The sequence below is a fragment of the Staphylococcus sp. GDX7P312P genome, from assembly GCF_008385775.1.
GTDB classification, from domain to species: Bacteria; Bacillota; Bacilli; order Staphylococcales; family Staphylococcaceae; genus Staphylococcus; species Staphylococcus haemolyticus.
The window spans coordinates 1-57671 of sequence record NZ_VUKI01000044.1; the positions used below are offsets into that span (position 1 = coordinate 1).

Consider the following 57671-nt stretch of genomic DNA (forward strand, 5'->3'; position numbering starts at 1 on the left):
TGTAGTATCTTGCACTGTGATGTTGAATAAAGTTGTTGTTGCATTTCCACTTGTATCTGTTGATGTCACTGTGATTAAGTAACTTCCTACTTTGGTAGGCGTACCGCTAATTTTATTGGTACTACTGTCAAATGTGACACCATCAGGCAATCCACTTACATTATTTGTAACAGCTAATTTACTATTATCTGTTGCTGAAATAATTATAGATTTTATAGGTGTATTAACTTCTTTGGTTTGATCTTCAATTTTAGTTACGACTGGTTTCGTTGTATCAACAACTTTGATATTAAATATTGTTGTAGTTGTATTGCCACTTGCGTCTGTTGTTGTCACTGTGATTGGATAGTTTCCAACTTTGCTTGGTATACCACTAATTGTATTTGTAGCGTTATTAAAGGTAACTCCTGAAGGAAGTCCTGTTACATTATTAGTTACAGACTGGCCACTATTATCTGTAGCGTCGATAGTTATAGAATCAATCGCTGTATTCACTTCTTTGGTTTGGTCTACAATCGGTGTCACTGTTGGTGACGTTGTATCAACAACTGTGATATTGAATTTTGTTGTAGCCGTATTACCACTTGCATCTGTTGTTGTCACTGTGATTGGATAGTCACCCACTTTTGTAGGTGTCCCGCTAATGCTATTTGTAGTGTTATCAAATGTAACGCCATCTGGTAAGCCATTTACACTATTTGTAACTGGTTGGCCACTATTGTCTGTCGCATCGATTGTAATAACGTCAATTACTGTATTTACCTCTTTTGTTTGGCTTTCGATTGTTGACACTATAGGCGCTATAGTATCAATTACTTTAATATTAAATTCCGTTGATATCGCATTTCCACTTGCATCTGTTGTTGTAATTGTAATAGGATATGTCCCAACTTTAGTTGGTGTTCCGCTAATTTTATTTGTTGTTCTGTCAAATGTAACGCCATCAGGTAAACCACTCACACTATTTGTAACTGGTTGGCCACTATTATCTGTTGCCTCAATAGTAATTGGATCTATCGCTGTGTTAACTTCTTTTGTTTGATTACTGATAGGCGTTACTACTGGTTTTGTAGTATCTACAATACTAATGGTAAAGTTTGTTGTCATTGCATTTCCATTAGCGTCAGTTGATGTCACTGTAATCGGATAAGTACCAACTTTGGTTGGTGTTCCACTAATTCTGTTGGTAGTGCTATCAAATGTAACGCCATCAGGTAAACCACTCACATTGTTAGTTACGGCTAATTTACTATTATCAGACGCAATAATGGTGATTGAGTTAATTGGTGTATTTACTTCCTTTGTTTGATTACCGATAGGCGTTATTACTGGAGTTGTAGTATCAACTACTGTAATAGTAAATGGAGTTGTAGTTGAATTCCCACTAGAATCTGTAGAAGTAATTGTAATAGTATAGTTTCCAACTTTGGTTGGTGTTCCACTTATAGTATTAGTTGAACTGTTAAATGTGACACCTGAAGGTAAGCCACTAACTGAATTTGTTACAGCATCTCCACTGTTATCAGTCGCAACAATTGTGATGCTATCAATTGACGTATTTACTTCTTTCATTTGATTTGTAATAGCTGTTACTACAGGTTTAGTCGTATCTTTAACTGTAATTGTAGTTGCAGGTGACACATTACTTCCTTTATCTAGAACTGTAGCACTAATTGTTTCCTTGCCAGTTAATGTAAATCCACTAGGAACCGCTACTGTGAACTTGCCATCACTTCCAATTTGGCCTGTAAGCTTTCTACCATCACTGAAGTCTAATTGAATTGTCATATTAGCTTCACCAGTACCACTAATCGTTTTATCTTCAGTTGTAATATTTTTAGCTGTAGTTGGTGCAACTGGTGCCACTCTATCTATAATATCTAAATAAGAACTTGCATATGAACCAAGAATCCTCTTATTTACAGCACCATTATCATTTGAATCTAGATAATCTGACACAAGCCAAGAGTTGAAAGTTTCTCTATCACTCAGTTGTGAAGCTAGATTCTCTAATGTATAACCACTTTTTAACTTATATGAAATAGTATAACTACGTGACTGTCCAAGTGTGCCATAGAATACATTACGATCCAATGAAGTTCTGGCAGAATTCAATTGACTTGATGTATTATTTTTTAAAATTGATATTGAATCTATAGTACTAGAATCAAAAAATCCATTGCTATCAATCGTGCCGTTGACATATCTGTCAGAACTAATTGGGTTTCCGTTATCGTCAGATACGTAGATTTTCACAGAACTTGCATCTATATAAGGAAGTAAGTCTTTAGGTACTTGCTCTTTAATGTAAAGAACCCAGTTATAATCCGTTTGCAAGAAGTTTTCATCTGGTTTAAACGTATGAACTGAATTAATAGCAGAGTTTGTACTATCATACTTCACTTTATTCGTTAGTCTTCCTGTAGTAAAACCACTAGTTTGAGTAGTTTGTGGTGCTTTAGAATTAAGTGTAGGCGTAATGGTAGTAATTTGGATACTTTCCTCAGCAATGGAACCATCATTCTCAGTCCAAGTATGTGTTAAATAAACAGGTTTATCATTTGAATACCCTAAACTTTTTAAAGTTTGATTATTTTTCAAGGTAATCAATACATCATGATTAGAAACTGAGCCTATCAAGCCACTATTCACCGTACTACCTGTAATTGGTGCACTCCAGTTCTGACCGTTATTAGTCGTTGTCATATTAACACCATTCAATGTAATAGACTGAATTTGTGTGAAGAAGTCACTTTGAGAAAATGAAAGGTTAACCTTGCCCCCATTTACAAAGTCACTTTGCAACGCTAACCATTTCGATAAGTTTAATTTAATGACACTTGTCTCATTATTTTGCATTTGGTTAATACCAGCATGACGTAAATCGGTATCCTCTTTTACAGTGGTTGCATCATAACCTAAGTCTTGAAGAAGATAAGCATATTTAGAGTCTGTAGGGATTTTATATTTAACAACTTTGCCATCTTTTACTGCAGCTAGCACTCTAAACTTCATTCTATTATTTCTTACAGTTGAAGTAGTCGCTTGAGAATTAACCATTGAAGTTGAATTACTATTTAATGGTATCGGACTCTCATTGTTTGCTTCCGTGATAACTGGTTTATCTTCAACCATTGAACCACTGTCTTGGCTTTGCATTATAGAATTTTGATTGGTATTTGTTGCCGTTTTATTATCGGATGAACTGTTTGAATCATTCTTGGAGGATGTATCGTCTGTAGTATTATCTTTAGAGGATTGGTTATCTGAAGCTTTATTTGTACTTGATGTATTATCTTTATCATTTTTATTGTTCTCTAAATCTTTCGTTATTTCAGTAGTATCTTTTTGAGTGTCTGATGCACTATTAGTCTTACTATCATCCTTTGAATCCAATGATTGAGTTGTTTGATTCGATTCACTAATCTCTTTATCGTTTACCGGTTCTTCTTTTGCCTTTTCATCGTTTGCGTTTTTAGCACTATCTGTACTAGAATTTGATTTCTCTTCACTTTGATCACTATCATTTGATGTTTGAGCATTAGAACCATTTGATGATGTTACATCTTGTTTTTGATTATCTTGCGTTGTACTTGATTTTTGTGTAGTGATTTGATCATTGTCAGACGTTGCACTGTTTAATGTTTTATCACTAAGAGTAGACGCAGTACTTTTCTCTTCAGAAGTTTCCTCTACTGTTGATTTTATATTTTTATCTTCAATAGTCTGATTTGATGTTTCATCAGATTGTACTTCTGTTACATTACTCTCAGTTTGACCATTGTTTGTTAATTCACTAATATCGACTGCTTCTGATTTATCTTTATTGGAATCATCTTGTGCAGTTATTTTATCTAATTCATCAGCTCGAGCAACGTTCCCTGCCCCCATAACTAATGTAGCACCAATAAGTAAAGAAGCAGTACCTACAGAAAATTTTCTGATTGAATACTTATTTAATATATTGGGCAAAAATCCTTGTCTGTTTTTCATTCAATTAATCACTCCATACACATTTAGTACAATCATAATAATGATTTAGAAGTATTATACAAAATTTATTTAGAATAGACAAATATAGCAAGTCTTAATAATTTTATAAAAATTATTTGTTATCAAACATTTTCTTATTTCATATAATTAGCATCGAAATAACTTCGATAAAAATTTTAATATTCGAAAAATTTGATTTGTCTTTCGCTGAAATTAAAAACAAATAGTCCCATCTTCATATATTGACATATGACAGAGTGAGACTATAGTTAGAATTTTTAAATTAAAAAACTAGTTTCTACTATTATATATGTGTTTTTTTAGGTAATTAAAATTTATTTTAAATGTTCATAAGGACTATTATTCACAAATGATACAATTTGGTCTACAAATAATTTTGCACGCAACTGAAATTGGTCATCATCAAGATATAATGTACCATCGTCAAGTTTACTGTAGTCTGAGTCATGTGTAGCAATTTGTGTTGGAACAGCGATACCTAATAAACTGCGAACAATAACACGTAAATGTGATAATGGTTCTGAACTTACGATGCCTCCGCTATTACCGATTAATCCTACTGGTTTCATTTTGACATAATCCATATTGATATGATCTAATGCATTTTTTAAGATGCCAGAATATGAACCATGATAATTAGGAGTTCCAAGTACTAAGAAGTCTGCTGCCATTACTTTTTCTTGAAAATCCTTAATATTGGTTTTAATTTCATCGATAGACGGCGTTGTCCCAGAAAAGTCTAATTGATTTAATGGGCGTTCTGCTAAATCATAAATATCAACATCTAAATCATGTGTATCAAATTGTCCCACTAAGTATTTAGCTAACGCATTTGTATGTGAGCCAACTTTGGCACTACCAACAACTATAAGTCCTTTCATTTCTACTATACACCTCTTAATATTAATTATTTTCTTCTTTCAATAACTTCATTATGGCTTTTCCAACACCACTATTTTCATTTGTGTCCGTTACATATTTAGCAACTGCTTTAACTTCAGGCATAGCGTTTTCTACTGCAACAGGATAACCTACACGCTCTAGCATTGATACGTCATTCAAGTTATCACCTAATGCCATAACATCTTTTAAATCAATGTTTAATTGGTTAGCAATAGACTCTAACGCGATTCCTTTTTGCGCCTCAGAATGTGTAATTTCAAGATTTCCGCGTGAAGATGATGAAATGGCTAAACTTGGAATAGCTGAAAGTTCTGCTCCAATGGCGTTAATTTTCTCTAAATCCGGATTAAAGGCTAAGACTTTCATGATTAATTCTCCCGGGATATCTTCAATTTCTTCATAACTATTTACAACTTTTAATGTGCCATTATTTATGCGCTTTTGAATGCCTTGTTTAATCTTTTCAACATCCGCTTCTTGTCCTGCTTGTTTAGCAATATCTAAGTAGATATCTAAATCTTTGGTTGGATCTTCTGTATAAATCCCTCTATTAGTATAAATTTGATAATATACGTCATCTTTATCTAGAATTGATTTAATGCGTTCCACTAATTCATGATTCAAATTAGACGTATTCATAATATTAAACGATTCATCACGTACTTCTGCACCATTTAAACAAATATATGGTACGCTTAAATCTGTCTCAGCTACAGGTGTATTCGCTTCATAAAATGCACGACCTGTCGCAATGGCAACTGTTATCCCTTGTGATTGTGCATATTTGATTGCATCAACATTTTCTTGAGAAATTTCATGTGCAGCATTTAACAATGTGCCATCCATATCTGTTGCTATTAATTTAATCATACAGTTACCTCGTTTCATTCTCTTAATTAATTGCTATTTATCTTGAAAAAACCATCTTAAAGTTAAAATTTAAAATCTCAACTTGAACACTTAATTCACGTGTATTATTTTAACAAATATAGCTCAATTTGTACGCTTACATGTTCGCTTTAGACTTCTTTAACCGTAGCTCACGGAAGAAGTTTCGTAATAAATCACCACATTCTTGCTCAAGTACGCCTTTAACAACTTCAGCTCTATGATTAAATCGAGATTCTTCTAATAGATTCATCAAGCTACCACTACATCCACCTTTAGGATCAGTGGCGCCGTATACCACTTTAGGAATTCTACTCATCACAATGGCACCGGCACACATGACGCACGGTTCAAGTGTCACATATAATTTGCATTCTTCTAAACGCCAACTTCCAACAACTTTTGAAGCACGTTCAATAGCGATATGTTCTGCGTGAGCCGTAGGTAGCTGCGCAGTTTCTCTTAAGTTATGTGCGCTTGCTATGACTTCATTGTTTTTAACTATGATTGCGCCTATAGGAACTTCTCCAAGTTTTTGAGCTTTTTTAGCTTCTTCAATCGCTAATTTCATGTAATATTCATCATTTACCATGTGTGTTATACCTCACTTATGATACAATACTCATTGTCTATTTTAACATTTGGAGATGTGATTATGAACAAACCATTTATCGCAATTGAGGGCCCAATTGGTGTAGGTAAATCTTCCCTAACTCATAAGCTTAGCCAGACATTAAATTACTATGAAGAAAAAGAAATAATTGATGAAAATCCATTTTTATCTGACTTCTACGATGATATTTCTAAATGGAGTTTTCAAACAGAAATGTTTTTCCTCTGTAATCGATATAAACAGGCAAAAGATATCGCTAAAATGACTCAAGGTGTTGTTAGCGATTATCATATTTATAAAAATAAAATTTTCGCTCGTAACACGTTGAGTAATAATGAATTTGATAAATTTGACCGCATTTTCGATATTTTAACTGAAGATCTTGAAATGCCTAACATGATTATTTTCTTAGATGCTGATTTGGATGTTCTGAAACAAAGAATAGCGCAACGTAATCGTAGTTTTGAACATCATATTGAGGATGACTATTTATTAAATCTCAAAGAAGATTATTTAACATTTTATAATGCCATGAAAAGTGAAGGCGCGAATGTCGTCTTAATTAATACAAGTGAAATTGATTTTGTTAAAAATGACTCAGATTATCAATCAATTTTAGAAAAAATAAGACCTATGATAGGAGCAATTGAACATGAATAATTATAAAGTACCTCAAAACGCAATAATCACCATTGCTGGTACCGTTGGTGTTGGGAAATCAACATTGACACAGGCTTTAGCTGACAAATTAAATTTTAAAACCTCTTTTGAAAATGTAGATCATAATCCTTATCTAGATAAATTTTATGATGACTTTGAACGTTGGAGTTTCCACTTACAAATCTACTTTTTAGCAGAACGTTTTAAAGAACAAAAACGTATGTTTGAATATGGTGGTGGATTCATTCAAGATCGCTCTATTTATGAAGATGTTGATATTTTCGCGAAAATGCACGAAGAACAAGGTACTATGAATGAAGATGATTTTAAAACATATTCTGAGTTGTTCAATGCAATGGTAATGACACCTTACTTCCCTAAACCTGATGTATTAATTTATCTTGAGTGCGACTACAATGAAGTAATTGAGCGTATCAAAGCACGTGGTCGTGATATGGAAATTAATACGGATCCTGAGTATTGGCAAAAGTTATTCAAACGTTATGAAGACTGGATAAATAACTTTAATGCTTGTCCAGTAGTACGTGTAAATATCAATGAATATGATATTCACGAAAATCCTGACTCTTTAGACCCTATTATTGATAAAATTGCACATGTAATTAATACTTATCGCAAGGTAGATAATCGTTAACATAAATAAACGCTACACATTTCAAACTCTTTGTGTAGCGTTTTTACATTTTTTCTTATTTGTTTTCAATATATTGTTTTAAGACTTCGGGCACACTCACAGCTGTCTCTATTATCACATCAGCATCTACTAACTCTTCTTTTTTAGCTATACCAGTAAGCACACCAATTGCTAAACCTAATTCAGCATTAACCTTTGTTTTCATGTCGTTATTAGTGTCTCCTACTATAACTACATCTTCAGGTTTGACATCATAAGAATCAAACAGTGGATTTAATACTGCTGGATTTGGCTTTTCCGCTGCATGTGATTCTGTAGAGATAACTAAGTCAAAAGCGTCTTTAGAATTGGTATCTTCAAGAAATTGCAATACCCCTTTTCGTGAGTCACTTGTAACAATTCCAATTTTATAGCCGTCTTTTTTTAAAGATTGAATCATATCATACACACCATCAATCCAGTTGTTCTCTGGCACACGTGTATCAACAAGCTCCTGGCTCGTATTACGTGTCCAAGTTGAAACATCTTTACCAACAACGTTATTGAAAGCTTTAATCATTTCATCTAGTGACCCTGACCCCATTACAGAATCAGGAACGATGGCATTATCAAGAACACCTAATTGGCGATGTGCAACTTCTTTATCAGCTACTGGGTATTCCTCTAAAAGACTATCCACTAATCTTATACCAATTTTCTCCCAACTCTTATCAAATTCTATTAAAGTCCCGTCTTTATCAAATAATATCCATTCCATTTTCATAACACTCCTGTGAATTATGATTATTAACTCTTCTATTGTAATACAAATTTTTATTTTAGACTCAATAGAATGATTTAATATTCCATCTACCAATTATTCAGTATATGTATCTGTTAGGCGTTTATCTTGATATATAACCATACCAGTTTTCAATTTTTTAAATCCTGCTTTTTGATAAAATTCTAAATTATCGATAGTTGAGATTAAATGGATACATGAAAGTGACCCTATTTCTTTAAGAATGTGTTTAAGCATATACATACCAATTTGATTATTTTGAAAATCTTTATTAACAACTAAGTCATAAATAGCTGCATTGAATACACCATCTGATAATGCTCTAGCAAAACCAATGACTTTATTATCATAAATTGCAAAGACTACATGTGTACTATTCTCAAAAATTTTTCGTATCTTATCTTTATCATGTTTTAACCAACCAACTGATTGATATGTTTCGTAAATTGAATCAATGTAGCTTTCATCGAAATAAGTAATTAGTTTAAATTCCATTCAATTCCCCCTAAATGGTCTTTTTCTATATAATATACACTTTTTTTATAGGTTTTAAGTCTTATAAATAAATGCGTCTCAATACCGATTTCTTTATCGCTTTACTACGTTAAACTAAATAAAAAAGATAACAGGGGCAACTAATGAATATATTATTTAACAAATCTAAATTAAACATTTTGTTTATTTTGAGTGTGTTGGCCTTCTTAACAATTATATTAGGAATGAAACTGCACATGCTATTAATAACTTTTGTAGATCAAAGTTCTTTCCATTGGTTTTTACACTCATTTGGTGATCCGCAAATGAATTATCACGGAAGTTGGTTTAATGATTATATGACAATCGTCGCAACTTATGGAGACATACTACCTTTCGTCATTTTAACTATCCTAATGGCACTTATAGTATTTCTAAAACGTCATGTAATATTGTCTATTTGGCTTTTACTTACTGTCGCATCAGGTGGACTAATGGGTATAATGTTTAAGGATTTAATACATCGTGCGCGTCCATATGATCATTTATCAATTGATTCAGGATATTCATTCCCTAGTGGCCATTCTCTTGCCAGCACACTAGTTATAATGATTATTGTGTTATTTTTTATACCTAAAATTCACAATAAGCTATTAAAATGGTCATTAACGACACTATTAACTATGGTGTGGTTGAGCATTCTATTCTCAAGACTATACTTCCATGCGCACTATCTTACAGATGTTATGGGTGGCGTTACATTTAGTCTATCTTGGGGCTTTGGATGTATCATGTTATATCAACAATTTGCAATGAGGATGAATCAATTACATATTTTCAAAAAGAATAAAAATTATCATGTTTTCAATTAATATGGTTATATAAAGTTCACCCCGAAAATTAGATTTCAATCTAACTCTCGGGGTGATGATTATTGTGAAAATAATTATTTAGGTTCGCCATGTACTAAAATACTACTAATAAAGTCAATCGCTTTTTTAATGAAACCGAATACGTCTGTCATTTGATTCCACTCCTTCATTAATATTTAAATTACACTTTTATTGTAAGCACCTGAGGATAAATTTGGCGTTTATTGCGTAATTGCTCATTAATGTTGCGTATTTGTATGTTTAAATATTTCAATTTGTATTGTTTTGCATAGAAAGCAATTCTTGTACGTAACTATCCTTCACCTCGTAAACAACAGGATTACTTTTTAACTTAATTAATTTGCTTTCATATTTTTTTATTACTTCATTAACTTTATTTCTTGAATATCCTACGATATCTTTGACTCCTTTAATAGTAATTCTAGAATATTTACTTCCAAAAATTTTATCTTGAAGTAATATAAAGAGAACATCTGAATCATATTTATTCAATCCTTGTTGATCAAGTGCCTGTGCAAGTCTTTTAATGATTTCTGTATTATTTTCAAACGTTTCTATTATATTATTTTGTCCTTCAATAAGTAATTGCATCATATCATCAATGAAATTTGTTATTTCACCTTTATTAAAGTAATCAGATGCTTCTTGAAATGCCTTATAGTATTTATTTTTATTATGATTTACGACGTATGAAAAAGTGAGTGCTGTAAAATAATCCAAGTTATCATTAAGTAATTTAGCTAATATATATCTTCCTACTCTTCCATTTCCATCATAAAACGGATGAATATATTCAAACATGTAATGACTAGCTAATATTTTATAAATACTGGGTGCTTCATAATGTTTAATAAAACTTAATAAAATGGTTAGATATTCAAAAATTTCTGGTTCATTAAATTCATTTCTATGAACCCATTTACTTTTAGCATTGTCGTAGACACCGATAGAATTTTTTCTAAACAAATTTCCATCTGGTAAATCTTTTTCTAGAATTTCAGAAGTAACAATTGAATCAAAGATAAGACGTATATCTGTGATTGAATTGATTTCAACGTCATCATTTTCAATCATAATATATTGATTTACTAATCCATCAAAACGCTTATTCTCACCTTTTGTTTTGTTCAATGACGCAGCAATCTCTTTTTTCTTACTTTTTATATTTTCAATTTCATTCGTACTTTGGAGTTCATTGATTAATAAATGTTTGATATATGCTTCGTTCGTTATTTTAGGCAATGCTGAGGAAAGTTGCTTAATTCTATCTGAGTTTTTTAAGACCTTTTCAAGATTAATACCTAATGATCGATTTAGAACAAAGAATAGAGGATACTCTACGTCTCTTTGTTGTTTCTCGTCCTGAATTGGATGAATGGCAAAGTCGGTAACATAACTTGAATAACTATTTAACCGCATATTATATTCTGTATCTACATTATCCCAACCATACATATGAAAAAGCTTTTTAAGTGTTTTATATTCCACACTATGCACCTTCTTACTTATCATATATTTAAGTATGCTTTTTATGATACCAATATTATACATAATACGTTATATATAAAAGTATGATCTTTAATTTGAATAACACCATTCTTAAAATATAATATTAATCCCTCCAACATGTCTGTATTTTAAACATAGATGAATTAAAGAAACTATAAATAAAACTGATTATATAAAAACGTTCAATTCATATTTTTAATATTTTATGTTATTTTTATATTTATGAACGATGTTAAAATCATTAATGATCATAAGATAATATATATGCCTAAAGATAAGAAATGCCTTTTTTCGCTAAATATTTAAGTAACTAAATGATTTAATAAATCAAACTTTCTTATACAGTATTTATTAATATATGTGTATCATTTTTTGAATGGTTGAAATTCAATAGTTGAGATTTTCATGAAAGGTTGCATAATATATGTCAAAATCTAAATTGAGATTAATTCTAAATATTATATATTTTGGATCAATCATATTACTTTGTATTTTTATGTGGATAACAGATATTCATATTTTTACAAATATTTGGGGAATTATACTTTTTTGGACATACATTTTCATTTTTCAATTTATAATCGATCACTACGCACCTAAACAGAAAAAACATGATGATGATAAATAGCTATATATACTTTGAGTTTTTAAAATTTATTAAAAAACTGCATAATCAAAATGTGGAAAACTTTTAAAATAACTTAAAAATGTAGAGGTACTTATGATGAAATACAGAATAATTGCAAGTTTTATATTTTTAATAATACTAATTGTTGCTACGTTTTATGTTCAGCCAATGCTTACTTTAGATAATCAATTATCAAATTTAATATATATTTTAGTATTAGTTATTATTGGTGCTGTATTAGGCTATATCAGTCGTCGATTAGATGGGGAATAGCTAATTAATGTCTCGAGATCTACCAAATTTATAACGATCTCCATTTAAAAACATTTTATTAATGATGCTAAAGGAGAGATTGATAACGAAAAAATATCAAATAGCCTTAACGATTAGTTTGGTATTATTGAACATGTTCTCAATTATTTTCATCGCATTTTTTCATATTCCATATGGTAATACCATTTTCTATTCTCTTTTCTTAGTTATAATTATCGTTTTTTTCTTTATAGATATGAAAATTGAGAAAGATAATGATAAAAATTGAACAAGTAATACATTTATTTTAGATATCATTCAAAAAGCATAAGCTCAAACCATCACAATTGAATAAAATAAAAAACTAGAAACCTCGATTTCTCAAGATTTCCAGTTCTTAAAACTTACCTTATTTATATTCTGGAACTACGACTCTCCAACCATGTGTATCTTCTAATTTACCACTTTGGATGCCAGTATATGTGTCGTATAATTTTTTAGTAATTTCTCCTGGCTCGTTATTGTTGATGACGATTTCTCTGTCTTCATATTTTAAAGTACCCACTGGTGAAATCACGGCAGCTGTACCTGATCCGAATACTTCAGTCAATTCACCTTTGTCGTAAGCTTCGAATAATTCATCGATTGACACTTTACGTTCTTCAACCTCATAGCCTAACTCTTTCGCCAATTCAATGATTGATTTACGTGTAATACCAGGTAAGATACTTCCATTTAAAGCAGGTGTAACTAATTTACCATTTTCAACGAAGAAGATGTTCATACTACCAACTTCTTCAACATATTTTTGTTCTACACCGTCTAACCATAATACTTGATCATAGCCTAAATTATTAGCATTTGTTTGTGCTAATAAACTTGCTGCATAGTTACCTGCTACTTTAGCGAATCCTACACCACCACGTACGGCACGAACATATTCATCTTCAACGTAAATTTTAGTTGTTTTTAATGTGTCTCCGCCATAATATGCGCCTGATGGAGATAAAATGATTAACAATTTGTATTGATGAGATGCTCTTACTCCTAAAATGCCTTCAGTCGCAAATACAAATGGACGGATATATAATGATTGTCCTTCTCCCTCAGGTACCCAATCACGTTCAACGTCTACTAATTGTTTTAAACCTTCTAGTAATAATTCTTCATCTACTTTAGGCATTTCTAATCGTGCTAATGAATCATTAATACGTTTGAAGTTTTGGTCTGGTCTAAATAATACAACTTCATCTTTATGTTTGTATGCTTTTAAACCTTCAAATACCGCTTGTCCATAGTGAAGACCTTGTGCAGCTGGTGAAACTTCAAATGGTGCGTAAGGAACAATTTTTAAATCATGCCAACCTTTATCTACATCATAATCAAAACTTAACATATAATCTGTAAAGTATTGACCGAATCCTAAATTACCTTCTGGTTTTTCTTTAAGTGAGTCGCGTTGTTCAAATTTAACTTTTTCTGACATGATGAAAGCCTCCTAAATAATTCTTAGTTAGTAATAGTATATTAAATTATAGCAATCTCGTAATGTTGATTCAATGAATTTTCTAAAAATTCAAACTAAATACTAATTGTAAACCCTTTCTTTAAAAATAACATACTTTAGTAAATTTTTAATGGTCATTACTAACTACTTTCGAATAAAAAAAAGAAAACCTCAAACATTTCGTCTGAGGTTCTGTGGTATATGACTTGTATGACAGTCACACTTTATTTATTTTGTTCTTTTTCTTCAATCGCTTTTAACATTAATTCAGTCATACCAGCTAAATCGTATTTAGGGTTAAAGCCCCACTCTTTACGAGAATAACTTGTATCAATATTATCTGGCCAGCTATCAGCAATTGCTTGACGTACTGGATCTACTTCATAATCCAATGCGAAGTCAGGATAATGTTTTTGGATTTCAGCTTTAATTTGTTCAGGTTCAAAACTCATAGCACTTAAGTTATAGCCATTACGTGTTACAAGTTTGTCGCTATCTGCTTCCATTAATTTAATAATTGCATCAATTGCATCATCCATATACATCATATCCATGTATGTGTCTTTAGCAATATAGCTTGTGTAACGACCTTTTCTAACCGCTTCAAAATAAATTTCAACAGCATAATCAGTAGTACCGCCACCTGGTTCTTTAACATGAGAGATAAGTCCTGGGAATCTCACACTACGCGTATCGACACCAAATTTTGTGAAATAGTATTGGCATAATAGCTCACCAGCAACTTTGTTCACACCATACATTGTAGTAGGTTGTTGAATTGTATTTTGTGGTGTATCTTTCTTAGGCGTTGAATCACCAAATGCACCAATTGAACTTGGTGTGAAGAAATGTAATTCATACGTTCTAGCTGTTTCTAATGCGTTCATTAGACCGCCCATATTTAAATCCCATGCTAATAAAGGATTTTTCTCAGCAGTCGCTGATAATAATGCTGCCATATGCATTAACGTATCTGCTTTGAAGTTCTCAACGATTGCCATCATAGCTTCACGATTTGTAACATCTAATACTTCAAACGGACCATTGTTAACTGGTGAATCTTCCTCCGGCTCTCTAATATCCGTAGCTAATACATTGTCATTTCCGTAAATTTCTCTACATTTTAATACTAACTCAGTACCAATTTGACCAAGTGCTCCTGTAATAACGATTCTTTCCATAAATAAAAAACTCCCTTTGTGTGTTTACCACGAATGATTGTCCTTTTAGGGTGTACATACTCCCTATTTACATGCTTATTATAATATAAAAGCGCTTTCTTGTATACTCACAAAGTACACTCTTTTAAATTCACTTTATTTTTGAAAAGTCAGAGATACATACTCTTCATAACGTTATATTTATTAATTGTTTTTAAAATTATTGTAAATAATTTAATGAGTAAGCTTAAGGCTTTGCGACTTATGCTAATATGAGAATGTAAATTCCATCTAATAAAGGAGGCAAATATGAAGCGATATCTTATTCCACTTTTAGTTTTATGTTTTATCGTATTTGGTATCACCACTGGTACCTCTTATGCAGCTGAATCTCAGGCAACACAAGCTACTAACACAACAGCTACCGCAGAAGTACCACAATCGGCTTCAAAAGAAGTATCATCAGCTAACATTGAATCTACTAATAAACCTTTATCCCTTGAGTCAAACAACGTTTCACATAATGACCAAGCCACACCTTCGTCTGGAACAACTTCACATCTTAATGTTGAAACGTCTACAACACAAAACACTACTTCAGAGAAGCATAATAATTCATCTCAAGGTTCTGCATTTTCACAAGAAAAAGCTACACTTGAACCTACTACAAACAAAAATAATACATCTTCACAAGAAAAAGCATCGTCTGAATCCACTTCAAATGAAAATAATACATCGCAATCCCATGGTATGGAGGTAAAACCTTCTCCTTCGACGTCGGATCAAAGCAAGTCTACGCAAGTAGAAACTACAAAAGAATCTACTTCCACTAAAGTTAAACAAACACCTCAAGAATCAACTCAACAACAGCAAAAGCGTAATGTTCCAGAATCACAACAATCTACACCTGCTTCAAAGCAAGTGTTTAAAAATAGCAATACTACATCAGAACAAGCAGCATCGAAATCTCAACATGTTACTATCAACAAAAGAATGGCAACAACTTCTGATAACACAAATAAACATACAATTTTACATACAAATGACATACATGGCCGATTTGTAGAGGATGATGGAAGAGTCATCGGTATGGCTAAAGTAAAAGGTCTTAAAGACAAATATAATCCGGATTTAATGGTGGATTCAGGAGATGCTTTTCAAGGTTTACCTGTTTCTAACAATTCAAAGGGAGAAGAAATGGCCAAAGCTATGAATAGTGTTGGCTATGATGCAATGACTGTCGGAAACCATGAATTTGACTTTGGTTATGACCAATTACTTAAATTGCAGAAACAATTAAACTTCCCTATTGTTTCTTCTAATATCTACAAAAATGGTAAACGCGTATTTGATCCTTCAACTACAGTAACTAAAAACAATGTCCGCTATGGTATTGTAGGTGTCACGACACCTGAAACAAAAACTAAAACGTCGCCTACTGCTGTTGAAGGTGTTGAATTTAAAGATCCATTAACTAGTGTCAAACAAGCCATGAATGAGATTAAAAACAATGTCGATGTATTCGTTATCTTATCGCACTTAGGTGTAGATAAATCGACCCAAAAAACTTGGCGTGGTGATTATTTAATTGATCAACTTACGAAAGATGGTTCATTTAAACAACCTATCTTCGTATTAGATGGTCACTCACATACCGTGATTGATAACGGTGAACATTATGGGACTAATAATCTACTCGCTCAAACTGGTACTGCACTAGCAAATGTAGGACGTGTGGATTTTACTTTTCAAAATCAAAAAGCGTCTGATATCAAAGCATCATTAATCAATGTAGCGGACGCCAAAGATATCACACCTGACTCACAAATTGATGCACAAACTAAAAAGGCAAATGACGACTTCTTAAAAGAAACATCAACAGTTGTTATACCTAATAATACAGTGACGTTAAATGGTGAACGTGCTCAAGCGCGCACGCAAGAAACAAATTTAGGTAACCTAATTACGGATGCTATGGAAGCATATGCCTCTAAGAACTTTTCACATCAACCTGATTTCGCAATCACTAACGGTGGTGGTATTCGAGCTTCAATTGAGAAAGGTGAGGTTACTGAAAACGACATCATAACAGTGTTACCATTCGGTAATTTAATTTCTCAAATTCAAGTGAAGGGTTCAGATGTTGAAAAGGCATTTGAACACAGTTTAAGTGCTGATACTGAAACTCAAGACGGTAAGAAAGTCTTAGGTGCAAATGGAGGATTCTTACAAGTATCTGACTCACTCAGAGTGTATTATGATATCAATAAAGCATCTGGCCAACGTATTAATGCCATTAAGGTACTGAATAAAGAGAATGGAGAATATGAAGATTTAGATCCTAACCGTACTTACTATGTAACTACCAATGACTTCACAGCTAATCAAGGAGATGGCTATGATATGTTTGGTGGACAACGTGAGGAAGGCATTTCTTTAGATGCAGTTGTCGCTCAATATATTAAGAATACAGATTTAAATCAATACAATACCGAAGAACCTGTACGTATCATTAATGGTCTACCGGAAAGTAATGAACAACCAAATACTGGTAAAGAAGATAATGATAATAATCATTCAACTAATGGACAAGATGGCCAACAACAAACACCAGATTCAAACAATGATGACAAAGACAATACTGGTCATATTAATGATAATGATGACAATACTAAAGACGATAAACAAGCTGATTCTTCTAATAAAGATAATGTCATTGAATTCCCTAATAAAGACCATCAAAAAGATAATAACAACGTAATTGAAATCCCAGCTAACAATAATCAAACTCATAATAGCACTGATGATAATATTGTCATTCCAAGCACTACCCACAAGATGCATACTAACAATATAAAAGGAAATGCAATCAAATATCACCCTACTTCAAACTTAGTGATTATTTCTAATAACAACAAAGGAACACGAGACCAATTGACTGGTAATGCAAGTCATTCACAACATTGTAAAGATGGCATTAAATTCCCAGTTCAAGTAAATCCTAAAGATAATTCTTATAATGAGACACTAATAACTACTAATAGTAATGCTTCTAAAAACTCAAATCTTATGTTTACACAACAACATGACGCAATTACATCATTACCAAATGCAGGTTTGAAAGATAGTAGTTTAGAACATGGCATCGCTATTATATTAGTAGTAACAGGAACAGGATTAATTTACATCCGAACTCGTAAAAAATCAGCATAATTACAAATTTAAAACCGTGTAGATGACAATTAACAATATGTCATTTACACGGTTTCTTCATAATTTTCAAAAAGTGTAGGTACTCACAGTAAGTTATTTAATGTGAATACTTTAATTTTTAGTGGCCCGGCAGTCTATTTATTTAAAATTACATACTTACACTCGCAATTTCCTAACAATATTAAAACTACTTCAGCATTATACTTCTTTATTTGCTACTGCTTTTTTATAGAAATAATTAGCAACAACGATATCTACAATTGCTAACCCTACTGATTTAAATAGCGTTACTTCCTTATCATCTTCACGCCCTGAAACTTTACCGGCTACGATGTCCCCTAGTTCACCATGTAATGAATCTTTCGTTATAATTCCTTCTTCTTGAGGTACCTTTAAATCGCCAGTTTCTTCCATCGCAGCTTCTACTGACTCAACAACAATTTTATTAGCTACTAGCATAGACTCTGACGGTAATTCCTGCATATCTGGTTTGAATGAGCCTACTGCGTTTAAATGAACGCCGGGATGTAATGAATGTGAATATACCGGATGATTAGAATTTGTCGCAGTTACAACAACGTCAGCCTCTTCCATCGCATCATCCGCTTCTTCAAAGACTTTTGTCGATACATTATAATTATTAGCTACTTCTTGAGCTAAACGTTCTGCATTTTCCTTAGTACGACTTGAAAAGTGAATTGTATCGATATGTCTAACTGCCATTACTGCAGCAATTAGTCCTTGTGCTTGATCACCAGAACCAATAACACATAGTGTTTTAGCATCTTCTCGTGCTAAGTATTTAGTTGCTACTCCAGAGATAGCACCTGTACGAATCTTAGTTAAATAACTGCCATCTAATACAGCTAATGTTTCCCCAGTTTCATAATCACTTAATAAAACAGATCCTGTAATTGTCTTTTTACCTTTTTTAGGATTATCTGGCGCAAATGTAACTGTTTTAATACCAACCACTTTAAGATCATCAGATAATGCTGGCATAACTAAATATCTATTACCTTCATTAAACGGTAAGACATACCTTAACGGTGTGTCTGTCTTCCCTTCTGAAAATGCCTTTAATGAATTCGCAACCTCATCAATGACTTCTTTCATGTCTAATAATGATTGCTGGTCTTGTTCATTCAAAACTAACATGTCTGATACCTCCACTTTATATTTAATATCTATTTATCTTTTACCCGTCAAAATACCAAATTGTCATTGTTAAATGGCATTATCAATACAATTATTTCAAAAATATGTATATGTTAAGTTAATTTGATTAAAGTATTAATATAGTATTGTGCTTATATGTTAATGATGCTATCTTATTACTATAAATAAAAGGCTTGCACAGAAGTGTAGCCTTGAGATTTCATGCTTATTATGAAACTATTTATAAACTTTTGACGCCTAGAGTGGCACGACGAAATCGTTGTGCCACTCTAATTTGCTTTATTCATTAATCTTTTAAATTTTTTAGCTAAATTTCAATCTTAAATGTACTAAAAATTTTGTTGTGTTTAAGTTAAGCGCTTTTCATTTCAGTTAGCTTCTGCAAATGTACTATGAATGATTTAAAATATTAAATTTTTCTCATCTTTTTTTTCACATTTCAATCCACTAAACCCTCATCATAATAAGTAGCCTTATTATTTAAAAACGCATTCAAACTATGATGATAATAGATTAACTTTTCATCAGCTTCTGGAATCGAGAACCAACCTAATGTCGAAATTTCATCTTTCATTTGTATGTCTGTTGTATAATCCTGAACCTGTGCTTTGAACATGAAAAAAAGTGTATGAACATTCATCTGTGTCGATTTACCCTCATTAACACTTACTATGTCATTAACTTCAACTAATAATCCTGTTTCTTCTCTAACTTCACGCTTTAGCGCTTCAACTAAAGTTTCACCGTATTCAACTTTGCCACCTGGTAAAGACCATCCGCCATCATCCGTATTATGAACTAATAACACGTTCCCCTCTTCATTTTGTATTAATGCATATACTACTTTTAAATCCTTCATTCATCTAACCTTCAATCATTAGGAATTTCAAATCGACTGACCAAATTTCCATTCTTTTTAACGTAAGATTCAATTTCATAACCACCACTATGTTTGATCACTTTTTGAGAGGCAACGTTTTTAGGATTTGTAGTCATTAACACTTTATCTACGCCTATTTCTTTTAGAAAAGCTTTAGCCTCTTGTAGCATCAACGAAGCAATACCTTGTCCCCTACGTGACTTACACACTCCGTAACCTACATGACCACCTATGTTTACTAAGCGTTGATTCAAGTAATGACGGATATCGACTGCACCAACAATCATCTCATCCTCGAAGCAAAATAATGTTGTTGTCGGTACCCAGTCGTCATCAACTTCAGTACTGTTTAGATGGTCTACCATACTCTCAAATGATTCATACCTTGACATGTCAGTGTTTGAAGGCACTATTGGTTCATCATTCACATACCATTCTTGGAGGTACTTCTTTAAAGCATCTTTATCTGCATAACTCAATTGTCTTAAACGTAACACGAGTATCCCTCCTTCTGCACTATAAGCTAATATTGTTTTAGTTTGTCACTTCATATTTTAAAATATTCGTTATAAATCAATTTTACCAAAATACTAATCTGTTCCTCACATAAAAACAAAGCATAAATTTCAAAATCAACTTTTTGTCACAATAAAAAGACTAGGACAATGAATATCATCCCAGTCTAAAAATTCTATCTTCTATTTTAAATTATTTAATAGTACCTAATTCTTTACCGACTTTTTCATAAGCAGCAATTGCTTTATCTAACATTTCTTTTGTATGTGCTGCTGTAGGCATGTTTCTTACACGACCTGTACCACGAGGTACTGTTGGGAATACGATAGATTTTACATATACGCCTTCATCTTTAAGACGTTTACTAAATTCTTGAGTTTCTTTTTCATCACCAATAATAACTGGTGTAATTGGTGTTTCTGATTCACCAGTATTGAATCCAAGTTTTTCTAAGCCATCTTTTAAATATTTAGCGTTATCCCATAATTGATCGTGTAATTCAGTAGAAGCCATTAATTTTTTCACAGCTTCTGTAATTGCTTTGGTATCTCCAGGTGCTAAAGAAGTTGAGAATAAGAATGGACGTGATTGAGCTTTTAACCAATCAATTAATTCTTTAGTTCCTGCTACATAACCGCCAACTACACCGATAGCTTTAGAAAGTGTACCGATTTGGAAATCAATTTTATCTTGTAGGCCAAAATGTTTAACCGTACCTGCACCTTTACCCATAACGCCTGAACCATGTGCATCATCAACATAAGTAATTAAACCGAATTCTTCAGCAATTTCAACGATTTCTGGTAATTTAGCAACGTCTCCATCCATACTGAATACACCATCAGTAATGTACATTACTTTATTATATTGACCAGATTCTACAGCTTCTTTTGCTTTAGCTCTTAAGTCATCCATATCAGAGTGGTTAACACGGATGATTTTAGCTTTAGATAGACGACAACCATCAATAATTGAAGCATGGTTTAATTCATCTGAAAGAATCGCATCGTTTTTGTTCATTACTGCTGAAATAGCTGCCATGTTACAGTTGAAACCTGATTGATAAGCGATAGCTGCTTCAGTACCTTTGAATTTAGCTAAAGTCTCTTCTAATTCATCGTGTAGATCTAATGTACCGTTGATTGAACGTACAGCACCAGCACCAACACCGTGTGAATCGATAGCATATTTAGCTGCAGATTTTAAATCTTCATTTGTCGCTAGTCCTAAGTAGTTGTTTGATGATAAGTTAATATATTGTTTCCCATTGATTGTGATTTCTGGACCATTAGCACCTTCGATAGAATCGATTTCGTTATATAATCCATTATCTTTTAAATATTGAATATTTTCTTCTAAAAAATTGTGTAGTGATTGAACCATATTCATATCCCCTTTGTATTTTTTATATCAACATAATCATAACTGATTTTCCTTCAACATGAAAGCACTATCATTCCAGTAAATTCAATATATTGCATATTCTTCACCTCATGTACAACTGTTCATACAACATGTAATTTTTACTTCATTTTTCAAAAAATAAATAATTAAACTATTGAGTTGTATTAGAATTTGATATACTAAAATTCATAATAATTAGGAAGAAGTGGTTAATGTGTTAGATTGGTTTCAATTAGCCAGTAATAAGGAAAATAGAATGATACAGATGCGCCGATATATGCATCAATATCCTGAACCTTCTTTCGAGGAAACTTGGACGCATAATTATATTCTAAATCAGCTCAGTCATCTTGATTGCGAGATCGAATCACCTATTGGGCGTAATGGTATTAAAGCAACATTTAAAGGAAAAGAAAATGGCCCTACTGTGGCTTTTCGCGCTGACTTTGATGCTTTGCCGGTACAAGAACTTAACGATGTACCCTATAAATCTAAAAATGATGGATTAATGCATGCATGTGGTCATGACGGACATACAGCAATCTTATTGGGTGTCGCTGAAATTGTGCATGAACACCGTCATTTACTAAAAGGAAATGTGGTCTTTATCTTCCAATATGGTGAGGAAATTATGCCTGGTGGTTCTCAAGAAATGATTGATGATGGTTGCTTAAATGGTGTAGACAAAATTTATGGTACACATTTATGGAGTGGTTATCGTACTGGTACAATATATTCAAGACCTGGTGCTATTATGGCGTCACCAGATGAATTCTCAGTTACAATTAAAGGCAAAGGTGGACATGGTGCTAAGCCACATGAAACCATTGATCCTATTGTCATTATGGCAGAGTTTATCCTGAGTGCACAAAAGATCATCTCTAGAACAATTGATCCTGTAAAAGAAGCCGTACTCACTTTCGGTATGGTTCAAGCGGGATCATCGGATAGTGTTATTCCTGATAGTGCTTTTTGTAAAGGAACTGTGCGAACATTCGACACAGAACTTCAAACTCATATACACAATAAAATGGATAAGTTATTACAAGGACTTGCGTTAGCAAACGACATAACTTATGACTTGGAATACATTCGTGGTTATTTACCTGTACATAACCATGTAAATGCATATGAAGTTGTTAAACAAGCGGCGAATGACTTACATTTGCGTTTTAATGAATCTGAATTAATGATGATTGGTGAGGATTTCTCTCACTATTTAAAAGTACGTCCAGGTGCGTTTTTCTTAACTGGGTGTGGCAATCCAGACAAAGGCATAACAGCGCCACATCATAACCCTCACTTTGACATCGATGAGTCTGCATTTAAGTATGCGGCTAGTGAGTTTTTAAAGATTTTAGAAATTGAACAAGTATTTTAAAATTGAATAAATTTATTTAGATTTTGTATGTCTATGATTACTCTTACATTGAGTTGGTCATAGGCATTTTTTTTATTATTAAGATGAGATTGAAAAAGCATAATCTGAAAACTAGAAATAAGATTAAAATGTAAATATGACATTTACAAAAATAAAAAAAAGACTCCCAATAGGGAGTCTCATTTAGAAATAAGGAATAATTAAAATTATTCGATGATTTCAGTTACAACGCCTGATCCTACAGTACGTCCACCTTCACGGATTGAGAAACGAGTACCGTCTTCAATCGCGATAGGAGCGATTAATTCTACTGTCATTTCAACGTTGTCGCCAGGCATAACCATTTCTGTACCTTCTGGTAAGTTAACAACACCAGTTACGTCAGTAGTACGGAAATAGAATTGTGGACGATAGTTTGTGAAGAATGGAGTGTGACGTCCACCTTCGTCTTTAGATAAAACGTATACGTCTGCTTTGAATTTTGTGTGAGGTGTGATTGAACCTGGAGCAGCTAATACTTGACCACGTTGTACGTCTTCACGAGCAACACCACGTAATAATGCACCGATGTTGTCACCAGCTTCAGCGTAGTCTAATAATTTACGGAACATTTCTACACCAGTAACAGTTGTTTTAGAAGTGTCATGGATACCAATGATTTCAACTTCTTCACCAACTTTGATTTGACCACGTTCAACACGGCCTGTAGCAACAGTACCACGACCAGTGATTGAGAATACGTCCTCAACTGGCATCATGAATGGTTTGTCAGAATCACGTTCTGGAGTTGGAATGTAATCATCAACTGCTTGCATTAATTCTAAGATTTTTTCTTCGTATTGAGCATCGCCTTCTAAAGCTTTTAATGCTGAACCAGCGATTACAGGTACATCGTCACCTGGGAAGTCGTATTCAGATAATAAGTCACGTACTTCCATTTCAACTAATTCTAATAATTCTTCATCGTCAACCATGTCAACTTTGTTTAAGAATACTACTAATGCTGGTACACCAACGTTACGTGATAAAAGAATGTGTTCACGAGTTTGTGGCATTGGACCGTCAGCAGCAGATACTACTAAGATACCGCCGTCCATTTGAGCAGCACCAGTGATCATGTTTTTAACATAGTCAGCGTGTCCTGGGCAGTCAACGTGAGCATAGTGACGTTTGTCAGTTTGATACTCGATGTGTGCAGTATTGATTGTGATACCACGTTCTTTTTCTTCTGGAGCGTTGTCAATCATGTCATATGATTGTGCTACAGTGTCACCATTTTTAGCTAATACAGTTGCGATAGCAGCTGTTAAAGTAGTTTTACCATGGTCAACGTGACCGATAGTACCAATATTGGCATGTTCTTTTGAGCGATCAAATTTTTCTTTTGCCATTATTAAATCTCTCCTATTCTAGTAAAAGTTATTTCAATATTATCTCTCATGATAGTTTCTCACCATCATGAGACATAATGATTGTTAGAATTCATAATTCATTTATAATGCATTTTCAGTAAAAAATCAATTCATAAAGATGTTCGCTTAATTAATAAGCTTACGCTGTATTTTACCTAGAAATTCTAGCTAAAACAAGTTTAATTATTCACCTTTATTTTTTTTGATGATATCATCAGCAATTGATTTTGGAACTTCTGCATAGTGATCGAAGTACATAGTGTAAGTACCGCGACCTTGAGTGTTAGAACGTAATGAAGTTGCGTAACCGAACATTTCTGAAAGTGGTACATAAGCGTTAACAACTTGTGCATTACCACGAGGTTCCATACCATCAACACGTCCACGACGAGCTGTTACGTCACCCATGATATCACCCATGTATTCTTCAGGCATTTCGATTGTTACTTTCATCATTGGTTCTAAGATAACTGGATCACATTTTTTAGCAGCTTCTTTAAGTGCTAATGATGCAGCAATTTTGAAGGCCATTTCAGATGAATCGACATCATGGTATGAACCATCAAATAATTTTGCTTTAACATCGATTAATGGATAACCAGCTAATACACCGTTTTCCATAGCATCTTTAAGACCAGCTTCAACTGATGGAATGTATTCACGAGGAACTACACCACCAACGATAGCGTTTTCGAATTCGAAACCTGCGCCAGTTTCGTTTGGTGTGAATTCAATGTGAACATCACCGTATTGACCACGACCACCAGATTGTCGAGAGAATTTACCTTGAACTTGTGCAGATTGCTTGAATGTTTCACGATATGAAACCATTGGCGCACCTACATTACATTCAACGTTGAATTCTTTCTTCATACGGTCAACTAAGATGTCTAAGTGTAACTCACCCATACCACCGATGATAACTTGTCCAGTTTCTTCATCTGTGTGTGCATGGAAAGTAGGGTCTTCTTCTTGTAATTTAACTAAAGCTTGAGTCATTTTATCTTGGTCAGCTTTAGATTTTGGTTCTACTGATAAGTGGATAACTGGTTCAGGGAATTCCATTGATTCTAAGATAATGTCATTCTTTTCACCACATAATGTGTCACCAGTACCTGTATCTTTAAGACCAACTGCAGCAGCGATATCGCCTGAGTAAACAGTGTCGATTTCTTGACGTGAGTTAGCGTGCATTTGTAATAAACGACCTACACGTTCACGTTTGTCTTTAGTTGAGTTCTTAATGTAAGAACCTGATGTTAAAGTACCTGAATATACACGGAAGAAAGTTAATTTACCAACATAAGGGTCAGTCATAACTTTGAATGCTAATGCAGCGAATTCAGCTGAATCGTCTGGTTTAGCAATTACTTCTTCTTCAGGATTTTCAGCACGATGGCCTACGATTGGTTTAACATCTAAAGGTGATGGTAAGTAGTCAATTACTGCGTTAAGCATTAATTGAACACCTTTGTTTTTGAATGCTGTACCGCAAAGTACTGGGTAGAATTCTACGTCAGTAGTTGCTTGACGAATTGCATCTTTCAATTCTGCTACTGAAATTTCTTCATCACCAAGATATTTTTCCATTAATTCATCGTTAGTTTCTGCAACTGCTTCGATTAAATTAGAACGAGCTTCTTCTGCTCTTTCTTTGTGATCTTCAGGAATTTCAATTTCGTCAATTTCAGTACCTAAGTCATTAGTATATTTGAAGCATTTCATTTCTACTAAGTCGATGATAGCTTCAAATTCGTCTTCGGCACCAATTGGTAATTGGATAGGTGCAGCGTTAGCATCTAAACGATCATGTAATGTACTTACAGAATAGTCGAAGTTAGCGCCTAATTTATCCATTTTGTTTACGAATACGATACGAGGTACACCGTAAGTTGTAGCTTGACGCCAAACTGTTTCAGTTTGAGGTTCTACACCTGATTGAGCATCAAGTACAGTAACCGCACCATCAAGTACACGTAAAGAACGTTCAACCTCTACAGTGAAGTCTACGTGTCCTGGAGTATCGATAATGTTTACACGGTGGCCATCCCATTGAGCTGTTGTAGCAGCTGATGTGATTGTAATACCACGGTCTTGTTCTTGTTCCATCCAGTCCATTTGTGAAGCACCTTCGTGTGTTTCACCAATTTTGTGGATACGACCTGTATAGTAAAGAATACGTTCAGTCGTAGTTGTTTTACCAGCATCAATGTGAGCCATGATACCGATGTTACGAGTGTTTTTCAAAGAAAAGTCTCTAGCCATTGTTTTTCTCCTTCCAGTAATTACTGAATAAGTACTATTGAATATGGCGATGCCCTAAGCATGAGCCATCTTATTTGGTAAACCAATGTGACGGAACACACTCAGGGTTAAAGCTTTAATCTTACCAGCGGTAGTGAGCGAATGCTTTGTTCGCTTCAGCCATTTTGTGAGTGTCCTCACGTTTCTTAACGGCACCACCTGTATTATTAGCAGCATCTAAGATTTCGTTAGCTAAACGATCTTCCATAGTTTTTTCACCACGAAGACGAGCGTAGTTAACTAACCAACGTAATCCTAGAGTAGTACGACGTTCTGGGCGAACCTCAACTGGTACTTGGTAGTTTGAACCACCCACACGACGAGCTTTTACTTCTAATACTGGCATAATGTTGTTAATTGCTTCTTCAAATACTTCTAAAGCATCACGACCACTGCGTTGTTCTACAAGGTCAAATGCTGAATAAAGAATTCTTTGTGCTGTTCCGCGTTTACCATCTAACATGATTTTGTTGATCAATTTTGTAACTAATTTAGAGTTATGAATTGGATCTGGTAATACGTCTCTTTTAGGTACTGATCCTTTACGAGGCATAATTAAAATCCTCCCTTCCTATTATAGTATATTATTAAAAATTGAAATTAAAATTTACACAATCTTAAACTTAATTTTTAGGTTTTTTAGTTCCGTATAATGAACGGCCTTGTCTACGTCCGTCAACACCTGAAGTATCAAGTGCACCACGTACGATGTGGTAACGCACACCAGGTAAGTCTTTTACACGTCCACCACGTACAAGTACTACACTGTGTTCTTGTAAGTTATGGCCGATACCAGGGATGTATGCGTTGATTTCAATATTGTTTGATAAACGCACACGTGCATATTTACGTAACGCTGAGTTAGGTTTTTTAGGTGTCATAGTACCTACACGAGTACAAACACCACGTTTTTGAGGTGAATTTAAGTTAGTAAATTGTTTCTTTTTACTATTAAAACCTCTGTTTAAAGCTGGTGAATCTGATTTTTTAGATTTGCTTTGTCTAGGTTTACGTACTAATTGGTTAATAGTTGGCATTGAAATGTCCTCCTCTCTTCACTTTTTAATTCCACACATCCAGGTGGTTCATTTTTAGGTTAAATAAAATTTAGTAAGCAATATACTTACTAATTCTCATTCAATAACGCAACAATAGTCGCATTAACGTTAATACCTACATAACTACCTAAAGCATGCTTGCTTTGAAAATAAGTAATAGGTATATTTTTATGATTGATTAAACTAAATACGCGAGCTAACAAATGTACCTCAACGTCTTGAGCAATAATCAAAGATGCAACTTGATCTCTATTTAACGCTTTAAGCGTTTCTTTAAGACCAACTACATAGTGTTGTTTGTTAAAGCGTGCAACTTTTTCATTAGACATTAAAATATCCTCCAAAGTTCTGCTTGCATCAACCTTTACAATAATAACACTTAAATCAGCATTAAGTCAACATATTTTGCAGACTTTTTACTAATTATAAAAAATAAAGAACGAGAACGAGACTATCGTCTCAAAAGATTGATAAGTCCCGCCTCGTCAATATTGAAATAAATATGAATTTAGTTTTATTTCATTAATTACTCAATGATTTCTGCTTCTTCAGTTTCAGTAACTGGTGTTTCAGCTTTATCATATTTAACGTCACTATAACGTCTCATACCAGTACCAGCTGGAATTAACTTACCAATAATAACGTTTTCTTTAAGTCCAAGTAAGTCGTCGCGTTTACCTTTGATTGCTGCATCTGTAAGTACACGAGTTGTTTCTTGGAATGATGCTGCTGATAAGAAGCTTTCAGTTTCAAGAGACGCTTTTGTAATACCAAGCAATACTGGTTTAGCAGTTGCTGGACGTTTACGTTCTTTAAACGCTTCTCTGTTTGCATCTGTAAAGCTATGAATGTCAACCAATGAACCAGGTAATAACTTAGTATCACCAGCTTCGATGATTCTAACTTTACGTAACATTTGTCTTACCATTACTTCAACGTGTTTATCGTCAATTTCTACACCTTGCATACGATAAACTTTTTGAACTTCTTTAAGTAAGTAGCTTTCAGTCGCATTTAAACCAGCAACAGCTAGGAAGTTCTTAGGTTCGATTGAACCTTCAGTTAATACTTCACCACGTTCAACTGATTGACCGACTTCTACTTTTAATCTAGAAGTACCTGAAGCTAAGTAAGATCTTGTTTCATTAGCACCTTTAACAACAATTTCTTGTTGGCGATCTTTTGCTAATTTAATATCTTCAACGACACCTTCGATTTCAGTAATCACAGCTTGACCTTTTGGATTACGTGCTTCAAAGATCTCTTGGATACGTGGAAGACCTTGAGTGATATCGCTTCCTGCTACACCACCTGTATGGAATGTACGCATTGTAAGTTGGGTACCAGGTTCACCGATTGATTGAGCAGCGATTGTACCAACTGCTTCACCCACTTCAACTTTTTCACCAGTAGCAAGGTTTTTACCGTAACATTTTTCACAAACACCGTGACGTGTGTTACATGTAAATGCTGAGCGGATGTACATTTGTTCAATACCGGCATCAGTGATTTTCTTAGCGATTTCAGCAGTGATTAATTCGTCTGGACGGATGATGATTTCATCAGTTTCAGGATGACGAATTGTTTCTTTAGAATAACGTCCTTCAATACGTTCGATGAATGGTTCGATCATTTCTGTACCTTCTTTGATATCAGAAACTAGTAAGCCGCGGTCTGTGCCACAGTCTTCTTCACGAACAATAACGTCTTGAGCAACGTCAACAAGACGACGAGTAAGGTAACCAGAGTCAGCTGTTTTAAGGGCTGTATCGGCAAGACCTTTACGCGCACCGTGTGTAGAGATGAAGTATTCTAACACTGTTAAACCTTCACGGAATGAAGATGTGATTGGTAACTCAATAATTTTACCTGATGGTGCGGCCATTAAACCACGCATACCAGCTAATTGTGTAAAGTTAGATGCGTTACCACGTGCACCAGAATCACTCATCATGAAGATTGGGTTTGTTTTCTCAAGAGATTGCATTAATTCGCCTTGAATTTGATCTTTGGCATCTGTCCAAATTTCAACAACGGCATTATAACGTTCATCTTCAGTAATTAAACCACGATTAAATTGTTTAGATACACGTTCTACTAATTTTTCGTGCTCATCTAAAATGTCTTGTTTATCTGGAAGTACAACAATATCTGCTACACCAACAGTGATACCAGCTTTAGATGAGAATTTGAAACCTAAATCTTTCATACGGTCAAGCATCATAGATGTATCAGTGATACTGAATCTATTGAAGACTTCGGCAATAATATTACCTAAGAATTTTTTATTGAATGGTTCAATAAGTTCTTGTTCTTCAAAGTATGCTTTAAGTCCACCTTCACCTAATTGAGTTGGATCAATAAAGTATTTGTCAGGTGTTTTACCTTCAAGATTTGTTTGACTAGGTTCATTGATGAATGCGAATGAATCAGGAATGATTTCATTGAAAATCACTTTACCTACTGAAGTAGCTAAAATTTTGTTGTTTTGAGCTTCTGTGAATGTAGGGTTGTTAAATGATTTCGCATGTACACCAATACGAGTGTGTAAATGAACATAGCCATTTGCATAAGCTTTAAGCACTTCATTTGTATCATTAAAGATAGTACCAGTGTTCACTGCATCTTTACGTTCTAATGTTAGGTAATAGTTACCTAATACCATATCTTGTGATGGTGTTACGACAGGTTTACCGTCTTTAGGGTTCAAGATGTTTTGAGCAGCTAACATTAACATACGTGCTTCAGCTTGTGCTTCTTTAGATAAAGGAACGTGAACGGCCATTTGGTCACCGTCAAAGTCCGCGTTGTAAGCTGTTGTTACAAGTGGGTGTAGACGGATAGCACGACCTTCAACTAATGTAGGTTCGAATGCTTGGATACCTAATCTGTGAAGAGTAGGTGCACGGTTAAGTAATACAGGGTGTTCTCTGATTACATCTTCCAATACGTCCCATACTTCATCGTCCATACGCTCAATTTTACTTTTAGCATTTTTGATGTTAGTAGCAATTTCACGTTGAACTAATTCCTTCATTACGAATGGCTTGAACAATTCAAGCGCCATTTCTTTAGGTAATCCACATTGATACATTTTTAAGCTTGGACCAACAGCGATAACTGAACGACCTGAATAGTCAACACGTTTACCAAGTAAGTTTTGACGGAAACGACCTTGTTTACCTTTCAACATATGTGAAAGTGATTTCAATGGTCTGTTACCTGGACCAGTAACTGGACGACCACGACGACCGTTATCGATTAAAGCATCAACTGCTTCTTGCAACATACGTTTTTCGTTTTGAACGATGATGCCAGGAGCACCTAAGTCTAATAAACGTTTTAAACGATTATTACGGTTAATCACACGACGGTATAAATCATTTAAATCACTTGTTGCGAAACGTCCACCATCTAACTGAACCATTGGACGGATTTCAGGTGGAATAATTGGAAGTACGTCTAAAATCATCCACGCTGGATTATTACCAGAGTTTCTGAATGATTCAACAACTTCTAAACGTTTAATCGCACGTGTCAATCTTTGACCAGTTGCAGATTCTAATTCGTCACGCAATGATTTTAATTCTTCGTCTAAGTTAATTTCTTCTAATAGGTCTTTAATACCTTCAGCACCCATTTTAGCTACAAATTGACCTGGGTATTTATCGTAATATTCTCTGAATTCAGCTTCAGATAATAATGATTTTTTCTCTAAGCCTGTTGGACCTGGATCTACTACAACATATGAAGCGAAATAAATAACTTCTTCTAATGCTCTAGGAGACATGTCTAATAAAAGACCCATACGACTTGGAATACCTTTAAAATACCAAATATGTGAAACTGGAGCTGCTAATTCAATGTGTCCCATTCTTTCACGACGTACTTTAGATTTAGTTACTTCTACACCACATCTGTCACAAACCATGCCTTTGTAGCGTACACGTTTGTACTTACCACAACTACATTCCCAGTCTTTTGTAGGTCCAAAAATTCTTTCACAGAAAAGACCATCTTTTTCTGGTTTCAATGTACGATAGTTGATTGTTTCTGGTTTTTTTACTTCACCGTATGACCATGAACGGATTTTTTCAGGTGAGGCTAAACCGATTTTCATATAATGGAAATTATTTACATCAATCAAGGAGCCTACCTCCTTCAATTTAGATTAGCTGTGCCATTTGATTGATTTACATCTATTGAAACTAAAACAAGTCATATGATTATAGGGAAGAAATCAGCACGATTAGCTTATTTTTAGTTTAAATCGAACTGAGTTTCTAATCCCTTACTTTTTTATAACTTCAAATTCTAATTAGTCAGTAGTTTCTTTTTGAGTTTCAGGAACATCTTTTTGTTGTAAATCTACTTTGCGCTCAGTTGCATCTTCATCATCAACATCAGCCATTTCGATTTCATTATCTTGTTCATCCATAACTTTGACATCTAAACCTAAACTTTGTAATTCTTTCATCAATACGCGGAATGATTCTGGAACACTTGGTCTAGAGATGTTTTCACCTTTAACGATAGCTTCGTATGTTTTAACACGTCCTACTGTATCGTCAGATTTATAAGTTAAGATTTCTTGTAATGTGTAAGCAGCACCATATGCTTCTAGTGCCCATACCTCCATCTCACCGAAACGTTGTCCACCGAATTGTGCTTTACCACCAAGCGGTTGTTGTGTAACTAGTGAGTATGGACCAGTTGAACGAGCGTGTAATTTATCGTCAACCATGTGTGCAAGTTTAAGCATGTACATAACACCAACAGAAATACGATTATCGAATGGTTCACCAGTTCTACCATCGTATAAGACTGTTTTACCGTCACGAGCCATACCTGCTTCTTCGATTGTTGACCATACATCATCATCGTTCGCACCATCGAATACTGGAGATGCAACATGGATGCCTAAGTTTTTAGCAGCCATACCTAAGTGTAATTCTAATACTTGTCCGATGTTCATACGAGATGGTACACCAAGTGGGTTTAACATGATGTCAATTGGACGTCCATCTGGTAAGTAAGGCATATCTTCTTCAGGTACAATCTTAGAGATAACCCCTTTGTTACCATGACGACCACACATTTTGTCCCCAACATGGATTTTACGTTTTTGTACGATGTATACACGTACTAATTGGTTAACGCCTGGAGATAAAGTATCATCGCCTTCTTCACGGTTAAATACTTTAACATCTAGAACGATACCACCAGCTCCGTGAGGTACACGTAATGATGTATCACGTACTTCACGTGCTTTTTCACCGAAGATAGCGTGTAATAATCTTTCTTCAGCTGTTAATTCAGTCACACCTTTAGGCGTTACTTTACCTACTAAGATGTCACCGTCTTTAACTTCAGCACCAACGTAGACAATACCACGATCATCTAAGTTTTTAAGTGCATTTTCTGAAACATTTGGAATATCACGAGTGATTTCTTCAGGTCCTAGTTTAGTATCACGAGCTTCTGATTCATACTCTTCAATATGAATTGAAGTATAAACGTCATCTTTAACTAGACGTTCACTCATAATAACAGCATCCTCATAGTTGTAACCGTCCCAAGTCATGAAACCAACGACAACGTTACGACCTAATGCCATTTCACCTAATTCCATTGATGGTCCGTCAGCTAAAATTTCATTATATTCAACGACATCGCCAACTGAAACAATTGGACGTTGGTTGTAACAAGTACCAGTGTTTGAACGTTTGAATTTAGCTAATGGATAACGATCTAATTCACCTTCATGTTCAGTACCGTTTTCTTCTACTAAACGACGAACTAAGATTTCTTTAGATTCAACATGTTCAACGCGACCTCTATATTTAGCTGTAATTGCAGCACCTGAGTCACGTGCAGCAACATGTTCCATACCTGTACCAACAAATGGTGCTTCTGTGTTCATCAATGGTACTGCTTGACGTTGCATGTTTGCTCCCATTAATGCACGGTTAGAGTCATCATTTTCAAGGAAAGGAATACATGCTGTCGCAGCTGAAACTACTTGTTTAGGAGATACGTCCATGTAGTCCATTTTCTCTTTAGCCATAACTGTGTTATTACCACGGAAACGACATACGACTTCATCATCTAAGAAACGACCATTTTCATCTAAGCGAGAGTTCGCTTGAGCAACTACATAGCTATCTTCTTCATCAGCTGTTAAGTAGTCGATTTGATCTGTAATAGAGTTAGTGTCTAAGTCTACTTTACGATATGGTGTTTCAATGAAACCAAATTCATTCACACGTGCATAGCTTGATAATGAGTTAATCAAACCAATGTTTGGTCCCTCTGGAGTCTCGATTGGACACATACGACCATAGTGAGAGTAGTGAACGTCACGTACTTCCATTTGAGCACGTTCACGTGTTAAACCACCAGGTCCTAATGCAGAAAGACGACGTTTATGTGTTAACTCAGCTAATGGGTTAGCTTGGTCCATGAATTGTGATAATTGAGAGCTACCGAAGAACTCTTTAATTGACGCAATAACTGGACGGATATTAATTAATTGTTGTGGTGTGATAGAGTCTGTATCTTGAATTGACATTCTTTCACGTACAACACGTTCCATTCTTGATAAACCGATACGGAATTGGTTTTGTAATAATTCACCAACTGAACGTAAACGACGGTTTCCTAAGTGGTCAATATCGTCTGTGTAACCAATACCATTTAACAAGTTAAAGAAATAACTCATTGAAGCAATGATATCTGCTGGTGTAATACATTTAACTTCTGAATCTGGTAACGCATTACCGATTACAGTAGTCGTACGACCTTCTTCATCATTTGGTACGTAAACTTTGATTGATTGAATCTCAACAGGTTCATCAATAACTGTACCTTCTAATTCAAACACTTCACTATTAGCATTTGTTTCTAAAACTTCCATAATTTCGTCTAATTTGCGACGGTCTAAAACTGTACCTTCTTCGGCAACAATTTCACCAGTTTCGCTATTAACGATTGGTTCTGCTAATTTTTGGTTAAATAAGCGGTGTTTTAAGTGTAATTTTTTATTAGCTTTGTAACGACCAACACTTGCTAAATCATAACGTTTAGGGTCGAAAAAGCGTGAATAAAGTAAACTTTTCGCATTTTCAACTGTTGGTGGCTCACCAGGACGTAAACGTTCGTATATTTCTAATAATGCTTGCTCAGTATTTTCAGTGCCATCTTTTTCAAGCGTATTACGTAAATATTCACTGTCTCCTAATAAATCAATAATTTCTTGATCATTTGAGAAGCCTAAAGCACGTAATAATACTGTTAATGGTAATTTACGTGTTCTATCAATACGTACATAAACTACATCTTTAGCATCTGTTTCATATTCTAACCATGCACCACGGTTAGGGATAATTGTCGCATCATAGTTTTCACGACCGTTTTTGTCAATTTTTTCATTGAAATAAACGGATGGTGAACGTACTAATTGAGACACGATTACACGTTCTGCACCATTGATTACGAATGTACCTGTATCTGTCATTAATGGGAAGTCACCCATAAATACTTCTTGTTCTTTAACTTCGCCAGTTTCTTTGATTATTAGACGTACTTTAACACGAAGAGGTGCAGCATAAGTAGCGTCACGGTTTTTTGATTCTTCTAAATCATATTTTGGTTCACCTAATCGATAATCTACAAATTCTAAAGAAAGGTTACCTGTGAAATCTTCAATTGGAGAAATATCACGGAACATTTCTAATAAACCTTCTTTTAGGAACCAGTCGTAAGATTTAGTTTGAATTTCTATTAAGTTTGGTAATTCTAATACTTCTGAAATTCTCGCATAATTTCTACGTTTACGATGTCTTCCATATTGGACAACTTGACCTGCCAAACAGATTCACCCCTCAAATATTGTGTGATGAACCAATACGCGTAAAAATCGTATAACAAGACAAAAAGAAAACGGCAACACAGTTGATGACACCATTTTCGATTCTACATTTATTCTTGTTTATCGTACTCTTTTCGCGTAAAAGTACACACTTATTGAACATAAATTTTTACATTTTATAACTATATCAGAATACAACTTTGAAATCAACCTTTTCGGCTTTTCAATATATAGTATCCTTTATTCTTGTTAACAACTTCGACATTATTGAAAATTTCTTCCATTTTCTTTTTAGCAGAAGGCATACCTTGTTTCTTTTGAATCACAACGTACAACTCACCTTGTGAATTTAACTGTTGATATGCTTCTTCAAAAATACGATGAACAACTTCTTTGCCAGCTCTAATGGGAGGATTGGTTAGTACATAATCAAAATGACTATCCTTTAGTTGTGATAAACCATCACTTTCTTTAATAATGACGTTATCAATTTGATTTGCTTTTTTATTCTTTTCAGCAAGATTTAACGCACGATGATTCACATCAACCATAGTAATTTGATGATGTGGCGAAACTTTTGCAATCATTAATCCTATCGGACCATACCCGCATCCGACATCAGCAATCGTCTTACTTGGTCCAGGAGGATGCTCGTTTAAAAATGTTTGTACTAACGTGTCTGATCCAAAATCTACTTGTGCTTTTGAGAACACACCTGCATCTGTAGTTAAATTTAATTGATGGGAATGATAATGATATTGAATGACTCTTTCATCACTTTGTACATCTGGATTTTCATCATAATAGTGTCCCATAACGTCACCTCTTTTTTCATTGTTCATCTTTATTTTACTAGAAAATGAAGTAAAAACCCCGTTATCGTGATAACGGGGTTTTAATTTCTCAAAGAATTCGGGTTAGTTCTGATAATGTATTATTAATACATTAAAAACACATAACCTTCGATATTAAGTTAAGATACTAGAATTATTTTAATTCTACAGTAGCTCCAACTTCTTCTAATTGTTCTTTAAGTTTTTCAGCTTCTTCTTTAGCAACGCCTTCTTTGATTACTTTAGGAGCGTTATCTACTAATTCTTTAGCATCTTTTAAGCCTAAGCCAGTTGCTTCTTTAACTGCTTTAACAACTTTGATTTTTGAAGATCCAGCAGAAGTTAACTCAACGTCAAATTCAGTTTTTTCTGCTGCTGCGTCTCCGCCACCAGCTGCACCAGCTGCTGCTACAGGAGCTGCTGCTGTTACACCAAATTCTTCTTCAATTGCTTTTACTAAATCGTTTAATTCTAATACTGACATTTCTTTAATTGCTTCAATGATTTGTTCTTGATTAGCCATTTTATATTTCCTCCAATTATTTTAATTTTTTATGCGCAATTATTCAGCGCTTTCTTCTTTTTGTTCTCCAACAGCTTTAACCGCATAAGCGAAGTTGCGTACTGGAGCTTGTAATACTGATAAAAGCATAGAAACAAGACCATCGTGTGAAGGTAATGAACCAACAGTTTTAACTTCTTCTGCTGAAATAACGCTACCTTCCATAACGCCTGTTTTGATTTCTAAAGCTTCGTGTTCTTTAGCAAATCCTGCGATAACTTTCGCTGGTGCTACTACATCTTCAGTTGAAGTTGCAACAGCTGTAGGACCTGTTAAGAATTCATCTAAGCCTTCGATACCTGCTTGTTCAGCTGCACGACGAACCATAGTGTTTTTGTAAACTTTATACTCAACACCAGCTTCACGTAATTGTGAACGTAGTTCAGTTACTTCTGCAACTGTTAAGCCACGGTAGTCAACGATAACAGTTGAAACTGAATTTTTAAGTTGTTCAGCAATAACATCAACTTGTTGTTTTTTAGCTTCGATAATAGCAGACATTCAGACACCTCCATTTTTATTTTTGGTGCTTTTTAAATTTCTCAATAAAAAAAGCACTTTCTACCCACGGCAAAAAGCGCTTGAAAGATCATTTTTATGATCACACGTTCAAGTCAATTTTAGCCTCGGCAGGATGATTTTTAAGTTATACTATAACTCCTACTGTCTTAGGTAAAATAATCACAATAAATAATATAACCTCATTATTGTAATATGTCAATCACTTTTCCAATTTTTTTACTATAAAATGAAATAAAGTTATTACTTCTCTATCGACTACTCGTTTCTTCGCCATCATATATGAAGACATAGACTTCAATATACTCGGAATAAATAAATTCCATTTATAGATTGCATCATGTTCACACAAAATTTATTTCTGTATATACATAAAAATAACCTGTGACATTCGAAAAGTCACAGGTTCTATAATTAAATAAGTTTGCACTTAATTATAATTTAAATGATGAAGTATCAATTTTAACTCCAGGACCCATTGTTGTAGTAACAGCAACAGATTTGAAGTAAGTACCTTTAGCAGATGATGGTTTAGCTTTAGCTAATACATCTTGTAAAGTTTTGAAGTTTTCAACTAATTTTTCATCGCTGAATGAAACTTTACCGATTGAAGCATGTACGATACCTGCTTTTTCAGCACGGTATTCAACTTTACCAGCTTTGATTTCTTCAACAGCTTTTTTAACATCCATAGTTACTGTACCAGTTTTAGGGTTTGGCATTAAACCTTTAGGTCCTAATACACGACCTAATTTACCAACTTCGCCCATCATGTCTGGTGTAGCTACTACTACGTCAAAGTCGAACCAACCTTGTTGGATTTTTTGTACGTAGTCAGATTCACCTACGTAATCTGCGCCTGCTTCTTCTGCTTCAGTGATTTTGTCACCTTTAGCAAATACTAATACACGTTGTGATTTACCAGTTCCGTTTGGTAATACTACTGCACCACGGATTTGTTGGTCATTTTTACGTGTATCAATTCCTAAACGGAAAGCAACTTCAACTGATGCGTCGAAATTAGCAATGCTTGTTTCTTTAGCTAAGCTGATTGCTTCTTCAACACTATAATGTTTAGTACGATCAACTTTATTAGCTGCTTCTTGATACTTTTTACCTTTTTTAGCCATTTATTGTTCCTCCTTTAGTGGTTTTAGCGGAATTTCCTCCCACGCTTACTTGTGCCTAACACAAGTTAAGAGCAGATAACAGATGAATGTCTAATGTTTGAGTAATCTTAAGAAAGATTACTAGTCACCCAGACTAATCATAGACAATATTGTCGTTGTCATTTCTGTTACCTGCTATCGTCTATCAGTTTATTTCAAAATTAAACTAACTTTGTATTCATTAATTATTGTACAGTGATACCCATACTACGAGCAGTACCTTCGATAATACGCATAGCTGCTTCTTCGTCTGCAGCGTTTAAGTCTTGCATTTTAGTTTGAGCAATTTCACGTACTTGATCTTTAGTTACTGTAGCAACTTTAGTTTTGTTAGGTTCACCAGAACCTTTTTCTACGCCAGCTGCTTTTTTAAGTAGTACTGGAGCCGGTGGAGTTTTAGTAATGAATGTAAATGAACGATCTTCATAAACACTGATTTCTACCGGAATGATTAAACCTGCTTGTTCTTGTGTACGTGCGTTGAATTCTTTACAGAATCCCATGATGTTTACACCTGCTTGACCTAATGCTGGACCAACTGGTGGTGCTGGGTTCGCTTTACCTGCAGGAATTTGTAATTTAACTACTTTTTCTACTTTTTTAGCCACGATGTGCACCTCCTTGATATCGTGATGTGGTCACAGGGCTCAGTTTTGCCCTCCCACTCATAAACATTTCGTGACGAAATGAGCGCTATAAAAACGCGACCACATTATTTTAACACTGAACCAACTTAAAAAGCAATAGTAAAATTTCATCTTTTTGGTTGTTCAATATTTTTCCAAATTTAATTGATTATAGTTTTTCTATTTGATCAAATTCAACTTCAACTGGTGTTTCTCTTCCGAACATATCAACTAATACTGTTAATTTAAATTTATCAGGTTCGATTTCTTGAACTTCTCCAACTTGATTAGCGAACGGTCCTGATTTAATACGAACTTGTTCTCCGACATCTAGTTCTACATCGATTGTTTTTTCTTTAAGTCCCATTTGTTTTAAAATGAATCTCATTTCTTCAGGTAATAATGGGTTTGGTTTAGAACCTGCTCCAGCTGAACCAACGAATCCTGTAACACCAGGTGTGTTACGTACTACATACCAAGATTCATCAGTCATCACTAGTTCTACAAGTACATAACCAGGGAACGTTTTTTTAAGTTGCTTTTTAGCTTTACCATCTTTAACTTGTGTTTCTTCCTCTTCAGGTATGACAACTCTAAAAATCTGTTCTGTCATATTCATTGATTCTACTCTTTTTTCTAAATTCTTCTTAACTTTATTCTCATATCCAGAATACGTATGCACAGCATACCAACGCTTTGCGCCAACCTCTTCAGACATGTTGTCACTCCTTATTCTTATCTAAATAGTTCAATTAAATTCCCAATACCTATATCTAATACCCAGAAAAAGACCATAAAGAAGATTACTGTAGAAACTACAATTACAGTATATTTAAAAAGTTCTTCTTTTGTTGGCCAACTCGTTTTTTCCATTTCACTTTTAACGCCTTGGAAGAAACTATCTTTTTCTTTGTTTGTGCCCTTATCTTTAGCCATCAAAATTACCTCCATACTCACAGTTAGTTAACCGTTGACTTTAATAGCAATACTTTCACTATTATTTAGACTCTTTATGAATCGTATGTGCATTACATCTCGAACAATATTTTTTTATTTCTAGTCTCGTTGCAGAAGTTTCTTTTTTCGGTACGTTATAATTTCTAGTACCACAAACTTCACAAATTAAAGGTACTTTTTTCAAATCAGTTCACCTTTGCTCATTTTAATACCAGTATACTATACATAAACCTAACATTAAATGTCAAACAAGCGCCGTTATGTATGAGTTGATACAACTTAATAAAGACGCTTCAATAAATAGTACTTCATTTTCATTTTACAACGTTGAATACTATTGTAAACCACTTTATCTTTAATACCTAGTTGTTTTGCAATTTCACTAGGTGAATAATCAGACATTAGTAATTCAGCTACGCTTCGCTCGAATCGACTTAATACTGTTAAACTACTCACTAGCAATTCTCGCTTCTCTTTTATCATGCAAATATCTTCAATATGTTTACTTGATTGATTCAATTTGTAGTCAATAACATAGTCATTAATGATGCTATCATGCTTATCAGTCTCAATATATTTCCTTCTCCAAAAATCATTTCGCATCGATCGTACGATACAATTCAAATAGTGTTCGAAGGGAACGTCTGTACTAAAATCAAATGTATGAAGTGCTAAATAAATCCTGATTAAAGTTTCTTGTACTAAATCTTCAATATTTTCATTTTTCATTCCATAACTTTTAAATTTTATAAAAAGTTTAGGTTATATGTGGTTTACTATATCTATAAATAATCTCTCTTGTTCGTGACTACTACGACTATTTTGGAATGCTTTAAAGGTCTTCTCTAGTTGTATAAATTGATGTGCCATAAACCTTACCTTTCAAATTAAGTTAGGCAAAGTTTATATGAAGTCATTTTCAAAAGACAAGTGGACGATTTTAATCTTTGTTATGATTTCCACGTCTAATCTTTTCAAATTCTGCTAATACATCATTTGATAACGAAATGCGTGTTCTCGGTTTACTTTCTGTGAAATCATCTAATGACTTACTCACTGTGATTTCATTTTCTCTTAAATCACGCCACATCTCTCTCGAAGATACACGATATGCGCCAGCGCCAAATATTGCATGTTGCTCGCTCATATCACTGGTTACAACGGTAATATGTGTCGTGTGCTTGTTATATAAATTATAAACATAACGTTCTATATAGCTATCCGCAGTCTCTTTTTCTTTTGTAAATACTGTTTTCACACCATGATAAATGTATTCTCTTTCTATACCTGATTGTTCATATGCATCAAACACACATACAATTTCATCAGCTACAACAACATTATAGTTTGCTATAGCATCTAATAATTGCTCTCGTGCTTCTTGCAAATTATCTTTTGCAATTTTACCGAGTTCAGGTGACTGTCCAATCATATTGTAGCCATCAATTATCAAATATTTATCTTTCATGCGTTATCTCCGACTTGATGACGTTTACGATATACTTCATACATCATTAAACTAGCAGCTACCGATGCATTGAGGCTATTAACATGTCCAACCATAGGTATTTTAATGTAAAAATCACATTTATCTTTCACTAATCTACTCATGCCTTGTCCTTCACTACCGATAACGATAGCTAATGGCATATCCGCCGCCATATCTCTATAGTCTGTTGCATTATCCACTTCAGCACCTGCTACCCAGTAGCCATGTTCTTTTAATTCGTCAATTGTTTTTGCTAAATTCGTAACACGCATAACTGGAACATGTTGTATCGCACCTGTTGATGCTTTAGCAACTGTTTGCGTTAACGCTACTGAACGTCTTTTAGGAATAATAACACCATCAACACCGCTAGCATCTGCCGTTCTCAATATAGAGCCTAAGTTATGAGGATCTTCAAGGCCATCTAAAATCACTACAGTTGATAAACCTTCTTTATCCTTTTGAGATTGAATAAATTGATCGAAATCAGCATATTCATATGGTGCAATAAGTGCAGCAACACCTTGATGAGGTGCATTTGCTAAATTATCTAATTTGGATTTTGGAACTGTTTGCACAATCAATTTTTGCTCTTTAGCATTTTGTAAAATATCATTGATTTGTTGCTTTCTGATTCCCTCTTGTATCCAAATTTTATTAATTGTATGGCCAGAAACAATCGCTTCTTTAACAGCATGCCTACCGACAATAACGATATCTTCCACTGTTTTCACTACCTTTCATTGACTGTTTGAACAATCATATCAAGTAAATTTTCCAATCTTTCTTCTTGATGATCTAAATATAAATATCCAATGACTGCTTCTAAACCAGAACTTTTACGATAAGTTTGAATATCCGTATTTTTAGCCTTAGTGTGACTTTTAGCATTACGACCTCTTTTAACAATATCTAATTCTTCATCCGTGAACCAACCCATTTCAAATAATGTTTCTAAAGTTTGCGCCTGACTTTTCGCAGACACATAACTTTTCGAAACTTGATGCAATCGATTAGGCTTACTTTGTAATTTAAGAACGATATATTCTCGCACGTGCTGGTCCAACACTGCGTCACCCATGTAGGCTAGTGTTAACGGGTTTAACAATTTAATATCCATATTATCCACGTTTAAAGCGCACACCTTGTGGCGTATCCTCTAATATAATGTTTTGTTCTTTAAGCATGTCTCTTATTTCATCTGCACGTGCAAAGTCTTTATTTTTACGCGCTTCATTACGTTCTTCGATGAGCTTTTCAATATCTTCATCAAGTAACATATCTGATTTATTACCTTTTAGTGGAACTCCAAGTACATCACTAAATATCTGATAAACTTCTTTGAATCGAGAAATGACTTGAGTAGATGTATTGTTCTCTAAAACATATTTATTCGCAAGTTTAGATAAATCGTACCAAGCCGTAACAGCATTAGCAGTATTGAAATCATCATCCATTACTGTCTCAAATTGCTCTAAAATAGCATCAATTTGTTCGATATATTTAGATTGGTCAACGATGTCTGTCGCGATTGTTTCACGTTCTTCTATTAATTGATAGCTATTACGAATGCGTTCTAAACCACTCTTAGCTGCATTAACAAGTTCTAGATTATAGTTAATAGGACTTCTATAATGTACGCTAATCATGAAGAATCGCAGTACGTCAGGATCTACTTCTTTTATGATGTCATGAACTAGTATAAAGTTACCTAACGATTTACTCATTTTCTCGTTATCTATATTTATAAAACCATTATGCATCCAGTAATTAGCAAATGGGGCATGATTATGCGCTTCTGATTGCGCAATTTCGTTTTCGTGATGAGGGAATTGTAAGTCAGAACCACCAGCATGAATATCAATTGTTTTGCCTAGTTCATGAAACGCCATTACTGAACATTCAATATGCCAACCTGGACGCCCTTCACCAAAAGGACTTTCCCAACTAATTTCACCTGGTTTTGCTTTTTTCCATAAAGTAAAGTCTAACGCATCTTCTTTTTGTTCCCCAGCTTCTATTCTTGCTCCTACCTTTAAATCATCTAATGACTGATGGCTTAATTTACCGTAACCTTCAAATTTGCGTGTTCTGAAGTAGACATCGCCGTCACTCTCATAGGCGTAACCTTCATCAACTAGCTCTTTAATAAAATCAATAATCTCATCCATATGATTCATTACACGTGGATTCGAAGTCGCTTTCTTAACGTTTAATGCACCAACATCTTCATAAAACGCTTTAATGTATCTATCTGCAATATCCGGTACACTCTCATTCAATTCCTTAGAACGGTTTATTAATTTATCGTCTACATCTGTGAAGTTTGAAACATAAATCACTTCGTATCCTTTATATTCAAAATATCTACGTACAACATCATAATTTATGGCAGGACGTGCATTACCAATGTGAATATAATTGTATACTGTCGGACCACAGACATACATTTTCACCTTACCTGGTTCGATAGGTTCAAATGTCTCTTTTTGACGCGTTAATGTATTATATAATGTAATCATCTTTAATCTCTCCGTTCTTCGCTTTTTCAAGTTGTTTTTCTAGTTGCTTAATTTGTTCATATAAAGGGTCAGGTAAATTACGGTGATCAAATGTTTTACCGATACGTTTACCCTCTTGTTTAACAATATGCCCCGGAATACCGACTACAGTCGTGTAACTTGGAACTGATTGTAATACCACTGAATTCGCACCAATATTCACATTCGAATCAATTTGAATATTACCTAACACTTTTGACCCAGCTGCGATTAATACATTATCACCAATATCAGGGTGACGTTTTCCTTTTTCTTTGCCCGTACCACCCAGTGTTACACCTTGATAAATAGTCACATTATCACCAATTGTACAAGTCTCACCAATTACTACACCCATACCATGGTCTATAAATAAGCGCTTGCCAATTTTCGCGCCCGGATGTATTTCAATACCTGTAAAGAAACGTGATACTTGAGATATAATTCTCGCCAATACATAGCGTTTCTTATTATATAATTTATGTGCAATAAGGTGACTCCAAACTGCATGTAATCCAGCATATGTTGTAATAACCTCAAATGTTGTACGAGCTGCTGGGTCTTGTTCAAATACCATTTTCACATCGTCTCTCATTCTTTTTATCAAGACTGTCGCCCCCTCAGTTTTTTAAAAAGTTTAAAAATTTCCAAATTTAATAGCAAAATACTTAAATACATTCTAAATAAAATAATTAGCGCCCCTAACACTTAAGATGCTAGAGGCGCTACTGCACGGTTCCACTCTGTATTCTAGATAAATGCAAGCTAGTATATCTATATAACTATAGGTTACTAGATTCACTTTATCATACTCATTTACTATATTTAGTTGATTATACAAAGGTGCATTCAACATCGTCTATGGCGTACTCACAGCAACCGTACACTCTCTGATATCATAGTCCAATATTTACTAATCCTTCGTCTTTAAATACTCATACCAAAATGGCTTCGCCATCTTTAACTTTATCATATTTGCTTTAATGTAAAATTTCAAGTGTTAGATAAGTTAAATTAGCATCTCATTCGCGCAACTTGCCTGATGTCCTTTACACGAATTTTTTCAATCGTGAAAGTACTTTATCTTTACCTAATACTTCAATTGTATTAGGTAATTCAGGACCATGCATTTGACCAGTTACGGCAACACGAATAGGCATGAATAATTGTTTACCTTTAATACCTGTTTCTTTTTGTACTTCTTTAATTGTTTTCTTAATGTCAGCCGCTTCAAATGGTTCTAAAGCTTCTAACTTACCATATAAATGTGTCATCAATTCAGGAACTTGTTCTCCATTAAGGACTTCTTGTTCTTCTTCTCCTAATTCAGGCATCTCATGGAAGAACATTTCAGATAAAGGTACAATTTCGCCTGCATAGCTCATTTCTTTTTGATATAGTGCCACTAATTTGCGACCCCATTCTTTATCATCTTCACTTGGAGATTCTGGGATTAAATTAGCTTTAATAAGATGAGGCAATGCAAGTTCAAATACTGTGTCAGTATCTTTTGTTTTCATATATTGGTTATTAACCCATGCTAATTTTTGTCTATCGAACATTGCTGGTGATTTAGAAAGACGTTTTTCATCAAAGATTTTAATAAATTCTTCTTTAGAAAAGATTTCTTCCTCTCCTTCTGGAGACCAACCTAATAATGTAATAAAGTTAAATAACGCTTCTGGCAAGTAACCTAAATCACGATATTGCTCAATAAATTGTAAAATTTGGCCATCACGTTTACTTAATTTTTTACGTTCTTCATTAACAATTAGCGACATATGACCAAAGCGTGGCGCTTCCCAACCAAATGCTTCATAAATCATAAGTTGTTTTGGTGTGTTAGAAACGTGATCATCACCACGAATAACATCGGAAATTTCCATGTAATGATCATCGATAGCTACAGCAAAGTTATAAGTAGGGATGCCATCTTTTTTAACGATAACCCAATCACCTATATTGTTTGAATCGAATGAAATTTCACCTTTAACCATATCATTAAACGTATACGTTTGATCTTGAGGCACACGGAATCTAATTGATGGGCGACGACCTTCAGCTTCAAACTGTTGACGTTCTTCTTCAGTTAAATGTGCATGTTGACCACCGTAACGAGGCATTTCACCACGTGCGATTTGTTCTTCACGTTCTTTTTCAAGCTCTTCTTCAGTCATGTAACATTTGTACGCTTTATCTTCGTCCAATAATTGTTGAATAAGTGGATTATAGATATCACCACGTTCTGATTGACGATAAGGTCCATAACCTTTGTCTTTATCGATTGATTCGTCCCAATATAATCCTAACCATTTTAAGTTATCAAATTGAGATGACTCACCATCTTCAAGGTTACGTTTACTATCCGTATCTTCAATACGCACTACGAAATCACCATCATAATGCTTAGCAAATAAATAATTAAATAATGCAGTTCTTGCATTACCAATGTGTAAATATCCAGTTGGACTTGGCGCATATCTCACTCTAATGCGTTCACTCATCGTATTCACTCCTATAAATATTAGTTATGTTTTAACTTCGAATTTATACGCTTTATCTAATACAGGCTACAAACTTTACACTCTAACCGAGTCGTTCTACGCCAGTAAGAAACATCTTCAAACCATTAGAAAAAAGCTATTCTAAACTATCATTTTAGACATGTTCCCGAATAACTTTCCACTTTACATTACCCTTAGATAAAAGTTCGCATTTCTTCATTATTGTAGCACTAAATCAATGCTTTGATAAGTCACTTGTTTACGCTATAGATTATCATTAATTCATACATCTACTTTATGTAAATAGGTTCCATGCTTCGCTTCTTGAAAAGAGTGCCCTCCACATTTAGCGTTTCACATGAAACCTAATCACTTACAATAATTTAATTTTTTTATAATTGAACGTATCTTCTTAATCTCTAAGTTTAAAGAACATATTTATCATTACTCTGAATCGTCTATTTTTTTAGCGAAAATAATACGTCCTGATGATGTTTGTAATAAACTGATGACTTCTAAATCTACATGTTTACCTACAAGTGATTTCGCATTGTCAACGACTACCATTGTGCCGTCATCTAAATAGCCTACACCTTGACCAGGCTCTTTACCCATTTTAGTCAATAGAATATTAATACGGTCACCCTGATGAACATTCGGTTTAATTGCTTCAGATAAGTCGTTTACATTTAAAGCTTTAATTCCTTGGACGTGACATACTTTATTTAAATTAAAATCGGTAGTAATCACATGCGCATGATAAGTCTGTGCTAACTTTACCAATAGTTCATCAATATCACTGTGAGACTTTTGTGGATGTATCACGCGTGTAGGATACTCTAAGTCATACAATTCATTTAATATATCTAAACCGCGTTGTCCTTTCTCACGTTTCACACTATCATTCGCATCAGCTACAACTTGAAGTTCATTAATAACACCTTGCGGGATAAGGATTTCACCATCTATAAAACCACAACGAATGACATCTAAAATACGTCCATCGATAATTGCACTTGTATCTAAAAGTTTAGGTACAGCACTAATATTACTTTTAGACATAGAGCGTGCCATATTTTCCGGCAAGAACATCAACATTTCGTCACGCTTTTTTAAACCAAATTGGAAACCTAAATAACATAGCAATAATGTAATAATAAGTGGTACTAGATGATTTAATATCGTGTTTCCAATCATTTCTAGAATAAACGAAGCCATAACTGATATAAATAATCCAATGATAAGTCCAAGTGTTGCAAATAAAATTTCAACAGCACTACGTTGCATAATCCAATGTTCAATGGCTTTAAAAGTTTTCGTAACTTTATTAATAAAGAAGCCAAAAATCAAGAAAAATACTACTATTCCAATTAAGCCATCAATATAATAGTTATGTAAAAATGGGTAACCATCAATATTAAAATCCTTGAGTATTTCAGGTATCAGCAAAATACCAAGTGCAGCACCTAGAATAATATATATGATGATTACAATTCCTTTTAGTACTTTCATAAGTCTCACCTCTTTTTCACTTTATTTACGATTTGAATGCATATTTTAGTGCATCATGTACTGTAGACACTCCTACTACTTTAATGCCTTCAGGAAATTGCCATCCACCGATATTTGTCTGTGGAATAATAACACGTTCAAATCCTAATTTAGCTGCTTCTTGAACACGTTGTTCAATTCGAGAAACACGTCTCACTTCACCGGTCAAACCTACTTCTCCAATATAACAATCAAGCCCATCTACTGCTTTATCTTTAAAACTTGAAGCTGTTGCTACTATAACACTTAAATCAACTGCCGGCTCTGTCAATCGAACGCCACCAGCTACTTTAATATATGCATCTTGTTGTTGTAATAAATAGTTTTCTTTTTTCTCTAATACAGCCATTAATAAACTCAAACGATTATGATCTATACCCGTTGCCATACGTCTAGGATTATTAAATGTTGTAGGCGTCACTAAGGCCTGAACTTCTATTAATAGAGGTCGTGTACCTTCCATTGTTGCTACAATCGTTGATCCCGGCACATTGGTAGAACGTTCCTCTAAGAACATTTCAGAAGGATTTTGAACGCCTTTTAATCCGCTTTGTTTCATCTCAAAAATGCCCATTTCATTAGTAGAACCAAAACGGTTCTTAACCGCTCTCAAGATACGATAAGCATGATGCTCATCTCCCTCAAAGTACAGTACAGTATCAACCATATGTTCTAATAGACGCGGTCCTGCAATTTGACCTTCTTTTGTAACATGTCCGACGATAAATGTTGCAATATTCATTTGTTTAGCAATATTCATTAAACTCTGTGTACTCTCTCTAACTTGAGACACAGAACCAGGTGCCGAACTAATTTCAGGATGATATATTGTTTGAATAGAATCCACAACTAAAATATCAGGTTGTGCTTGTTGAACTGTTTGATGTATTACCTCTAAATCTGTTTCTGCTAACACATTTAAATTACTCGAATCTTCATCTAGTCGATCGGCACGTAATTTAGTTTGATTTAGTGATTCTTCACCTGTAATATACAGTACATTTAATTTTTGTGACAATGATGCACAAATTTGCAGTAATAACGTTGATTTACCAATACCAGGATCTCCACCTATTAACACTAAAGAACCACTTACAATGCCACCGCCTAAAACGCGGTTGAACTCTTTTGATTCTGTCTGAACTCTCGGTGTCACTTCATTCTTAATATCATTTAATTTCTGGACTTTTGCACTAGACGTTGATGTCTTTACGCCGTGTTTGGGATTTGAAGCTTTTTCAACAATTTCCTCCATTTGATTCCATGACCCACAATTAGGACACTTTCCCATCCATTTTGGAGATTGATAGCCGCAAGCCATACACTCAAAAATTACTTTCTTTTTGGCCAAAATTGCACCCCCGATTTTTCTTTGAACAAATCTATTTTATATGTAACGTTGCACAATGACAAATGTAAACTTAAGTAAATTAGTATAAATTTGATTCTATTTATTTTAGTGATGATTAATACTTATAATGATTAAAATTGATTCATTGAAATCAAAAAAATTAAAGCTGAGACATTCGAATATGATATGTCTCAGCTTATATATTTAACATTAATTTTATTGTATTATGCTTCAGTTTCAGTTACTTCGTTGCCTTCATCTGAAATACCATTATTTTTTTCATTGATATTATATTTAAATTCATCACCATCATGGTCGATGACAACTTCTTTACCTTCAATTTGGTTACCGTCTAAAATTAATTCACTCAAGTTATCTTCAACTGTTTTTTGAATAGCTCTGATTAATGGACGGGCACCGTATTCTGGATCATAGCCTTCTTCAGCAATTTTTTCTTTTGCTTTATCAGTTACAACAATATTAATATCTTGCTCAGATAGTCGTTGTGTTAGTTTATTAACCATCATTGTAACGATTTCTTTCAATTCATCTTTAGAAAGTTTATGGAATACGATGATGTCGTCAACACGGTTTAAGAACTCTGGACGGAATGAATTTTTCAATTCTTTCATCATAGTCTTGCGAATTGTTTCATAGTCATGACCTTCAGAACCGCCACCGAAACCAGCAAAACGTTGATCTTGTAATTCTTGTGCACCGACATTTGAAGTCATGATAATCACTGTATTTCGGAAATCAACTTGACGTCCTTTTGTATCAGTTAAATGACCATCGTCTAGAACTTGCAATAGAATATTAAATACATCTGGATGCGCCTTTTCGATTTCATCAAATAAGATAACTGAGTATGGTTTACGTCTTACTTTTTCAGTTAATTGGCCACCTTCATCATGACCTACATAGCCTGGAGGCGCTCCAACTAAACGACTCACAGCATGTTTTTCCATAAACTCACTCATATCAACACGAATCATTGCATCTTCTTCACCAAACATTGATTCTGCTAATGCTCTAGCTAATTCTGTTTTACCTACACCTGTTGGACCTAAGAAGATAAAACTACCGATTGGACGTTTAGGATCTTTCAATCCTGCACGAGCACGGCGTACCGCTTTACTAATAGAAGTTACAGCATCATTTTGGCCTATAACTCTATCATGTAACGTTTGTTCAAGATTTAATAATCGATCTGATTCAGTTTCATTAATTTTTGTCAGCGGGATACCTGTCCAACCTGCAATGACTTCACCAATATCTTCTTTAGATAGAGAAGTGGATTGATCGCCTTGAGTTGTTTTCCACTCATTTTTGGCATCTTCATATTGTTTTTCAAGTTTAGTTTGTTTATCACGTAAATTAGCAGCATTTTCAAATTCTTGAGCATGAACTGCTGCGTCTTTTTCATTTTTTACTTTTTCAATTTCTTGCTCAATTTCTTTCAAGTTATTTGGTGTTGTATGACTTTTCAGTCTTACTTTTGAACTTGCTTCATCAATTAAATCAATCGCTTTATCGGGTAAGAAACGATCTGATACATAACGATCACTTAATTTAGCAGCCGCTTCAAGTGCTTCATCTGAAATATTGATGCGGTGATGTGCTTCATAACGATCACGTAATCCTTTTAAAATTGCAATTGTGTCTTCAACTGTTGGTTCATCAACTTGAATAGGTTGGAAACGACGTTCTAACGCTGCATCTTTCTCGATGTTTTTACGATATTCATCTAATGTTGTCGCACCGATACATTGTAATTCACCACGTGCTAATGCTGGTTTTAATATATTTGACGCATCGATTGCGCCTTCAGCTCCACCAGCACCAACTAATGTGTGTAATTCATCAATGAATAAGATTACGTTACCAGCTTGATGAATTTCTTCCATTACCTTTTTCAAACGTTCTTCAAATTCACCACGATATTTAGTTCCAGCTACAACTGTTCCCATATCAAGTGACATCACGCGTTTACCTTTAAGTGTCTCAGGTACTTCATTATTAACAATAGCTTGAGCAAGGCCTTCTGCAATTGCAGTTTTACCTACACCGGGTTCACCAATTAGTACAGGATTGTTTTTAGTACGACGACTTAACACTTCAATTACACGAGTAATTTCTTTATCTCTACCAACAACTGGATCTAACGTTCCATCTTTGGCAATGACAGTTAAATCACGTGCTAATCCATCTAATGTAGGGGTATTATTTGATTTATTTGCTGTAGCATTTTTATTGCTCATTTCAGGACTACCTAGCGCTTTGACGACTTGGGCACGCGCTTTCGTAATATTTAAATCAAGATTAGCAAATACACGAGCAGCTACGCCTTCATTTTCACGAATTAAACCTAGTAATATGTGTTCTGTACCTACAAAGTTATGGTGTAACTTTCTTGCTTCATCCATTGAAAGTTCAATTACTTTCTTAGCTCTTGGTGTATAATGCAATGTTCCTGTTTGATCTTGTCCGTGACCGATTAATTTTTCGACTTCTTCAATCACTTTATCTTCGGTAATATTAAAGCTTTCTAATACTTTAGCAGCAATACCTTCTGGTTCTTTCATTAAACCTAATAACAAATGTTCTGTACCTATATTAGAATGATTTAAACGTATTGCTTCTTCTTGTGCGTGTGCTAGGACACGTTGTGCACGTTCAGTTAATCTACCAAATAGCATATATTTTTGTACCTCCTATTGAGTATATTCTCTTAATATATTTGCTCTCTTTTCATTTACAGAGATTGTTTCATCTTCATCGTTATAGATAAACGCTGATTGAATACTTACCATTAATTCATTAAATTTAAAATCACTCAATGTTAAATACCCTAAATCGATACCTAATTTCACTTCACTTAAACGATAAGAAGCTTCTTCCATTGAAATGATTCGACTATTTTGTAAAATACCCAATGACCGATAAATACGGTCTAGCGTTTCTAATTCATTGTATTGAGTTAAACGTTCACGAATTTGCATTTCTTCATTTATGATTTGTTGAACAACTTCAGTTAAATTATCTATGATTTCATCTTCAGTCTTACCAAGTGTTAATTGATTTGAGATTTGATAAATATGGCCATACACTTGCGAGCCTTCTCCATATATACCTCGAATTGTAAAACCGAAACGATTAATTGTCTGTGCAATACGATTCATACGTTTCATAATGGATAATCCTGGCAAGTGTAACATCACACTTGCTCGCATACCTGTACCAATGTTTGTTGGACACGTAGTTAAATATCCTAAATGTTCATCATAACTAATGTCTAGTGATTGATCTAACGTATCATCAATCTCACTAGCTTTGTTATATAAGTCTTGTAAAGATAAATCGGTGCCCATTGCTTGTATGCGTATATGATCTTCTTCATTAATCATAATGCTTATTGATTCATCTTTATTCAATAACACTGCTGATGCGGGTTGTTTAATCAGTTCAGGACTAATTAAATGTTTTGCAACAAGTTTCATTTTGTTTTGTTGATCCATTGTATCCAAACGCATTAGATCTAAATCAGGCAATACATCTTGTACTTCATTTATAACTCTGAAGCCATCTTGTTCTGATGGAAACATGAGTGGGTGAACGTGATTTTCTAAGTTTCTAGCCAATCGAATTCTTGATGACATAACAATTGGAGATTCTTCAGTTTCCTTCATCCATTCACTGATATGTGCATTCATATCACTCATTGCGTTCCACCCCGCTCTCGTCTTTCAAGGCTTTTATTTCGTCTCTAACGATTGCAGCTTCTTCAAAGTTTTGTTCATCTATTAGTACATTAAGATACTTTGTTTTTTCCTCAATTTGTTTCTTGATGGCAAGTTTCTTGTGAGAAGAACGAGGTGTTTTACCTACGTGTTCAAATTGTCCACCTTGAACGCGTCTTACTATATCTACGATGTCATCTTTGAAAGTGGCATAACAATTTGCACACCCGAATTTCCCTACATGCGCAATATCTTTTAATGTCATCTTACACGTTGGACATCGCTTCTCTTCTTGAAAAGCTACTTCATGGAAATTAATACCATGTTTCGTTGCCAAATGTTGCAATATTTGTTTGACGACAAATGCTTCTTCAATATCGTCTTGAAACTGAGAATGTGGGGATGGCGTTTCATTTTGTTGCCAAGGGTTTTCACCTTGAGCACATATAGAACATACCCATTTCTCAGAAGTGCCTTCTTTACTTTTTACTGTAAGTTTAACCTCTGCTTCATTTAAATGACAGTTTTCGCAAAGCACACATAGACACCTCGCTTTTCTATTAATAAAAATTAATGATTGGTAACAAACGTTTTAAAATATTCGCTCTAATAATATCTCGAGCAACAACATCCATTTTCAAAGTCTCACGATCAACTATAACTTGAATCATTCTTGCTTCTCTTTCACTAATGAGACCTTTATCTAGCAAACCATCTAAAATATAGTAAGCTTGTTGCTGGGAAATGGATGGCCCAATGATTTGCAACAGATGATTAATATACCCCGTTGCATCTTTATTTTCAATTTTGGTGATTCGGATATAACCTCCACCACCTCGTTTACTTTCTATTTCATAACCATGTTCGTTTGTGAATCTAGTTTTAATGACATAATTTAATTGAGAAGGTACACAGTCGAACCGTTGAGCAATATTTGCTCGTTGAATTTCTACCACGTCTTCATTACTTTCTTCGAATAACTTTTTAATGTATTGTTCTATGATGTCAGACATGTTGTGCATGTTTTACCACCTCTTTTGACCTTCTTTGACTATATTATATGAGCATCTTTGACCTTTTTCAACCAATTTGTTTTTTAATTTTCTAAAATTATTGATGTTACATGTAAGAATTTATTGTATTATATTAGTTAAGTAAATTTAAAGGAGTAGAATTATGCATATTCTTATTGGGATTATAGGGATAATTTTCTTTTTGGCACTTGCATTTTTGTTTAGCTCTGACAGAAAAAATATCCGCTGGCAATATGTTGGTATTTTATTAGTTATCCAACTTGTGTTCGCGTTTATTTTATTGAAAACGACAGCAGGTATTACAGTTATTGGGGGCATTTCGGAAGGATTTAACTACTTATTACAAAAAGCTGCAGAAGGGGTCAACTTCGTGTTTGGCGGATTTAAGTTCGTAGATCCTAAAAACCCACCATTCTTCTTCAGTGTGTTACTACCAATTGTATTTATTTCAGCATTAATTGGTATCTTACAATATACTCGAATCTTACCATGGATTATTAATGTTTTAGGATTCTTAATTTCTAAAATTAATGGTATGGGACGTTTAGAATCATACAATGCAGTTGCTGCTGCAATCTTAGGTCAATCTGAAGTATTCATTTCATTGAAACAACAGTTACCTTACATACCTAAACAACGTTTGTACACATTAACAGCTTCAGCAATGTCTACAGTATCAGCGTCAATTATTGGTGCATACTTCACATTGATTGAACCTAAATATGTTGTTACAGCTGTTGTATTAAACTTATTTGGTGGTTTCATTATTGCTTCAATCATTAACCCTTATAAAGTTAATGAAGAAGACGATAAACTATTAGTAGACGAAAGCGAAACTAAAAAACAGTCATTCTTCGAAATGTTAGGAGAATACATTTTAGATGGTTTCAAAGTTGCAGTAATCGTAGGCGCAATGTTAATTGGTTATATTGCAATCATCGCATTATTAAACGGTTTAGTAAGTGGTGCATTTAGCTTAGTATCAGGTGGCGCAATTAAATGGGACTTCCAAACATTAATCGGATTTGTCTTTGCACCATTAGCATTCTTAGCTGGTGTACCTTGGGAAGACGCTGTTAAATCAGGTTCCGTTATGGCAACTAAATTATTATCTAATGAATTTGTTGCAATGCAATCATTAGGTAACTTAAAAGATATATCTGAACATGCGAAAGGTGTAACGTCTGTATTCTTAGTATCATTCGCAAACTTCAGTTCAATCGGTATTATCTCAGGTGCCATTAAATCACTTAACTCTGAAAAAGGTGATGTCGTAGCGCGCTTTGGACTTAAGTTATTATTTGGTGCAACATTAGTATCATTCATTTCAGCTGCAATTGCTGGTTTCTTTATCTAATATCGAAATTAAATAACCTAGAACTTCCAATTTATAAAGAAGTTCTAGGTTATTTTTTTGCAAATTGAAGACTTTTAAAACGTCCCCAAACTTGCCATTATTCATTTATTTAACCATATGATCAATAAAGTATTGCGTTACTCTGTAATCATCTGTTAATTCCGGATGGAATGATACGCCCAAATATTTGCCTTGCTTTACTGCTACAATCTTATCGCCAACTGTGCTTAATATTTCTACGCCCTCTTCAACACTAGCGATATGAGGTGCTCTAATAAATACACCTTCAATGTCTTCAGCAATACCTTTAATATCTAACTCTGCTTCAAAACTATCTACTTGTCGTCCAAATGAATTACGTTCAACAGTTATGTCTAATTTCTTCAAATAGCCAGTTTCACCTTCGACATCTTTCGCTAGTACGATAAGACCTGCACATGTGCCAAACATTGGTAAATCAGATTGTTGTAATTTTTCTTTAAATCCATATAAATCCATTAATCTTCGCAATGTAGTAGATTCGCCACCTGGAAGAATTAACCCATCTATCTCATCTAATTGTTCAACCTTTTTAACTGCAATACCTTCGTGACCACTAAGTTCAATATGACGGATATGTTCACGTACGGCACCTTGCAATGCTAATACACCAATCTTCATATATTACCAACCACGCTCTTGCATACGTTCTTCTAATGAGATTTGATTAATATCTAAACCTTTCATTGCTGTGCCTAATTCTGAAGCTAATTTGCCAATAAGCTCATAATCTTGGTAATGCGTTGTAGCTTGAACAATTGCTTTAGCAAATTTCTCAGGATCTTCAGATTTGAAAATACCTGAACCAACAAATACACCATCAGCACCTAATTCCATCATTAAAGCAGCATCTTGAGGTGTAGCAACACCACCAGCTGCAAAGTTAACTACTGGTAAACGTCCGTGATCTTTGATTTGTTTTAAAACTTCATAAGGCGCACCAAGTTCTTTAGCATAAGTCATAATTTCATCGTCATTCATCACAACTAAGCGACTAACTTCTGAATTAACTTTTCTCATATGTCTAACTGCTTCTACAATGTTACCAGTTCCAGGTTCACCTTTAGTACGTAACATTGCAGCACCTTCACCAATACGACGCGCAGCTTCACCTAAGTTACGACAACCACATACAAAAGGAACCGTGAATTGATCTTTTCTTAAATGATATTCTTCATCAGCAGGTGTTAATACTTCTGATTCATCAATATAATCTACGCCCATAGCTTCTAACACACGTGCTTCA

At 34.2% G+C, this 57671-nt stretch carries 50 protein-coding genes and 1 other annotated feature (1 of these 51 running past the window's edge); of the genes, 7 read left to right on the forward strand and 43 right to left on the reverse strand.

Annotation, left to right across the window (positions count from 1 at the left end):
- The 4 genes from F1592_RS11030 to tadA form a co-directional block, all read right to left on the reverse strand.
- On the reverse strand, positions 1–3993 hold a 3993-nt coding region (locus F1592_RS11030), incomplete at its 3' end, for a putative Ig domain-containing protein (RefSeq protein WP_149809665.1).
- Between the two features lie 335 nt (positions 3994–4328).
- Complete coding sequence (locus tag F1592_RS11035) at positions 4329–4895, reverse strand: NADPH-dependent FMN reductase (protein WP_053017847.1); 567 nt, start codon at positions 4893–4895, stop codon at positions 4329–4331.
- Between the two features lie 22 nt (positions 4896–4917).
- A complete protein-coding gene (locus tag F1592_RS11040; RefSeq protein ID WP_053017849.1) occupies positions 4918–5787 on the reverse strand; it encodes an HAD family hydrolase in 870 nt (289 codons plus the stop codon).
- A gap of 136 nt (positions 5788–5923) precedes the next feature.
- Complete coding sequence (tadA, locus tag F1592_RS11045) at positions 5924–6397, reverse strand: tRNA adenosine(34) deaminase TadA (RefSeq protein ID WP_107610008.1); 474 nt, start codon at positions 6395–6397, stop codon at positions 5924–5926.
- Positions 6398–6460: 63 nt separating this feature from the next.
- Here tadA and F1592_RS11050 point away from each other — a divergent pair, with 63 nt between their 5' ends.
- On the forward strand, positions 6461–7078 hold the full coding sequence (locus F1592_RS11050; protein WP_053017854.1) for a deoxynucleoside kinase: 618 nt from the start codon (positions 6461–6463) through the stop codon (positions 7076–7078).
- Entirely contained in the window at positions 7071–7733 is a 663-nt protein-coding gene (locus F1592_RS11055) for a deoxynucleoside kinase (RefSeq protein ID WP_011276690.1), read from the forward strand. The genes F1592_RS11050 and F1592_RS11055 overlap by 8 nt, the downstream gene beginning before the upstream one ends.
- 55 nt (positions 7734–7788) lie before the next feature.
- On the opposite strand, the gene F1592_RS11060 is transcribed toward F1592_RS11055, so the two are convergent.
- Positions 7789–8490 carry an HAD family hydrolase gene (locus F1592_RS11060; protein WP_049426389.1) on the reverse strand — a complete coding sequence of 234 codons (702 nt, stop codon included), beginning with the start codon at positions 8488–8490 and terminating at the stop codon, positions 7789–7791.
- Positions 8491–8589: 99 nt separating this feature from the next.
- Complete coding sequence (locus tag F1592_RS11065; protein ID WP_053017855.1) at positions 8590–9009, reverse strand: GNAT family N-acetyltransferase; 420 nt, start codon at positions 9007–9009, stop codon at positions 8590–8592.
- Between the two features lie 143 nt (positions 9010–9152).
- On the opposite strand from F1592_RS11065, the gene F1592_RS11070 reads away from it, so the two are divergent.
- A complete protein-coding gene (locus F1592_RS11070; RefSeq protein ID WP_053041214.1) occupies positions 9153–9860 on the forward strand; it encodes a phosphatase PAP2 family protein in 708 nt (235 codons plus the stop codon).
- Between the two features lie 270 nt (positions 9861–10130).
- Here the strand turns inward: F1592_RS11070 and F1592_RS11075 are convergent, their stop codons facing one another.
- Positions 10131–11369 carry a Fic family protein gene (locus F1592_RS11075; protein ID WP_053017859.1) on the reverse strand — a complete coding sequence of 413 codons (1239 nt, stop codon included), beginning with the start codon at positions 11367–11369 and terminating at the stop codon, positions 10131–10133.
- Positions 11370–12114: 745 nt separating this feature from the next.
- Between F1592_RS11075 and F1592_RS11080 the strand changes: the two genes are divergently transcribed.
- Positions 12115–12291 (forward strand): hypothetical protein, encoded by a 177-nt coding sequence (locus F1592_RS11080; RefSeq protein ID WP_154391894.1) that lies wholly within the window; start codon positions 12115–12117, stop codon positions 12289–12291.
- A 388-nt stretch (positions 12292–12679) separates the two neighbouring features.
- Here the strand turns inward: F1592_RS11080 and F1592_RS11090 are convergent, their stop codons facing one another.
- Positions 12680–13756: a branched-chain amino acid aminotransferase gene (locus tag F1592_RS11090; RefSeq protein WP_053017863.1), complete on the reverse strand. Its 1077-nt coding sequence runs from the start codon at positions 13754–13756 to the stop codon at positions 12680–12682.
- 245 nt (positions 13757–14001) lie between these two features.
- Positions 14002–14958, reverse strand: a complete 957-nt coding sequence (locus F1592_RS11095) for an L-threonine 3-dehydrogenase (RefSeq protein WP_033079552.1) — start codon at positions 14956–14958, stop codon at positions 14002–14004.
- Positions 14959–15246: 288 nt separating this feature from the next.
- Between F1592_RS11095 and F1592_RS11100 the strand changes: the two genes are divergently transcribed.
- Complete coding sequence (locus tag F1592_RS11100; RefSeq protein ID WP_107609773.1) at positions 15247–18150, forward strand: 5'-nucleotidase C-terminal domain-containing protein; 2904 nt, start codon at positions 15247–15249, stop codon at positions 18148–18150.
- Positions 18151–18348: 198 nt separating this feature from the next.
- On the opposite strand, the gene F1592_RS11105 is transcribed toward F1592_RS11100, so the two are convergent.
- The 4 genes from F1592_RS11105 to F1592_RS11120 form a co-directional block, all read right to left on the reverse strand.
- A complete protein-coding gene (locus tag F1592_RS11105; RefSeq protein ID WP_033079550.1) occupies positions 18349–19308 on the reverse strand; it encodes an ornithine cyclodeaminase family protein in 960 nt (319 codons plus the stop codon).
- A gap of 460 nt (positions 19309–19768) precedes the next feature.
- Positions 19769–20188 carry an NUDIX hydrolase gene (locus F1592_RS11110; RefSeq protein ID WP_053017867.1) on the reverse strand — a complete coding sequence of 140 codons (420 nt, stop codon included), beginning with the start codon at positions 20186–20188 and terminating at the stop codon, positions 19769–19771.
- Between the two features lie 11 nt (positions 20189–20199).
- Complete coding sequence (locus F1592_RS11115) at positions 20200–20706, reverse strand: GNAT family N-acetyltransferase (RefSeq protein ID WP_053017870.1); 507 nt, start codon at positions 20704–20706, stop codon at positions 20200–20202.
- Positions 20707–20917: 211 nt separating this feature from the next.
- Positions 20918–22108, reverse strand: a complete 1191-nt coding sequence (locus F1592_RS11120) for a glycine C-acetyltransferase (protein ID WP_149809664.1) — start codon at positions 22106–22108, stop codon at positions 20918–20920.
- A 235-nt stretch (positions 22109–22343) separates the two neighbouring features.
- Between F1592_RS11120 and F1592_RS11125 the strand changes: the two genes are divergently transcribed.
- Entirely contained in the window at positions 22344–23510 is a 1167-nt protein-coding gene (locus F1592_RS11125; protein ID WP_053017874.1) for a M20 family metallopeptidase, read from the forward strand.
- A 206-nt stretch (positions 23511–23716) separates the two neighbouring features.
- Here F1592_RS11125 and tuf read toward each other — a convergent pair whose 3' ends face one another.
- From tuf to F1592_RS11265, 28 genes are all read right to left on the reverse strand, one after another.
- Complete coding sequence (gene tuf / locus F1592_RS11130; protein WP_011276713.1) at positions 23717–24901, reverse strand: elongation factor Tu; 1185 nt, start codon at positions 24899–24901, stop codon at positions 23717–23719.
- Positions 24902–25105: 204 nt separating this feature from the next.
- Entirely contained in the window at positions 25106–27187 is a 2082-nt protein-coding gene (gene fusA / locus F1592_RS11135) for an elongation factor G (protein ID WP_053017877.1), read from the reverse strand.
- Between the two features lie 121 nt (positions 27188–27308).
- Positions 27309–27779, reverse strand: a complete 471-nt coding sequence (gene rpsG / locus F1592_RS11140; protein ID WP_001137495.1) for a 30S ribosomal protein S7 — start codon at positions 27777–27779, stop codon at positions 27309–27311.
- Positions 27780–27849: 70 nt separating this feature from the next.
- The gene (gene rpsL / locus F1592_RS11145) at positions 27850–28263 is read right to left on the reverse strand and encodes a 30S ribosomal protein S12 (RefSeq protein ID WP_016931318.1); all 414 of its coding nucleotides are present in this window, start codon (positions 28261–28263) and stop codon (positions 27850–27852) included.
- A gap of 89 nt (positions 28264–28352) precedes the next feature.
- The gene (locus F1592_RS11150; protein ID WP_011276716.1) at positions 28353–28613 is read right to left on the reverse strand and encodes a ribosomal L7Ae/L30e/S12e/Gadd45 family protein; all 261 of its coding nucleotides are present in this window, start codon (positions 28611–28613) and stop codon (positions 28353–28355) included.
- Between the two features lie 197 nt (positions 28614–28810).
- The gene (gene rpoC, locus F1592_RS11155; protein ID WP_182725492.1) at positions 28811–32404 is read right to left on the reverse strand and encodes a DNA-directed RNA polymerase subunit beta'; all 3594 of its coding nucleotides are present in this window, start codon (positions 32402–32404) and stop codon (positions 28811–28813) included.
- Positions 32405–32602: 198 nt separating this feature from the next.
- Positions 32603–36154 carry a DNA-directed RNA polymerase subunit beta gene (gene rpoB / locus F1592_RS11160; protein WP_037552082.1) on the reverse strand — a complete coding sequence of 1184 codons (3552 nt, stop codon included), beginning with the start codon at positions 36152–36154 and terminating at the stop codon, positions 32603–32605.
- A gap of 206 nt (positions 36155–36360) precedes the next feature.
- Positions 36361–36969: a class I SAM-dependent methyltransferase gene (locus F1592_RS11165; RefSeq protein WP_053017882.1), complete on the reverse strand. Its 609-nt coding sequence runs from the start codon at positions 36967–36969 to the stop codon at positions 36361–36363.
- Between the two features lie 172 nt (positions 36970–37141).
- Positions 37142–37510 carry a 50S ribosomal protein L7/L12 gene (gene rplL, locus F1592_RS11170; RefSeq protein WP_011276720.1) on the reverse strand — a complete coding sequence of 123 codons (369 nt, stop codon included), beginning with the start codon at positions 37508–37510 and terminating at the stop codon, positions 37142–37144.
- 39 nt (positions 37511–37549) lie between these two features.
- Entirely contained in the window at positions 37550–38050 is a 501-nt protein-coding gene (rplJ, locus tag F1592_RS11175; RefSeq protein WP_011276721.1) for a 50S ribosomal protein L10, read from the reverse strand.
- Between the two features lie 38 nt (positions 38051–38088).
- Positions 38089–38240 (reverse strand) — a sequence feature (ribosomal protein L10 leader region).
- Positions 38241–38502: 262 nt separating this feature from the next.
- Entirely contained in the window at positions 38503–39198 is a 696-nt protein-coding gene (gene rplA / locus F1592_RS11180) for a 50S ribosomal protein L1 (RefSeq protein ID WP_053017883.1), read from the reverse strand.
- A gap of 224 nt (positions 39199–39422) precedes the next feature.
- Positions 39423–39845: a 50S ribosomal protein L11 gene (rplK, locus tag F1592_RS11185; protein WP_001832298.1), complete on the reverse strand. Its 423-nt coding sequence runs from the start codon at positions 39843–39845 to the stop codon at positions 39423–39425.
- 187 nt (positions 39846–40032) lie between these two features.
- A complete protein-coding gene (gene nusG / locus F1592_RS11190) occupies positions 40033–40581 on the reverse strand; it encodes a transcription termination/antitermination protein NusG (protein ID WP_016931333.1) in 549 nt (182 codons plus the stop codon).
- 17 nt (positions 40582–40598) lie between these two features.
- Positions 40599–40799: a preprotein translocase subunit SecE gene (gene secE / locus F1592_RS11195; RefSeq protein ID WP_011276726.1), complete on the reverse strand. Its 201-nt coding sequence runs from the start codon at positions 40797–40799 to the stop codon at positions 40599–40601.
- Positions 40800–40860: 61 nt separating this feature from the next.
- Complete coding sequence (gene rpmG / locus F1592_RS11200) at positions 40861–41004, reverse strand: 50S ribosomal protein L33 (RefSeq protein ID WP_016931334.1); 144 nt, start codon at positions 41002–41004, stop codon at positions 40861–40863.
- 95 nt (positions 41005–41099) lie between these two features.
- Positions 41100–41549: a sigma-70 family RNA polymerase sigma factor gene (locus tag F1592_RS11205; protein WP_223197240.1), complete on the reverse strand. Its 450-nt coding sequence runs from the start codon at positions 41547–41549 to the stop codon at positions 41100–41102.
- 211 nt (positions 41550–41760) lie between these two features.
- Positions 41761–42288 (reverse strand): NYN domain-containing protein, encoded by a 528-nt coding sequence (locus tag F1592_RS11210; RefSeq protein ID WP_149809663.1) that lies wholly within the window; start codon positions 42286–42288, stop codon positions 41761–41763.
- Entirely contained in the window at positions 42285–43034 is a 750-nt protein-coding gene (gene rlmB / locus F1592_RS11215; protein ID WP_149809662.1) for a 23S rRNA (guanosine(2251)-2'-O)-methyltransferase RlmB, read from the reverse strand. The genes F1592_RS11210 and rlmB overlap by 4 nt, the downstream gene beginning before the upstream one ends.
- 8 nt (positions 43035–43042) lie before the next feature.
- Positions 43043–43429, reverse strand: a complete 387-nt coding sequence (locus F1592_RS11220; RefSeq protein ID WP_029376688.1) for a Mini-ribonuclease 3 — start codon at positions 43427–43429, stop codon at positions 43043–43045.
- A gap of 1 nt (position 43430) precedes the next feature.
- Entirely contained in the window at positions 43431–44831 is a 1401-nt protein-coding gene (gene cysS / locus F1592_RS11225) for a cysteine--tRNA ligase (protein WP_033079759.1), read from the reverse strand.
- Complete coding sequence (cysE, locus tag F1592_RS11230; RefSeq protein ID WP_172458793.1) at positions 44815–45444, reverse strand: serine O-acetyltransferase; 630 nt, start codon at positions 45442–45444, stop codon at positions 44815–44817. The genes cysS and cysE overlap by 17 nt, the downstream gene beginning before the upstream one ends.
- Before the next feature lie 454 nt (positions 45445–45898).
- Entirely contained in the window at positions 45899–47353 is a 1455-nt protein-coding gene (gene gltX, locus F1592_RS11235; protein ID WP_053017885.1) for a glutamate--tRNA ligase, read from the reverse strand.
- 444 nt (positions 47354–47797) lie between these two features.
- Complete coding sequence (locus F1592_RS11240; protein WP_046309758.1) at positions 47798–48865, reverse strand: PIN/TRAM domain-containing protein; 1068 nt, start codon at positions 48863–48865, stop codon at positions 47798–47800.
- Between the two features lie 25 nt (positions 48866–48890).
- Positions 48891–50255, reverse strand: a complete 1365-nt coding sequence (gene radA / locus F1592_RS11245) for a DNA repair protein RadA (protein ID WP_053017886.1) — start codon at positions 50253–50255, stop codon at positions 48891–48893.
- Positions 50256–50479: 224 nt separating this feature from the next.
- Positions 50480–52954: an ATP-dependent Clp protease ATP-binding subunit gene (locus tag F1592_RS11250; RefSeq protein WP_016931338.1), complete on the reverse strand. Its 2475-nt coding sequence runs from the start codon at positions 52952–52954 to the stop codon at positions 50480–50482.
- 15 nt (positions 52955–52969) lie between these two features.
- Complete coding sequence (locus F1592_RS11255) at positions 52970–53977, reverse strand: protein arginine kinase (RefSeq protein ID WP_053017888.1); 1008 nt, start codon at positions 53975–53977, stop codon at positions 52970–52972.
- Entirely contained in the window at positions 53970–54533 is a 564-nt protein-coding gene (locus tag F1592_RS11260) for a UvrB/UvrC motif-containing protein (RefSeq protein WP_011276738.1), read from the reverse strand. The genes F1592_RS11255 and F1592_RS11260 overlap by 8 nt, the downstream gene beginning before the upstream one ends.
- A gap of 22 nt (positions 54534–54555) precedes the next feature.
- A complete protein-coding gene (locus tag F1592_RS11265; RefSeq protein ID WP_011276739.1) occupies positions 54556–55017 on the reverse strand; it encodes a CtsR family transcriptional regulator in 462 nt (153 codons plus the stop codon).
- A 154-nt stretch (positions 55018–55171) separates the two neighbouring features.
- On the opposite strand from F1592_RS11265, the gene F1592_RS11270 reads away from it, so the two are divergent.
- On the forward strand, positions 55172–56386 hold the full coding sequence (locus F1592_RS11270) for a NupC/NupG family nucleoside CNT transporter (protein ID WP_053017889.1): 1215 nt from the start codon (positions 55172–55174) through the stop codon (positions 56384–56386).
- 105 nt (positions 56387–56491) lie between these two features.
- Here F1592_RS11270 and pdxT read toward each other — a convergent pair whose 3' ends face one another.
- Both pdxT and pdxS read right to left on the reverse strand, forming a co-directional pair.
- Positions 56492–57046: a pyridoxal 5'-phosphate synthase glutaminase subunit PdxT gene (pdxT, locus tag F1592_RS11275; RefSeq protein WP_037552097.1), complete on the reverse strand. Its 555-nt coding sequence runs from the start codon at positions 57044–57046 to the stop codon at positions 56492–56494.
- A 3-nt stretch (positions 57047–57049) separates the two neighbouring features.
- A protein-coding gene (pdxS, locus tag F1592_RS11280; protein WP_011276742.1) for a pyridoxal 5'-phosphate synthase lyase subunit PdxS crosses the window boundary here: on the reverse strand, positions 57050–57671 show its 3' portion. The gene runs 266 nt beyond the window's last position; the window shows 622 of its 888 coding nt (coding positions 267–888); its start codon lies beyond the right edge, outside the window — the gene reads right to left on this strand; its stop codon occupies positions 57050–57052.

What these genes read in the sequence shown, in the direction of transcription:
- rplA (WP_053017883.1), bottom strand. Translation starts at nt 39,198, where the DNA reads ATGGCTAAAAAAGGTAAAAAGTATCAAGAAGCAGCTAATAAAGTTGAT.
- F1592_RS11240 (WP_046309758.1), bottom strand. Translation starts at nt 48,865, where the DNA reads ATGAAAGTACTAAAAGGAATTGTAATCATCATATATATTATTCTAGGT.
- F1592_RS11270 (WP_053017889.1), top strand. Translation starts at nt 55,172, where the DNA reads ATGCATATTCTTATTGGGATTATAGGGATAATTTTCTTTTTGGCACTT.
- gltX (WP_053017885.1), bottom strand. Translation starts at nt 47,353, where the DNA reads ATGAGTGAACGCATTAGAGTGAGATATGCGCCAAGTCCAACTGGATAT.
- F1592_RS11080 (WP_154391894.1), top strand. Translation starts at nt 12,115, where the DNA reads ATGAAATACAGAATAATTGCAAGTTTTATATTTTTAATAATACTAATT.
- rplL (WP_011276720.1), bottom strand. Translation starts at nt 37,510, where the DNA reads ATGGCTAATCAAGAACAAATCATTGAAGCAATTAAAGAAATGTCAGTA.
- rplJ (WP_011276721.1), bottom strand. Translation starts at nt 38,050, where the DNA reads ATGTCTGCTATTATCGAAGCTAAAAAACAACAAGTTGATGTTATTGCT.
- F1592_RS11095 (WP_033079552.1), bottom strand. Translation starts at nt 14,958, where the DNA reads ATGGAAAGAATCGTTATTACAGGAGCACTTGGTCAAATTGGTACTGAG.
- F1592_RS11105 (WP_033079550.1), bottom strand. Translation starts at nt 19,308, where the DNA reads ATGTTAGTTTTGAATGAACAAGACCAGCAATCATTATTAGACATGAAA.
- F1592_RS11265 (WP_011276739.1), bottom strand. Translation starts at nt 55,017, where the DNA reads ATGCACAACATGTCTGACATCATAGAACAATACATTAAAAAGTTATTC.
- fusA (WP_053017877.1), bottom strand. Translation starts at nt 27,187, where the DNA reads ATGGCTAGAGACTTTTCTTTGAAAAACACTCGTAACATCGGTATCATG.
- F1592_RS11165 (WP_053017882.1), bottom strand. Translation starts at nt 36,969, where the DNA reads ATGGGACACTATTATGATGAAAATCCAGATGTACAAAGTGATGAAAGA.
- F1592_RS11250 (WP_016931338.1), bottom strand. Translation starts at nt 52,954, where the DNA reads ATGCTATTTGGTAGATTAACTGAACGTGCACAACGTGTCCTAGCACAC.
- rpoC (WP_182725492.1), bottom strand. Translation starts at nt 32,404, where the DNA reads ATGAAAATCGGTTTAGCCTCACCTGAAAAAATCCGTTCATGGTCATAC.
- rpsG (WP_001137495.1), bottom strand. Translation starts at nt 27,779, where the DNA reads ATGCCTCGTAAAGGATCAGTACCTAAAAGAGACGTATTACCAGATCCA.
- rpsL (WP_016931318.1), bottom strand. Translation starts at nt 28,263, where the DNA reads ATGCCAACTATTAACCAATTAGTACGTAAACCTAGACAAAGCAAATCT.
- tuf (WP_011276713.1), bottom strand. Translation starts at nt 24,901, where the DNA reads ATGGCAAAAGAAAAATTTGATCGCTCAAAAGAACATGCCAATATTGGT.
- F1592_RS11050 (WP_053017854.1), top strand. Translation starts at nt 6,461, where the DNA reads ATGAACAAACCATTTATCGCAATTGAGGGCCCAATTGGTGTAGGTAAA.
- F1592_RS11210 (WP_149809663.1), bottom strand. Translation starts at nt 42,288, where the DNA reads ATGAAAGATAAATATTTGATAATTGATGGCTACAATATGATTGGACAG.
- pdxT (WP_037552097.1), bottom strand. Translation starts at nt 57,046, where the DNA reads ATGAAGATTGGTGTATTAGCATTGCAAGGTGCCGTACGTGAACATATC.
- F1592_RS11110 (WP_053017867.1), bottom strand. Translation starts at nt 20,188, where the DNA reads ATGAAGGATTTAAAAGTAGTATATGCATTAATACAAAATGAAGAGGGG.
- nusG (WP_016931333.1), bottom strand. Translation starts at nt 40,581, where the DNA reads ATGTCTGAAGAGGTTGGCGCAAAGCGTTGGTATGCTGTGCATACGTAT.
- cysE (WP_172458793.1), bottom strand. Translation starts at nt 45,444, where the DNA reads ATGAGAGACGATGTGAAAATGGTATTTGAACAAGACCCAGCAGCTCGT.
- F1592_RS11100 (WP_107609773.1), top strand. Translation starts at nt 15,247, where the DNA reads ATGAAGCGATATCTTATTCCACTTTTAGTTTTATGTTTTATCGTATTT.
- F1592_RS11220 (WP_029376688.1), bottom strand. Translation starts at nt 43,429, where the DNA reads ATGGATATTAAATTGTTAAACCCGTTAACACTAGCCTACATGGGTGAC.
- F1592_RS11055 (WP_011276690.1), top strand. Translation starts at nt 7,071, where the DNA reads ATGAATAATTATAAAGTACCTCAAAACGCAATAATCACCATTGCTGGT.
- secE (WP_011276726.1), bottom strand. Translation starts at nt 40,799, where the DNA reads ATGGCTAAAGATAAGGGCACAAACAAAGAAAAAGATAGTTTCTTCCAA.
- F1592_RS11205 (WP_223197240.1), bottom strand. Translation starts at nt 41,549, where the DNA reads ATGAAAAATGAAAATATTGAAGATTTAGTACAAGAAACTTTAATCAGG.
- F1592_RS11090 (WP_053017863.1), bottom strand. Translation starts at nt 13,756, where the DNA reads ATGTCAGAAAAAGTTAAATTTGAACAACGCGACTCACTTAAAGAAAAA.
- tadA (WP_107610008.1), bottom strand. Translation starts at nt 6,397, where the DNA reads ATGGTAAATGATGAATATTACATGAAATTAGCGATTGAAGAAGCTAAA.
- F1592_RS11120 (WP_149809664.1), bottom strand. Translation starts at nt 22,108, where the DNA reads ATGGTTCAATCACTACACAATTTTTTAGAAGAAAATATTCAATATTTA.
- F1592_RS11070 (WP_053041214.1), top strand. Translation starts at nt 9,153, where the DNA reads ATGAATATATTATTTAACAAATCTAAATTAAACATTTTGTTTATTTTG.
- F1592_RS11040 (WP_053017849.1), bottom strand. Translation starts at nt 5,787, where the DNA reads ATGATTAAATTAATAGCAACAGATATGGATGGCACATTGTTAAATGCT.
- F1592_RS11035 (WP_053017847.1), bottom strand. Translation starts at nt 4,895, where the DNA reads ATGAAAGGACTTATAGTTGTTGGTAGTGCCAAAGTTGGCTCACATACA.
- F1592_RS11065 (WP_053017855.1), bottom strand. Translation starts at nt 9,009, where the DNA reads ATGGAATTTAAACTAATTACTTATTTCGATGAAAGCTACATTGATTCA.
- F1592_RS11060 (WP_049426389.1), bottom strand. Translation starts at nt 8,490, where the DNA reads ATGGAATGGATATTATTTGATAAAGACGGGACTTTAATAGAATTTGAT.
- F1592_RS11255 (WP_053017888.1), bottom strand. Translation starts at nt 53,977, where the DNA reads ATGAGTGATATGAATGCACATATCAGTGAATGGATGAAGGAAACTGAA.
- cysS (WP_033079759.1), bottom strand. Translation starts at nt 44,831, where the DNA reads ATGATTACATTATATAATACATTAACGCGTCAAAAAGAGACATTTGAA.
- F1592_RS11150 (WP_011276716.1), bottom strand. Translation starts at nt 28,613, where the DNA reads ATGTCTAATGAAAAAGTTGCACGCTTTAACAAACAACACTATGTAGTT.